The sequence below is a fragment of the Streptomyces sp. NPDC048637 genome (genome assembly GCF_040650675.1).
Taxonomy (GTDB): domain Bacteria; phylum Actinomycetota; class Actinomycetes; order Streptomycetales; family Streptomycetaceae; genus Streptomyces.
Genome location: NZ_JBEZHQ010000022.1, coordinates 57672 through 115342, shown reverse-complemented (window position 1 = coordinate 115342; position 57671 = coordinate 57672). Strand labels below are relative to the sequence as shown.

The window sequence follows — 57671 nt, the reverse complement described above, 5'->3', positions numbered from 1 at the left end:
ACACGTTCACCGATGAGGCCATGGCGCTGCGGCTGCGGGCCTTGGAGGAGACCGGCGTGGGCTGGGGTGTGCCGGATTCAGCCAGGACCTCCACGCCGACGGGACCACGACCCTGTGGGTGCCCCCGGCGCCACCGGGCCGGCACGAGGCCGGGGACGTGTGGCGGTACTGGACGAACCCGGCCGACACCATTCCGCTCGGCCCGACCACCCTCCTCGCCCGTACCGACCTGGTGCGGGCAGCCCCCATGGGCGGTCTCGTCCAGGGCGAGGACTACTGCTCCCTCGCAGTCACCTGCCTCGCTCCGGGAATCGTGCTGCCTGTCCCGGTCTACCGGTACCGCAAGCACACCGGACAGATGACCGCGCAGGACTCCTACGACCAGTTGGAGGCGAAGGCGAGGGTCTTCGCCCACCGGTTCGGCGTCAGCCTGCGCGCCGCCTCTCGCTCATTGCGCGATTCCGGTCCTTCCACCACGTAGTTGGGGCGCTCCGCTCTAAGTGCCCTGCTGCCATCCCCTCGAAAGCACCTATGTCCAATGATCCCGCCCAGGAGCGGCCCCGGGAGAAGGTCCTCATCTCTCCCCGCTATCTGGCCGTCAGCCACCCCACCGACCACCAGCAGCTGTTGGAGATCTTCGCCGAGGACTCCGCATGGAGCGCACGCACCGACGCCTCGTCGTTGACCGTCACCAGTCCTTGCCGGCGCATCACCATCCGCCACGACCAAGCGGCCGTGGGCCGCGACCCCCATCTGGTGATCTCGGCTCGCGTCGAAGAGGAAGCGCCCGAGCGGTGGCGGACGGACATCAACGGCAACGTGCCGATCGAATCCGTCGTCACGTTGATCGGCACCCTGGCAGCCGAACTGGCCGCCGAGCCCGGCCTGCTGGAGCTCTACGTCGACCCAGACTCCTGGGACGTCTTCGACGACTTCGGGCTCTCCGGATTCATCTCGCGTGACGGGCACGCCGCCGTGGTCCGCCGCCGCCCGGACTCGACGGCGCCGCCCATCCACGGAGACACATCCGTCACCTGGCACATGGCCGCTTCCCCCGACGGCCTCGGTCCTCTCTGGGACATCTCGTTCACGGAGAAGACACCGCCCTTCCTCACGCACGCGGTCGCCGCCGAGACCCTTGACTCTCGACCCACCCTGCGCTCCACGGCCTTCGCGTTCCCCACCGCCGTCGCACCGCTGGTGACCATCGAACGCGTCGCATCTCCGTCGCCGGGCCTGTCGGCGCAGCCGCCCCACGCCGGACCGCCGCGAAGCCCTGAGCCCAAGCACCCGAAGACTCGCTGAGCCCGTCCGCCTGAACACACCGCCTGCGGGCTCAACCCACCAGGACCTTGATGCCCAACTCCCCCGCCGAGATCGCTCTCTCCACCAGCCGCACTCTGGGTCTGGTCGCCATCGCCTCGGGCGATCAATACCGGCAGGCCAACCAAGCACTGGCCGAAGCCGGATTCAGCCGCCAGCCCAGCGGCGCGTACACCTCCTCGCTGGCCGACGCCCAGGCCGCCCGGAACACCGCCAGCGCCCTGATGCACCACGCCCACGAGCATGGCGTCACCGTCATCTCCAGCACCCGGCCCTACCTCGGCGACTTCGGCGCCGAGGTCGCCGCCCGACTGCCCGGCGCCTGGAGCGCCGAGCTGGAGATCTACAGCCTCCCGCTGTGGCAGGAAGACCTCTGGCCTGCGCTGTGGGAAGCCGGCGAGATCCACCGCGCCCTCGAAGACCACCGCATTCCGTTCGCGTCCGTGCTGAAGAACGGCACCGGCACCGATCTGCTGCTGATCGAGCGGCCCGGCCACCGCAGCGGCTACCTCCTCGGCGCGCTCACCGAGCACGAGAAGGAGGACGTCCGCAATGATCCCGCCACGCCGCACACAATGGCGCTGCCCGCCGAACCCGGCCGGGCCGCGTCCGCCATCACGCACACCTTCCTACCCGCCTACCGTCGCGCCCTGCACAACCGGGCCGTGAACAGCGTCCTGTCGGCGCTGGAACGTATCCGGGAAGAACACCAGACGCTACAGGCGATCAAAGACTCCGGCCGCTACAGCGACGGTGTGCCGCTCAGGAACCCGCACCTGCTCACCGGTCTGGAACGGGACTTCGCCGACCATGCCTGGCTCTCGTTCCGACATGTGCTCGAACACGCGCCGAGTCTGCTCACCCGTTGCCGGCCCGCTGCCACTCCCTGGCCCGAGGACGCCGCAGCCCTGATCCGCCTGCGCGAGGCCATCGCCGCCAGCCAGGATGCCTGGAACCAGTGGAACGACCTGCGCCACGACCTGTACTCGATCCCCCAGACTTTGCTGCCCCACGAGTGGAGCCAGGTCCGCGGGCAGCTCGGCCTCGCCGTCCTGCCGGCCATCGAAGCATGGCTCGCCGACAGCGACGTGTTCGAGCGCCAGGCCCGTGCCGCCGTACCGGGCGGGGCGGCCGACCTGTCCGCGCCGAGCCCTCGGCTACTCACCACGCGTCCTGCGCTGCCGCCGTCACCCCGCACGGCGGCAGCCCACCGCTGACCGTTCACAGAAGGATTCGCCTCTGTCTGACCACTTCCGCTTCGGCGCCCATCCCGACCACGGCTTCGTGGCCGCCGCCACCGCGAACATCCCCGCACACCTGGCCGCCTGGTATCTCGTCCGGGAGCAGTTCGAGCCCGTGCCCGGCACCCCGGGGCTGTACCGGCTCACCCACCCCGAGCGGGACGGCATCCGCCGTGCCCGCCAGGCCGTTCATGACCTTCGCCAGCACGGCTATGCGGTCCAGGCCGACTACGCCCTCGACCTCGGCCGCAGCGCCGGTCAGCCGCAGTCAGTGGTCCGGAACGGGTTGATGGAGCGCCGCACCCCCATCGCCCAGGCATCGGCCACGCGTTCTCCGCACCACCGCACCGCTTCTGCCGCCGCCCTCAAGTCCCCGCTGCAGACCGGCGTAGTGCCGGTAGGCGGCCGAGCACAGGCAGCCGGAAAGGGACGGAGCCGGTGAGCGACGAGGCCCTCCACCCTGCGGCCCGAAACGAAAGATCGCTGCCCTGACTTCCTCCGCCGCCATCACCCTTCACCTCGCCGCGGGCAACACGATCGTCGCGCTTCCCGTCGGCGATCGGCACCGCTGGGCGACCACCGCCGTGGAGCTGGCCGGGTTCGCCCGGCACCAGGACGGGGCCCATCGGCTGTCCCTCGACAACCGTGCCCAAGCACGTGAGGTACTCACCCACCTCCACCAGACGGCCCGTGACTGCCAAGCCCAGGTCATCACCAGTGAGCGGCCCTACCTCGGCGACATCGCTCACATCGTCGCCGAGCGCCTTCCCGGCCAGTGGGACGTGGACATCGAGCACTACCCAGACGGCTCGATGCCCACCCACCTGCTGGACTGGGTCTGGGAGGCAAGCCCCGTGCTGTCCATGCTGGCGTACTACCGCACCTCCTGTGCGGCGGTCCTCCGCGACGGCGGCGGCACCGAACTCTGGCCGAACGCTCGTGGGACGACCGCTATTTGGTCGGCACCTTGCTGCCCTCCCCTGACCATGTCCACGTGGTCGGGACAGATGCGCCGCGCACCGTCGTCGCCACTACTGCCCATGGGGCTGCATCCGACGTGCGTTCGCTCCTCCTGCCGGAGTTCGAGCAGCTGGTGCATCTCGCGCGGTTGCAGGAAGTGCACGAGGACCTGAACTGGGTGCGGGAGGAAGTAGAGCCCGGCACCGTGCATGCCGCGGACCTGGAGGCTGCGCTGGACCGCTTCCTCACCCACGCGCCCTACCTGATCGCGGCGACCCGCCGGGCCGATGCCAAGCCGCTGGCCGCGCAGGACGCGGTCCTCCTCGACCGCTTCGAGACCCTTCTCACCACCCGGCCCCAGTCGGACGGCGACGCCCGAAGCGGACTCAAGCAGGGCAGTGCGGACGACGCCATGGCCCTGTGGCTCGAACTCGGCCAGAACCTCATCGAGGCGGTCCGCGCCACCACCATCGGCTCGGCCAAGGAGCCCTCCCGACCAGCGGCTACTGCCTCCACGCCGCCGAAGCCTCCGGCGGCTGCCACCACCGCCGGACGAAGCCGCTGACAGCTCACCGCGCAAGCCCCAGACGATCACAGAAAGCACCCCCATTGACTCCGCGCACCGGCCGCCCACCGGCCCGCTCCACCTCCCGGCCGCTGCTCGCCGAGCGGCACGTTGCCCGACTTCTGCTGGGCACCCTGACCGGGCGGCTGCCCAATGGCATGGCCCCCGTCGCGATCCTCCTCCTGGTCACCGAGCAGGGCGGAACCCTCGCGACCGGCGGGCTCTTGTGCGCGCTGTACGGGCTGGCCAGCGCCATCGGCCAGCCCGTCCTGGGGCGGATGGTCGACCGACGCGGGCAGTGTGGCGTCACGTCATCCGCCGTTCTGGTCACCACGGTCTGTCTCCTGCTGCTGCCGTACATCGACGCCGGAACCAAGCCGACGCTCGCGGCCGGCCTGGTCGTCGGCGCGGGGCTGAGCACGCCCCCGTTGGAGGCGAACCTGCGCGCGCTGTGGAGCACCGTGCTGCCCGACCCCGAGCGCCGGCGCGCCGCCCTCGCGCTCGACACCGGCGCCCAAGGACTGATCTACATCGCCGGACCGCCGCTGGTCGCCACGCTGTCCGCCCTGCACGGCCCCGGCGCCGCTATGACGGTCACCGCGGCGCTCGGAGTGGTGGGGGCAGCCATGGTGATCAGCGCCGCCCCGTCCAGAACGTGGCGGCCCGCCTCCTCACGTGCTGGCAGGTTCTCCAGGCCGCTGCGCCACAGCGGGCTGCGGCTGCTGTTTCTCGCCGTCGTCGGTGTCGGCTTCGCGTTGGGCACGATGAATGTGTGGGCCGTAGCCGTGGCCGACCACCACGGCATGGCTCTGCTGTCCGGGCTGATCCCCGCCGCGCTGTCCACCGGCAGCCTCGTCGGCGGCATCCTGTACGGCCGGCGTCACTGGCCCGGTCGCCTGCGGGGCCAACTCCTGGCCACAGCTGCGTTGTTCGCCCTGGCCTGGGTGCCGCTCGCCGCGAACCCGGCGCCCCTGGCAGCGACCGCGCTCACCGCACTGCCGGGCGTCGTCCTCACCGCGCTGATCACCTGCGCCTTTTTGATGGTGGATGTGCTCGCTCCCGTGGGCACCACCACGGAGGCGTATGCCTGGCTGATCGCCGCGGTCGGCGCCGGCCAGGCCGCCGGAACTGCTCTGGCCGGGCTCTGTGCCGGGCACTCCACGATCGGCGCCGCTCTTCCGGCATGCGGCGCCGCCTTCACCCTGGCCGTCCTGCTCGGCGCCCGAAAGCGCCTGTCGCTCTCGGGCAGTACGGCCGGTCGCGGCTGTCACCGACGCCCCCACATCGCCTAACTCCACCACTACTGAAAGGCCCTTCTCCATGCCCCGCCCGGCCGCACCCGCCTGGAACTGCCGCAACGACGCCTGCCCGATCTGCGCCGCGCCAGGGCGCGACGAGATGACCCTGCTGCGCTGCGCCCTTCTCACGCTGCTGGAACACGGACGGTGGATGGCCGCCGACGAGATCCCCCTGCCCGAGGTCCTCTCCGCCGGCGGCGACTACCTGAGCCGTCTGGCCGTCGGCGATGCCGCCACCCCGGTGCCCGCCCCCGAGCACTGGCCCTGGCTCGAAGCCGAGCTGCGCCTAACCGTCGCCCGCGCCGCCGGACTGGATGCCGTCAGCACCCTCGACCCCGGCATCAACACCACCCTGGCCACCGCCGCACGCCGCACATGGCGACGCCAGATGGACCTGCTCGACCTCGCCGCCGAGCAGTTCACCGAGCGCCACACACGCCCCCACACCACCTGAACCCCCCGGCACCCCGTTCCGAACCCCGACACCAAGGAGACCCCGTACATGGCAGTTGTTGGTACACCCGGCTATCGGAACGTGCGGAAAGGCGAGTCAGGTAGCTGCGGGGCGGTGAGGCCCGCCCGGGAGCATGTCGGCAGTCATTGCCCATCGTTCGTGGTTCAGCCACGCACCGTTGATGTGCTGGAAGCTCCGGGCCCGCCTCGCCTTCGCCCAACACCACACCGCTTTCCCGCCACCACCGATAGGAGATCCGTATTGCCCGAAGCACCAGCAGAGCCGTTCATGACGATCCGGCACACCATCACCGGCGAGATCACCACCACCGGCTACAACGCCGCCGCCCGGCGGATCCTGCTCCAGGCCGGCTTCGAAGAGACGCCAGGCTGCGCCTGCCGAGCGACGGAACCCGGTACGGAGCGGACGCACGGGCCTGCTCGGCCGCCAGCGAGCTGCTCGTCGTCTGCCATCCCGTGCACCTGGACCGAGCCCTCGGTCGGCCGGTGAGCGCCGACGGTACGCCCCGGTTGGCCCGGTCGCCGATGTCGGCACAGCCCGTGATCCGCTCCGAGCGCGGCCAGTCTCTCCAGCGCATCGCCAACCCCGCTCGCACCCACACCTGTTGAAGGGGCCTTGTATTGACCACACCCGGAACGCCTACCAGTCCAGCGCGCACCAAGGGCGGCGAACTACGGGCCAAGGTGGCCCGACTGCTGGCCGACCGGCCGGCGGACACGCTCACCATCGGGGACATGGCCAGGCAGCTGGGCCACTCCCACGGCGCCGTCCGCAACGCCGCCCTCACCCTGGTGCGACGCGGCGAGGCCGACCAAGGCGGAACCGGACAACCGGAGTTCCGCGCGAACGCGAAAACCGCCGCAGCCGCGCAGACCGCTGTCATCAGCCCACCGGGCACCCACTCTCCCCGCGCCCAGGCGGCCACGGCCCGCACGAGCATTCCCGCAGCAGCCGCACCCAGGCAGACCGGCCCGATCCGCCGCGCGGGGGGCCAGGTCTACCACCCCCGGGAGCTGGCCGATCTGCCCGACGTCGAGGCGTTGAATCGCTTGCGCGACGCCGACGTGCCGGTGCTGCTCTACGGCCCTCCGGGCACCGGCAAGACGAGTCTGGTCGAGGCGGCGTTCCCGGACCTGCTCACCGTCGCCGGTGACGGCGACACCACGGTCGGCGACTTGATCGGCGAGTACACACAGGACGACGCGGGAGCCTACGTCTTCCAGTACGGTCCGCTGGTCACCGCGATGACCGAGGGCCGCGCCCTGCTGATCGACGATGCCACCTTGATCTCACCGAAGGTCCTGGCTGCGCTGTATCCCGCGATGGATGGGCGCAGGCAGATCCAGGTCAAGGCCCACAAGGGCGAGACCATCAAGGCCGAGCCGGGCTTCTACGTGGTGGCGGGCCACAATCCCGGCGTCCACGGGGCGGTTTTGACGGAGGCGCTATCGAGCCGGTTCAGCGTGCAAATCCAGATCGGCACGGACTATGACCTCGCCCTGGCGCTGAGGATCGATGCCCGGGTGGTCCGGGTCGCCCGACACCTCGCCCACCAAGTCGAACTCGGCGAGCTGGGCTGGGCCCCCCAACTGCGAGAGCTGCTCAGCTACCAGAAGACCGAGGCCGTCCTCGGCACCAAAGCCGCACTCGCGAACCTGGTCGGCATCGCCCCTCTGGAGGATCGCGACGCCGTCGCCGCTGCCGTCATCAAGGCTGCCGGCGTCAAGGAGGTCCGCCCCCTCACCCTCGGCAAGCAGCTGTCCGCCTCGGCCGTCCAGCAGCCCGCGGGCAGCACCGGCTCCGCGCACCGGGGCCGCTCGCGATGAGCGCCCACCACCACGTCCAGTCCCCCGCCACCACGCCGGACGACGACGCCGACCTCGCGCGATGGGACGACGACGGCGCCCCGCCCGCGCAACCCCGTTCCTCCCCGGACGCGTGGCTGCGCGTGGGAGCCGAACTCGGCGATCGGCTGGTCGCCCTCTCCGGCCGCCAGGACCTCCTCGTCACCTGCCGCCCCGGCACGCGCAGCGGCGCACCGGCCGCGTTCTTCCCCACTCTGGGCGAGGTCGAGTTCGACGCCGCCCTGTTCGCCCCGCTCCAGCCCCACGAGATCCATCCGCGGATCGTGGGCGACGAGGAGCGGTATCCCGCCGCCTGGGGCGTGTTCGTCCACGAGGCCGCGCACGCGGCCCACTCCGTCTGGACGGAGCCTGCCGGAGCGAACCCCCGTGTCGTCGAGGCCGCGCTCCTGCTGGAGGAGAGCCGTGTCGAAGGCGCACACCTGATCACGCGGCCCACGGACCGCACGTACCTGCGCACCAGTGCCCGAACCCTGGTCATGCCCGACATCGCCCACCCCACCCTCCAGGGCATCGAGCACGCCGCCGCCATGGCGGCCTTGGTCCTCGGCCGCCGTGACGTCGGCATCCTGGACGCCGGCGAGACCCGGGCCGTCGCCGATCTGTGCGAGAAGGTGCTGGGCGCCGACCTGCTGGCCACACTCACCCGCATCTGGACCGCAGCCCACCAGTGTGCCGACCACGACGCCACGACCATGCTCGCGCACGCTCAGGACTGGTGCGACGCTCTGGACATCGCGGCCCCTGCCTTGCCCGTGCCGGAGAACCTCACCGATCTGTTGTCCGGCGCCGTGGGGGTCGTCATGGACAGCATGGCAGCCACCGACGCCGCCGACCTCGCGGCACAGGCCGCAGCGACCGACGCCGTGGCCGCTCAGTCCAAGGCGCAGGCTCAGGACCGCGCCCAGCGGGCCGACCAGCGACGCAAAGCCGCCGCCACCGCCAAGAGCGTCTTCAACGCCCGTGGCACCGTCACCCCCGGCGGCACACCGGCGCCCCGCAGCAACCCGGTCACCGGCACCCGCCGGGCCACCGCCGCCGAGCAGAGTGCCGCCTCGCGCCTGAGCCGTGCCCTGCGTGCCGCCGCCTATCGCGAGCGGACCGAGGAGCGGACCACCAGCCCCACCCCGCCCGGCCGCCTCAACATGCGCGCGGCCCTCGCCCGCGACGCTCAGCGCGCGGCCGGGTCGGTCCCCACTGCGGAACCGTTCACCCACACCCGCCGCCGGAACTCCCCCACCCCACCGCTGCGTGTGGGTATCGCCGTCGACGTCTCCGGCTCCATGCGTGCCGCCTGCGCGCCCGTCGCGTCCGCTGCCTGGATCGTGGCACGCGCAGCAGCCCTGACCGACCCCGACTCTCTTACCGCCACCATCGCCTACGACAGGCACCTGACCGCATTGACCCGACCCACCCACCGAGCACCAGAGCGCGTGACGACGTTCGATGCCAACGGCGGCCACCACAACCTCGGCGACGCCATCGACGCACTCGACCACGGCCTCGAACTCAGCCGCCCCGGCGCCGGCCGCCTCCTCGTGATCGTCACCGACGCCCGGTACGGCAGCGACGAAACCGCTCAAGCCGTCACCCGCGTCAAGCAGCTCACGACCGCCGGCTGCGCCGTACTCCAGCTCACCCTCACCGCGCAGTCCCACCACTTGCCTGGGACCACCTTGCTGCACCTTCCCCAGCCCTCCAGCGCTCCCGTCGCCATCGCCACGGCGGCCACAGACGCCATCCGCAGGACACGCTGAGACAACACAGAAGACAGAAAGCAGGAACAACCACGTGGCAGTCCGCAAGACCTGGACCGTTGTCCACAGCTGTGGAGACGAAAGAGAGCACGACCTTTCCGACCGTCCCGCCGACCGGCGCGCCGGATTCGCCCGCTGGCTCGGAGGGCGCGCCTGCACCGACTGTTGGAAGGCCGCCCGCGACTCCGACACCCAGTCCAAGGAAGCATGGCTCGCGGCCAAGCGCGCCGAGGAGCAGCAGGCCGCTTCCGAGTGGGCCGGGCAGTTCGGTATGCCGCCGCTCGAAGGCCCCGAGAGGGCCCTGGGCTGGGGTGAGCGTTCGCGCCATCAGCTCGTCACCACCGCGTACAGCACGCTGGTGAGCGAGGGCATCTGGGACGAGGCCGACTGGGCCGTGCTGGAGGACAAGATCCGCACCGTCACCCGTGTCGGTTGGTGGATCGACCAGCGCGATGCCCAGGGCTCTGACCTGCCCGAACTCCTGGATGCCGCTACGTCCGACGACATCGGAACGGAGAACCCGTTCCGGTAGGACGCGGGGGCTTATACCCCACGATCCCCGGTTACCGAAACCGGGGATTCTCCGGATCCTTGTTCTTTCCACCGCCTCCCCGCCCTCGTGGAAGGAACCCCGCTGTGTCCGTGTCCCGCCATCCGTATGCCCCTGGTGACATCGTCACCCCCGACCGGGACATCACCCACCAGCATTTCCGGCCCGGCGACCAGGTCGTCATCCTCAAGGGCACCTCCGGCAGCGAACTGTGGGGCGACGCCTACAAGGTCGTCACGCCCTCGTGGCACACCCCGACCGACGAGGACGGCTGGCGCCTGTACGACCCGGCGGGCGGCGAACGCTCCTACATCACCGCGCACCCGCGCTACCTGGTCCATCTCTCCAGCCGGTGCCCGGACTGTCTCATCTACCGGCAGGCGCTGCGCACTTACCTGGTCCCGCGCCGGGCCGATGCTGAAGGGGACGTCGACTGCGGCTGGTACTCGGTCACCGACCTCAACCAGGTGGTGCACGTCGCCGACGCCCGGGGCGGGAAGTGATGCCCGCGATCCCCGGGCCGGAGCGCATCGCGGCCCTGGCGCGTGCGGCGTCGCTCGCCGTCGAGACGGTCGGCGGAACCGGGTGGCATGTGCGTCTTGCCGAGTCCCTGCGTGATCTGGAGGCAACCTGGCAGGAGTCGGCCGAGATCTGCGCCTCTGTCGCCTGGCAGGCCCGCGCCGCCGGGAACAGTGCGCTGGCCCTGCTCCGCCCGGAGGACGTCACCGACCACGGCCCCGATGCGAACTTTCCGGTCTTCGGGCAGACGTACCGCCATCTTTACCTGACCGCGCTGCGCTACGACTTCCGCTGCCGCACCATCGAATCCCTGCTGAACCAGGTCCCGTTGAGCGTGCTGGACGCCGACCCGTACAGCTGGGCGCTGTACGCCTTCGCCCGCCTGGGGCAGTCACGGCCCGATGGGCTGAAGGTGATGGAGCGGGTTCTCGCCGCCGCCTCGGATCACCCCAAGACGCTGCACGTCCTGCTGCACGGGGTATGGCTGGGCGGCCGTCTGCCCGACCGGGCGCCCACGCTGCTCGCCCTCGTCGACCGGCTGCCGGACCAGGGCGCTGACGACGCGGTCGCGCAATTCCGCAAGGCGTCAGCGCATCGCGCCCAGGGCCAGTACCGGCTGGCCCACGCGGCGATCGACCGGGCCCTGGAACTCCTGCCGCCAGGAGAGCTGGCCGTGCACGCCGACTTCGTCCGCGAACACGCTCTGATCACCGCCGCGCACGACCTGGACCGACTCATCCATCACCGTTCGACCCCGACCCCATCATGATCATTCGTGTCCATCCGCGCGACATCACCCCCCACGAACCGCTTGCTGAAGCCCTCGGCCGTCCTGTCAGCGACCGAGAGGGCCTGACCGACCACACGGTGGTCGCCCACTGGCCGGGGCTGGACTACTACACCCCCCTGGACGAACAGCAGACCTGGACGTCCACCGACTGGGCCGAGCACCTGGACGACCCCACCCGGCAGCACGCATTCGCGGGCCGTCCGCACGGCGACCGCCGGGCCCTCTGGCATGCGGACGTGCGCCTCCACCCTGACGACCGCGACCTCACCGAGCCCGAGTGGTCCGAGATCGCCCACCGGATCGCCCGCACCGCAGGCATCCAACGGCCCGGAGAGGATAACGGCTGCCGCTGGATCGCCGTTCAAGCACAGCCCGGCCGGATCGACCTGCTCGCCAACCTCATCCGGCCCGACGGCACCTGGACCACGCAGCCGTTCCGGCTGCTGGCACTCCTGGCAGTCGAGAGCCGGCGCATCGAGGCCGAGCTGGGCCTCATCGCGCCCCGAACCGGCCCGGATCCGCAGCAGGCCGTCCAGCAGGCCCGGTTCGCTCAGCGCCCCACCCAGCAGACGGGCACTGCCGACGTCACCGCGCAACTCGCCGGGCTGCTGCGGCAACTCGCCGCCGAGCGCGTCGGGCCCCTGTCCATCGTGCGCGGCCTCGTCGAGCAGGCGGCCCACCAGCTCGACGACCTGCCGGGCGCCGACGGTCCCGGAAGTGCACACCGCCTGGAGCTGATCGCGAGACGGTTGTACGGCATCCAGCAGGATCTCGACGCCACGGCCGCCGGCCTGGCCACCGTCGCTCCGCCGACTCGCACGCACCCCACGCCTCCTGCGACGCGGGCGACCGCCGCGCCCGCATCGCCCGGCACCGAACTCGCCGACCGCCACCAGGCCCACCCCCACCCCATCGCGTGTGGCGGCGAACTTCCACCCGATGGAAACGAAGCGTCCGCCGTCTGCGCCTGCCCGCCTGCGCCCCGCGTCCCCGTTGCGCCCCCTTCCCTCGCGGCGGCCGGACGCCGGCGCTGAACCGCCCCCTTGTACGAGGAGAACATGCACGATCTGCCTGAACTGAGAGACCACCGCGATCTGGAGTCGTTCGCCACCGCGCTGGCTGACGAACTACCCGGCCAGTGGCGCAGTGGATACCACCGGCACGCGGAGTACGCCGACCAGTTCCCCCTCGCCGAAGACGTCTGGGACATGAACATGGTCTCCGGCGCCATCGCCGACATTGTCCTGGAGCACGACGCCGTGCTGACCCGCGAAGACGGCACCCGCCTGTACGTCATCGGCCGCCCGCGCCACAGTGACGAGTACCTCGTCGCCGCCATGGCACCGCCGGGATTCATCCCCGAAGCCTTTCGCGGCGTGCGGGAGCCGGACGGCATCGCCGTCCCCGACGCCCCCTTCCGCGCGGCGGACGACATCACGGTCGACCTGATGCCCCGCTACGACAAGGCGCTCGCCCAGGTCCAGCGCAACGCCGACCACCCTGCACCGTCCCCGCAGGCATCCGCACCTGCACCGGAACGCGTGGTGATGACGTGGTTTGGCGACGGGCTCCTGGCCGCGACGTCCGAAAGCCAGGAGTCCGCCACGGCCCTGCACACCAGCGGTTTCACCTGGGATCCGCGCGAGATGGCCTTCGTGCTGTCCGGCGACGACACCGCCCACCAGGCCCGCTGCGTGCGCGAGGCCGGAGCACGGCTCGCGTACCTCGACATCGGTGTCGTCATGCGTCATCCGTCGTCCCGGCCTGCACTGGAGACCACGAGTCCAGCAGCCCCGGCGCCGGTCAAGCCCTCCACCCGCACCCGGTGACCGTGGACCGCGAGGAGGAACCGCGGTTCTTCGTCCTGGAGTACGTCACCATCACCCGTGATCCGCGCACCCAGCTCGTGGTCGCGATCGGCGGCGACGAGCGCGCGGCGGGCATCCTGCAGACCACCGGCGGTTTCGTCTCCGCTCCCGGTCCGCGCGGCCCCTACCACCGGCAGCCGCATTCGCTGCCGGTCGACCAACAGCGCGCCGGCGCCACCGCGGCAGCCCACGCGCTTCTGCTGGCCGGAGTCAGCGTCCACCTCGACCCGTCGCTCAACACCCTCACCGCCCCCGGGGGAGACCGGCAGGCCGCGCAGCGCTACCTCGGCCAGCTCGCCGAACGGGCCCATGCGGCCGTCGATGACCGTGAGGTCGCCGCGGTGCTGACCGAGATCGCCGCCCCGCATCAGGGGCTGCTGCCACAGATGGTGCAGGCGCTGATCGGCACTTGGGCGACATGGACCCAACGCTCCGAAACCGCGGGTGAGGACCCGGCCCTGGCCGAGCAGCTGATGAACACCACCAGCAGCCTGTCCCGCCACTCCTGCCAGATCCGGCAGATCCGCGACCACGCCGCCCGTGCCCACCCCTCCGCACAGACCCCAGCCCCGCGCGCTCCCACAACCGCCCCGGCTCAGCCCACCGCACCGCTGACGAAACGTCTTGCCACGAGAGGAGTTTGACGTGGGAAACCGCGCCGACGACGAGGGGACCGACGTCGAGATCTACCGTCGGCCCCTGTCCGACACCGTCCACGCCGACACCCCGACCGGCGCCAGTGAGCCACTGCTTTCACTGCTCGATCAGCTCGGCCTGGAACGCAAGACCGTCACGACAGCCGGCCCGGTCTACGTCTGGCACGAGGTCCCCGACCATCTCGGTCCCGACGAGCAGAAACGACTCGCCACCCGCGCCATCCCCGCCCTGCTGATGGCCGGATACCTCGTCAATATCACTGACGACCTCTTCGACCCCGGCGCCTACCGCGAAGCCGTACACGAGATACGCACCCCCCGTACCTCGCCCACCATGGCCGCAGCAGCAGTCCCCAGCCCCGCTGCCCGTCCCGGCAAGCGCCGCACCGCATAGCCGTCGGCCCCGGCCCACCCGGCCGGGGCCGCCACCCCGCACACAGTCAGGAGTCTCCGTAACACCCCCGTCCCACACCCCTCCTTCGATCAAAGCCGGCCGCACGTCCCGCCTGGCCGTCTTCCTCTTCCGCCGCTACCTGCACGCCTGCGTCGTCCGGGACCGCGGCACCCCACTCGCCACCGGCCGGCCCGACGGTGCCCTGGATGAATCCCGACGCCTCGGCCACCGCCGCTGAACCGCCCTGCCCTGCGCTCCGGAGGACCATGCCCGACCCGACCCTCCCATCCGTACAACTGGCCAACGCCATCACCAGCCAGCTCGACCAGCTGCGCCGCCTCCTCGCCTTGGCCCCACCGCACGAGGCGGCCCACATCCTCGCAAGCGCCCTGGACTACGACACCGGCATCCTCGGCAAAGTCACCGAATTCATGGACACCGGATCACGCTTCGCGAAGATCCACTCCGAGCACGGCGTTCTGCCGCCCGAGGTATGGCTGGCCCTCGGTCGAGCCGCCCACGAACTCAACAGCGTGGGCGTCGACCTCCACGAGCACACCGACACGATCAAGCAAGTGGCCAAGCCCTCCGCCCCCTCCAGCAGCCCGGCCATGCCGCCTGCGGCTTCAGCCATGGTCATCCGGCGGCGCCGGTGAAGAAGAACCAGCAGTGGTCCGGCTGGGGCACCGGCGATCAGCAGGCCCAGCAGCACTACCTCGTCGAGCCGCGCTACCTCGCCGGCGGCGGAGACCTGCGCCACGTCACCGAGTTTCTGCGCGCCTCCGGCTGGCGGGACAAGTCCAAGTCCGGCGGCCCCCTCGTGTTCGACAGCCCCGACAAGTCCGTGCGCATCGGCTACGACCCGTTCACCCAGCCCGGCGGCTGGACGATCAGCGGAAAGCAGACCCGCCGCCACGAAGCGTGGCATGCCGCCTTCGGCCAGCACGTTCCCGTCGAGATCGTCGCCGGGGTCACCGACGCGCTGACCCGCCCACGCTCCGCTCACGCACCCAATGTGTGGGCCCCACTCGAAGCGCAGAGCTGGAAGATGGAGCAGGGGCAGCATGTCACCGCCCGCAGCCCGGATGGCGGTGCATTCGTCCGCTTCCACCAGTCCGCCCCCGGACAGGCTCACTGGTGGGCCGGCGCCCGCAACGAGCACGGCCGGGTGTGGGAGGCGACACTTACGCCGAACACTCCGATGCATCTCGTGCAGGCATTCAGCACGGCTCTCGCGGACCCGCAGCCGGTGATGCGGCCTCTCGGCAACGTCCCACCTTCACAGCGGATCCGCACCACCTCCGTGTCCGTGCTGCCCTCGCAGCTCAGCGCGTGGCAGCAGGCCCGGATCACCGCGGCCCGCGCCGCCACCTGGGCCCGCAACTCCTGGGCCACCAACGGCCACCGCCACCACACCACCGGCCCCTACGCGACAGTCGGCACCGCCCGGGCTCACCGCTGAACCGCCCCGCATCCACGAGGAGATCCATGCCCGCACCCACCGCGGACGCCATCCGCACCGCCACCGAAACCCTCTCCCAGCTCACCGAGCACCTGCGCGAGAACCCCGGCCTCGACGAGGCCCTCGCGCTGATGGAACCGCTCCTCGATGAGTACACCGGCCTGCCCATGCAACTCGGCGACTCCCTGCGCGCCCTTGCCCGCGCCGTACTCGCTCACCCCGACATCCCGAACCGCACGGCCGTGCACACCCTGGTCGAGGACCTGCGCACTGCCGCGTGGGAGCAGACCGACCAGCACACCCTCCACTACACCCTCGACAACCTGCGCACCCTTGTCCGGAGTGTGACTTCCACCGAGGCGGGGGCCTAGCGGTGCCGGTAAGCGAAAGGTAACTCGCCGCGTTCGCCGACACACACGCCCTCCGCACACGCACGCGCCGCCCGCCGGCGGCAGCAACCGGCCACCTCCACGGCTCCAGAGCCGCCCACGAGCACGACAGCACCTCTGCGGCGCTGACCACCCACCCGCCGCCGCACACCCCACCACATGCAGCGGCGGGCAATCCCCCGAAGGATGCTCCTTGTCCCCGTCCCCCCACGAGATCCACCAGCAGCGCCTGGAGCAGCTGGCCGCCTTCATCCGTGAAAGCGACCAGGTCCTGGCCGACTGGGACGCCTACTCCGATCAGCACACCGACCTCGACGGCTGGCCCCACGACGAGGACGCCTACGCGCAGCGCGCCGGGGCTCGCGACATCGACGCCTGGAAGGCGTTCAACCGAATCCGCCACACCGCCAAGGCACTTGTCGCCACCGCCGAGGCACAGCTGCAGCGTCTCCCGGCCCAAGCCATTCAGTCACGGTGGGTCTGGCAGCTCGGCGTCCTCGACACCACGCTCGACCGCCTCATCGCCCTTCAGAACGAATGGCTCACCACCCGCGACAGCCTGCACCCTTCTGCCCGACCGGGAACCGAGCTCTACGACAACGCACGGGCCAGGCGCAATGCCCAAGCCTGGCCGGAACTCAACGAGTGGGCGTCGGCCGGCGAAGCCCTCCTCGAAATCCACCGAGCCGCCGAGCAGGCACCCTCACCTCTGGCAAACCACACCTCCGGTGCGCATCCCCGCACCACCGACGTCGGCCAGCCACGACACCGCGGTGCGCAGGTGAGCATGCCCGAGAACATCGATGTCGATCTGATCGCCCCGCGCTACCTGGCAGGTGCCGGTGATCCCGCGTAGATCACCGCCCCACTGCACCGTGCCTGCGGCTGGAGCGTGAAACATGATCCACTGATGCCGCGCGTGATACTCACCGGCCCCGGCAAGAAGGCCCTGCTGCGCCTGGAGCCTGATCCCGACGGTCCGTGGTGGTCCCTCCAGCACGCCCCGGTCGGCGACCAGCGTGCCTGGTCGGTGAGCTTCGGCGCCCGCACTCCTGTTGAGATCATCGCCGGATTCACCGACGCTCTGACCGCCCCGGTAGCCGCTGCCCCGGCGCCCGCACCCGATCCCTATGGGCCCCTGCGCCAGGCGGGATGGCACGAAGGTCGCGACCACGACGGGCTGGCATCCCCCGACGGGCTCTCCCATGTCGAGCACTTCACCGACGGTGAGACCGACTGCTGGTTCGCGAAAACGGCGGTCAGTGAGGACCCCGAGAGCCTGATCTGGCGCGCGTACCTCAGTGGCGACACACCTGCACATCTGATCACCGCCTTCACCCGCGCTCTCGCCGATCCGGCCCCGCTGTTGCGAGACGCCTATCCACTCCGCGTCCCCCTCAACGTCCGCCGACAGGCCCAGGTGACCATGACGCAACGCCCCGCCACCGAGGTCGAATTCGCCCTGGAGCGCCGCGTCACCGCTCTCGCCAATCAAAAGAAGCAATCAGCACCCGCCCCCGTGCCGCCGAAGTCACCGCGGCCCCGGCGCACCCGCTGACGCCGCCCCACCCCCGACACCACCCCCTGGAAACAACCCACTTGCCCACCCCCTCACCGACATCGAACGACGGCTACGACATAGCCTTCAAGGCCCTCCTCGGCGTTCTCGCCGTCGCCGTCCCCCTTTCCAACCTCGCCTGGCTCAGCGGGAACACCACCGCGTGGCTGACAGACTCCGCCAGCGCAGCGCCCTACCAGCCAATCGGAGCGCTCCTCCATCCCGACCAGCTGTGGCCCGGCCTCGACCACACCGCGCTGCTGTTCGGCACCCGTATCGTCCCCATCGCCGTGCTGGTCGCCCTCGCCTCCGTCGGCGTCTTGTGGTGGTCGCGGCGCAAGAACACCTCCGGCGGAAAGAAGAAGCCCCTGCGCGGGCTGGCGCGCAAGAGGGACATCGAGCCCCTCCTTGCCAAGGCCATGACCGCCAAGGCCCGCTCCCTGCGACCGAGCCTGAAGGACGCCAAGCACATCCCTGCCCGTGACACCGGAGTCCTCCTCGGTGATCTGCAAGGCACCCGGCATGAGGTGCGGATGGGCTGGGAGGACGTCGCCGTGGCCATCATGGCCCCGCGCTCCGGCAAGACGACGTCGCTCGCGATCCCCTCGATCCTCAGCGCCCCCGGCCCCGTCTTGCTGACCTCGAACAAGGCCGGCGGCGACGCCTACACCGCCACCATCACCGCGCGGGCGGCGGTCGGCCGGGTCTGGTCGATGGACCCCCAGCAGATCGCCCACGCCGAGCGCACCATGTGGTGGAACCCCTTGGCGGACGCCAAGACCCTCGAGGGTGCCGGTCGCCTCGCCGGGCACTTCCTCGCCGCAAGCGTGGACGCCTCCCAGCAGGGTGACTTCTGGTCCAAGGCCGGATCCAACATCCTCTCGCAGCTGTTCCTCGCCGCCGCGCTCGACGACCGCCCGATCACCGACGTGATGGCCTGGCTGGCCTTCCCCGCGGACCGCACCCCGCTCGACATCCTGCGCGATCACGACCACGCCGCGGTCGCCGCGCAGCTCAAGGGCACCGTCGAAGGCCCGCCGGAAACCCGCGACGGCATCTACGAGACCGCCCGCCAGTACGCCGCCGCCCTGCTGAACACGGAGATCGCCGCCTGGGTCAGCCCGCAGGAGGGCATCGCAGAGTTCAAGCCGTCGGAGTTCGTGGACAGCACGGACACGCTCTACCTGCTCTCCAAGGACGGCGGTGGCGGTGCCAGCGCGCTGATCGCGGCGTGCGCGGACTCGGTCATGCGGGCCGCGACGGCCCGCGCTGAACGGGCCGGCGGACGGCTCGATCCGCCGATGCTCGCGATCCTCGACGAGGCCGCCAACGTGTGCAAGATCTCCGACTTGCCCGACCTGTACTCCCACCTGGGCAGCCGTGGCATCATCCCGATCACCATCCTGCAGTCCTACCGACAGGGTCAGAAAGTCTGGGGCGATGCCGGCATGGACGCGATGTGGTCGGCCTCCACCATCAAGGTCGTGGGCCCCGGCATCGACGACCCGGATTTCGCCGACAAGCTGTCCCGGATGATCGGCGACCACGACGTGGAAAGCACGTCCATCTCGCACTCCGAGTCCGGCAAGTCCACCAGCGTGTCCATGCGGCAGGAACGCATTCTGGCGGCCGACGCCATCCGCGCCCTGCCCAAGGGTAGTGCCCTGTGCTTCGCCACCGGAATGCGTGTCGCAGCACTCGACATGAAGCCCTGGTACCTGGAGCCCGAAGCGGACGAGATCTCCGCCGCCTCCGACCGTGCCTCGAAGGCCATCACCGATCGCGCCGTCGCCAAGACGACGCTGAGCCAGAGCGACTTCACAACGGCCGCGTAGTACGAAGCACCGGCATCCTCTCAAATCGATCCGCCCCGCCCCCGCCCGGCGTGACACCAGCAACGCCGCCCCTGCCCCGCCCGACAGCCGATCCTCCGCCGCCCGCCACTGAAACCGCCGCGGCCGGGACGACACACGCCGTCCCGGCCGCGGACCGCGGGACCGGGCAGATCGCCCGCACGCTCTCGCAAGCCCCCTGACAGGACACCTCATCGACACCTACGAACCCTACGAACTCGACGACATGACGCACGCCGCAGCGCTGGACGCCGCCCTCGCCGACATCCGCTCCCACCCCATCAGCCCCGGCCCCAGCGGATTCTTCACCGCCCTGCGCCACATCGACCTGCTCACCAACCTCGCCCTGCGCTTCGCCGGCGACGCCCACTTCCACCTCGACTCCGCCCACGAGACCGGCTCCCCCTGGCACCCGGTCGAAGCGCTCACCAACGCAGCCGTCCCCCTCAGCAGGGCGCAGTACCACTACGCCCAGGCCATGGTCCCGCTCGCCACGCTCAGCAAACCGAACCCCGACACCTCCACGGCCGCACGGCTGCACAACATCGAGCACCACAGCGCCCTGTACACCCACCTGCACGCCGCCGCGCAGTCCCTCGACGAAGCCCGCACCACGCTGCGCACGCCCACCCCGGCACCGCTTCCGTCCGCCTCTGCCCCGCCCCCAGTGGCGACATCGGAACAGACCGCTTCACACCGGGCCCGCTGAGCAGCCTCCACCCCACTCCCAACCACTCCTGGACCACCTTGTCTTTCCTGAACATCCCCGACGTGTTCATCGGCTCCACCGACGACGGGCACACCTTCGTCGTCCTCAACCGCCGTATCCGCGACGCCGACCGCATGCTGACCGATGCCGGATTCCTCGCCCGTCAGCACCTCGGCCGCAAGCTCTACCTGCTCCCACCGGGCCCGGCCCGGGACGCCCACGAGAGCGCCGGGGACGCCATGGACGGGCTTCTCACCCGCACCATCGACATTGTCGACCTCTCCTGGACAACGCGCTGGAACCCCGATACTCCCGAAGCCGACCCGGACCTCCACTTCCAGTTCGCCAACGGCACCGTGACGGCGACAGCCGAGACCACCACCGGGCGCTCACTCCTGGAACAGCACGGCTTCACCACCGTGGACGGATCCTCCTACCAGCCGCCGCCCACTCTGGAGCACGACGGCCTGCTCAGCGCCGTCACGGCCGCCGAAGCGCACGCCTACACCCACGGCCTCACCGTCCACGTCGGCCTCGGCATCCCCACCCCGATGGACATCCCGGCGGCACCCCGCCCTGCATCACTCGTGGCCCTCGGCCCGCCGCCCGGTCCGGCGACGCGTCGTCACCCGCGCTGATTCCCACACCCGCCGTCCATCTCAAGGGCAAGCCCTGGAGGCCCTGTTGACCACCGCCGTCGATCTCCACGAGCAGATCAACCACCTGCGCCACCTCGCCCACGACTTCAAGGTCCTCCACAACCAGGTCCGCACCCTCGCCGTCGTACCAGGCACGAGAGCCCTGCGGCAGCTCACCCCCCAGCAGGCGCCGCACAAGATCAGCCTCACCCAGTACGAAGCACTGCGCGAGCTGGCGAAGGGCGGGGCCACAATGCAGACACGAGACCTCCGCCCGCCCATCATCCTCACCCCCGACAACACCATCATCACCACAACCACGTTCGAGTCCCTGGACGAGCGCGGCCTGGTCCACCTCGACACCTCCGTACCGCTCTACCGAGGGCGGCCCATCACCGTGACCGCCGAGGGGCAGCGCGCGCTGGCTCAGTACCGGTCCCGCACCGATGCGACCGCGATGCGCACGGCCGCCGGACGAACACCCGCGACGACCGGCATGCCCACCGTTACGGCGAAGCGGGAGATACGCCGATGAGTACGTACACCCACGACGACCGGGTCATGGTCTCGCCTCGATACATGGCGGGCGCCGGCGACCGGGTCGCCGACGTGCTCGGCCCCCTGATCCACCTCTTCGGGTGGAAGCACGAGCACGATGCCGCCACCGGGTACACCACAGTCGTCAGCCCCGACGGGAGCCTGTTCGTCAGCTTCGCCCCGCTGCACCCGCTCGGCCGGTGGCTCACGGTGGCCCATCATGAGCCGTACTGGGAAGCCGTGTTCAGTCGGCAGGCGCCCCTGGAGGCGGTCGCCGCCGTCACCCAGGCGCTGCCCCAGGTGCTCGGCGATGCCCGTCACTCCGAGCGCATCCCGATCACGGACATGCCCCTGGACCAGCTCACCGAGCTGAACGGCTGGTCCGCCGAGGACAACGTCCTTACCTCGCCCGACCTGTACTGCCGGCTAGAGCACACGCCCGGCCAGGAGATCACTTGGCAAGTCGAGCACGTCTACTTCGAGGGCGCGCCGCTGGCCACCTTCACGCAGGACACCCCGGAGTGCCTCGTCCGCCAGTTCTTCTCCCACCTGACCGCGCCGATGGGGGTGGAGCGGGTCTTCGCCGACATCCCCCTCAGCACGCTGCAGGCAAACAGCGCCTTGATCACGCCGGTGCGCGGAGCCGCAGTGAATGCCCACATCCATCACGCCCTCGCCCAGCTCGATCGCCCCGGTCGGCCCGGCCGGCGTCGCTGACTTCCCCATCCGTCCGGAGCCATCCTGTCCGAGAAGACCGCCTCCCTTGAACCCGCCGAACAACTCCTCGTTCTGGCTGCCGACTTCACCCGTTTCAACGACGCTCACCAGCGGCACGCGCTCAACGGGCCCGCCCCCGCCACTCTGCTGAACACCCAGGCGGAATCTGCGCAGCACCTGGCCGGGTCCGCACTCGCCATCGTGGGCGCCCTCAATGCCCAGCCGATGTACCACAGCCCTGCGATCCACGCGGTGTACGCACGCGTGCGCCAACTCGCCCATCTCGCGTCCGACGCAGCCGACCGGCTCGTCGATGCCGTGGACCTCCTCGACCACACCCGGGCGCGGCTGCCCGTTGAGCTGGGCGACGGCTTCCTGGCGGTCGTGACCGAGCAGGAAGCCCGCCGGGGAGCAGGCCGGTGCTTCAGCCTCGTCGGGAGCCTCACAACCCTGGGCTCCTCGGACGCCGTGACGACCGCGGAACTCTTCGTTGCCGAACGCCGGCACCGGGGCTTCGTACCCGAGCACCAGCCGCCCGCCCTGTCCCACACCCAGGACACCACGCTGCGCGCGGTGGCACGCGGCGATGTCGCGATCACCGGCGGCAAGCCCTATCTGCGCCGCGAGGACCTCCGCGTCAGTATCAGCACCATCCGCGCCCTGGAGAGCCGCGGCCTGGTGATGCGCGAGGACTGCCCGGACTGGTTCCGGGACGAGCGGGTCCACCTCACCGCAGATGGGCGCCGCGGCCTCGCCGCCTCCTTCGCCCGGCCCCGCTCCACCGCACCCGCCGCGACGCGACCACCAGCCCGACCAGCCGTGACCGTGGCACGAGCCGCGGCTCGCTGACCTCAACTCCCGGAGTCCCAACGCCTTCCGACACCCCCACAGCACACGATCTCGCCCGGGCTCTCGCCGATCAGCTCTGCCCCGGCGCCGCACCCCGTGACGTGACCGTCGGCTTCGAAGCTCGCCGACAGGCCCCAGCCGAGTACCGCCACCGCGGCCGAGGCGGACCCGTCACGGTCTTCGCCCAGGCACTGCACGCCCAGCTTTTCGGCCTCCCCACCGACGACGAGCCGCTGCCCACCGCCCTGGACGCACTCGTACAGGCCACCCACACCGCGACCGCGCCCGAGCAACAGACCGCGATCCTGCGGCAGGTCGCCGACCAGCTGCGCAACGGTGCCGAGATCATCCAGCGCTACCAGGACCGGGCCCAGTGGGACCGGCTACCCGACGACGTCGCCGAGCGGCTCCGTGACGCCCACGACCAGGTCCAGCAGGTCGCCCAGACCCTCGACCTCGTCGCTCCCGCCTTCAGCAGCCCTCCGGCCGCCCCCGATCCGCCTGGCCCGCAGCCGCGACACGTCGCCGCCCCGCCCGCGCCCCCGACTCCACTCGCCAGGCGCCGCCGCTGACCTCCGGCGACAGCCCGCCGGGAAAGGCCCCGCCCTGACCACCGCCGATCCCCTCCACACCCTCCTCACCCAACCCCGCTGCTCTCTGGGCGTGTTCGTCCCGGCCGGCCTCCATCCGTTGGCCGCCGAGCGCCGTCACCTCGACCAGCTCGCTCAGGCAGGTGCCGACCTGTTCGAGGTCGGCCTGGCCACCGAGGACGCCGCCCTCGACGGTCCCGTCATCCAGGCCGCCTACCACCGCGCCCTGCGACGCGGAAACGCCCTCGATGCCGCAGTCCGCGCCGTCGAGCATGCCGCCCGCCTGCGGCCGACCGTCGTGATGACCTACTGGGAGCCCGTCCGCCGCCACGGGCCCGAGCACCTGGCCCGCCTGTTCGCCGATGCCGGTGCCGCCGGCGTGATGGTCGTCGACCTGCCCGCCCACCAGGCGGGCCGCTGGCACGACGCCGCACGGGACGCGGGCCTTCGCACCCCACGCCTCGTCCCGCGCACCATCCCCGACACCAGTCTCCCGGCTGCGGTCGCTGGCGCCTCCGGATGGCTCTACGCGCCCGCCAGCACGGCGCCTACCGGCTACCGCGGTCCGCTCGATGTCCCGGCGCTCGCCGACTTCACCCAGCGTCTTCGCGCCGTGAGCCCGCTGCCCGTGGTCTCGGGCGTGGGGATCTCGACCCCGGCCCTCGCTGCCCGCGTCGCCCCGGTGGTGGATGCCGTCGTCATCGGCACCCCCGTCGTGCGCGCCCAGACCACCGCCCCTGGACAAGCCCCCGCTCTGACTGCCGCGTTCGCCCGGGCCCTGCACACGCCCACCTCCACGGAGACCCGTGCCTGATCGCCCCGCCCCTGCTCAGATCCTCGACCGGATCACCACCGGCACCCTGGCACTGCACCGGACCCTGCGCACCGGCGCCACCGACGACGCGTACGCGCTGGCCGCGTGGATCACCGAGACCCAAGACCTCGCCGACACCGCCCTGTATTTGTTCCGCGCCCTCGCACAGCACACGCCCCACACCACGTCCGCGGAGCTGCTGCTCCTCGAACGGGTCGCGCATATCGCCAAGGCCGCCCAGGACGTGGGCGCCGAACTGGCCGCCGTCCTTGCTCGCGCCGTGGAGAACCGGCGCCGCCAAGCGGACGCCGTCTCAGAGCGGGTGGTCCTCGTCGGCCCGTCACCGCAGCAGTTCATCGAGTCGGCCACCGACCTCCTCGACCGCATCCCCGCCCTCTGCCGCGCCATACATCGTGACCGGCTGGTCCCGCCCAGCCCGCTGACGCACCAGCCGCATTGAGGGCCTGCCCCCGTTTCCCCACCTCCAGGACAGACCATTTCAGACCAGCCCCGATTCCGCGCCCTCTCCCTGGGCGCGGGAGTTCAGTCCAGCACCCTCCTCGCCCTTTCCGCCGAAGGGATTCTCCCGAAGGTCGACTACGCGATTTTCGCCGACACCGGCTGGGAACCCAAAGCCGTATATGCCCATCTCGACCGCCTGGAACAGGAGATAGCCAAGCCCGCCGGCATACCCGTTCTGCGCGTGTCGTCCGGGAACATTCGCAGCGATGCCCTGAACCCGGATCACCGATTCGCTTCCATGCCACTCCACATCCTGAACCAGGACGGGCGTCCGGGCATGACCCGCAGGCAGTGCACCGGCGAATACAAGGTGAAGCCGATCAAGAAGACCGTCCGTGAGCTACTCGGGCACCCCTACCCTTCGCGCATTCCCAAGGGGGTGTTCGTCGAGCAGTGGGTGGGAATCTCCACCGATGAGTTCCACAGGGCCAAGGACGCCGATGTGAAGTACATGCGCAATCGGCATCCGCTTCTGGACCTTGGCTGGAGCAGGGCGGACTGCATCCGCTATCTGACCTCGCGCCACGTGGCCGAAACACCGAAATCCAGCTGCCTAGGATGCCCGTTCCACGGAAATGCGCAGTGGAGGCACATCAGGGATACGTCGCCGTCCGAGTGGGCGGACGTCGTCGAATTCGACGCCGCCATCCGGCAGGGGAACGCCCGCGCCAACGCATCGGGAAACCGGCTACTCGGCGAGGCATTCCTGCACCGCTCCCGCGTCCCCCTCAGCCAGGCGCCGATCGACCACGTCACCGCCGCCGAACGGGCAGCCCTGCGCCTCAGCGAGGACGAGGCCGACGAGTTGGAGAACGGCGTCGTGGACGGCTGCTCGCCCTGGGCATGCCGCGGGGATGCGGACACGCCGGCGCAGGACGACTTCGGGCTGGCCGCTTGATACTCGACCTCTTCGCGGGGCCGGGCGGCTGGAGCAGAGCACTGGGCGTCATGGGCGCGCAGGACCTCGGCCTGGAATGGGACGAGTGGGCCTGCAAAACCCGCTCTGCCGCTGGGCAGTTGACGATCCGGACCGACGTGGCCCTGTATCCGACGTGGCCCTTCATCGGCCGGACGCGCGGGCTGATCGCGTCCCCGCCGTGCCAGGCATGGTCGATGGCCGGCAAACGCCTCGGGCTGATCGACCAGCCCCTGGTCCACCAGGCGGTCGCAGACCTCGCCTCCGGACAAGATTCCCGCGAACGTCTCCTGGCCGCCTGCCGGGACGAGCGCAGTTTGCTCGCCGCCGAACCCATGCGATACCTCCACGCCCTGAACGCGGCCGGTGAGCCCGAGTGGGTTGCCATGGAGGAAGTACCCGACGTGCTGCCGCTGTGGCGCCAGTACGCCGCCGTCCTGCGGGCCTGGGGGTTCTCCGTGTGGACCGGCATCCTCAACGCCGCCGACTACGGCGTTCCCCAGACGAGGAGGCGGGCGATCCTGCTCGCCTCCCGCGTCCGCACCGCCCAGCCGCCCCCTCCGACCCACGCCCAAATCGCTGAACCGGAGGGGCTGTTCGGGCCGGGCCGTGCCCGTTGGGTCAGCATGGCGCAGGCCCTGGGCTGGGGAGCCACCGACCGGCCCGTACCCACCGTCTGCGCCGGCGGCGGACCCGGCGGCGGCGCCGAGCCCTTCCCCTCCGGCTCCCGAAAGGCACTGTCCACCGCCCGCGACCGCGGCACCTGGACACCCCACCCAGACAACCGCCTTCGGCCCTCCGGCCGGGAAGGAGCCGAGCCTGCCGCCCGGCCCAGCGCCCAGACCGAACAGGCAGCGGAACGTCTCGTCTCGGTGCCTGGCTGGTCGTGGTCTTTGCGGAGCAACAACCAGGCCCACGCCACCGTCCGGCCCTTGTCCGAGCCCGCGGGAACGCTGTTCTTCGGGCACCGCTCGAACGAGTGCACCTGGGTCGCCGAGCCCACCGCCCCGCCTGCCCGGGACGTGGAATCACCGGCCGCCCCGGCGCCGATCCGGATCACCGCCCGCGAAGCCGGCGTCCTCCAGACCTTTCCCGCCGACTACCCCTGGGCCGGCAACAAAGGCCAGGTCTTCAGCCAGATCGGCAACGCCGTACCGCCCCGCCTCGCCGCCCACCTCCTCGCCCCCCACCTCGGCAAGACCTTCAGTCCCGACGACTTCACCCTGGCCGCCTGATGCCCCACCCCGCCGACCCGCACGAGGGCGACCTGGACGACCTGCCACCACCGCAACCCGTGCACTACGCCGAACAAGCCCTGCTCGGCGCCCTCCTACTCGAACCACACCGCCTGAAGACCATCAGCCTCCTGGAACCGCACCACTTCGGCGATCACACCCACGGCGTGCTCTTCACCGCAATGCGCACCGTCCCGGCCCCCGCCCCGAAGGACCACGCGAAGGACACCACCTGGCTCGACGCCGTACTGAACACGGCACGGCGCGAAGCGCCGGGGCTGACCGCCTCCTACCTGCACACCCTCATCCAAAGCTGCCCCCGGCCCCAGCACGCCACGGCATACGCAGGCATGATCCGCGCCGATCACGCCCGCCGCACCCTGCGCGAGCACGCCGACCGGCTGTGCCAGTCCGCCACCGACACCACCCTGCCGAACCCGGCCATCACTGTCCTCGCACAAACCGATGCCCTGAGCCGCTACCTCGACGAACTCGCCACGCACTACGCCGCGCACCCCGGCTCCCTGCCCCGTACTCCTGCCGCGCCGCCGCCACCGCGTGGGACCGGAGAAGAAGCCCTCGACGAGGAGCGTCTGCTGCTCGCCACCGCGACCGCCCACCCTGATGACCTCCACCTCATGCGATGGCTGCAACCCGAGGACTTCGCGCTCCCCCTGCACGGACAGCTCTACCGGTGCCTGACCGCCCTCGCCCGCCGCGGTGCCGCCGTTGATCCGGTGACGGTTCTGTGGGAGGCCCAGCACCAGCAGCTGCTCACCGCAAAAGTCGCACCCGCCGACCTAATAGCTCTGGTATCCGATCCGGTCGGCTCACCCGACTACTGGGGCGAGAGGATCTTGCGACGGGCCTTGCTCGGCCAGGCACACGCCGTTGGACTGCGGCTGGGCGTACTGACCAACGACCAGGCCAACACCGTCCATCAACTCATCACCGGAAGCCGCCGCGCGCTCGCCGGACTGTCCGCCATACGTGTCCGGTGGCAGCACGCCACCTCACCCGCACCGCAGAGCCGGCCCCCACGCACCGAGTCCGCCGCGGCGCCCCGGGCCGGTCCGCCGCGGACCACGGCTCCGCCGCCACCCACCGCACGCCTCACCCGCTGACCGCAAAGCCGCCGGTGGCCGGGCCCCTTGTTCCGGCCACCGGCAGAGAGAAGACCCCTTGGTGACACCGCTTCCCATCGACGCGCACGTCCGCCTCGACGCCCACCCCACGCATCGCAGCGCCGTGATCGCCACGCTGACCGGCACCCAGGCCCACATCCCCCACGTCGGCCTGGAGGCCGCCAACTGGAGTGTCCTGGCCAAGAACTCCTTGGTCCTCGCCCGCATCGACCACGACGAGCCCTACTGGGCCGCGAAAGCCGCCCGGGAGCTGATCGCCGAAGGAGTCACCGTCGAGATCATGCCCCGTCTCCGGGACGCCATCGACGGTGAGTGGGCACTGGCCACCGACTCAAAGCCGTGGAGCACCCTCGCGCAGCTCCGGGAGATCTTCGCCGAGGCCCAGGCGATCTTTGACGACATCCGTCACGGCCGTCTCCTCATTCACGCCCACGCCCTGGACGGCCGCACCACGGTCGCGGTCGGGACCTACCTCGACAGCGGCAAGAGCGTCCATCTCCACGGCGAGAACCGCCAGCGACAGGTGCAGCACAACTTCGACTCACCCGCCCAGGCGCTGGTCGCCTTCGAGCGGCTCCACGGCGACACCATGCGCCCCGGCCCCGCGCCGATGACCGACACCGAGCGCGAAACCTCCGAAGCCCGAACCTCCCTCGACACACCGCCCGCGGAACCTGAGCCGCCCCTCTCAGTACAGGAGAGCGTGCCCGCCTACGCCGCCGACCCCGGCGACCACGATGCCCTCCTGGACGCCTTCCTCGACGCGCACGGCGACTGGGAGAAGTGGAGGACTTTGTCCGATGAGACGACCCACGCCATCCACGAATCCCAGACCCTGCGCATCGAGCGCATCCACGACGCGCCCGCGCACGAGACCGCCTGGACCGTGGCCGCCTACGAAACCCCCGTATCCGACCGCCTATGGGTCCTCACGGCGACCGGCGCAACCCCTGACCTCGTGCTGGAGGAGCTGCTGGATCACCTGACCGACGGTGACGGCTGGGACGCCCCCTTGGGCGCCCCGGTGGACGAGAAAGCCGTCACCGCCGCCACACAGCCCCTCTCCGACGCCGGGTGGAAGCACACAGTGGACGGACGATGGATCCGCTGGACGTCCCCCGCCCGGGACGCTGGGGTCCAGTTCGATGCCTTCGCTGCCCAGCATCCGCAGCAGTCACTCGCCACCTGGACCGTCTGGGCCGGCCCCGGCCCAGACCGCCCCACCTAGATCCTCACCGCGTCCCCACACACCCCGAGTTCGCTGCTGGCCGGCCTCTCCGAAAACCTCGTGCACGGAGTCGGCACCCGCCACAAGCACCCCGCGGGCCACGAACACAAGACGCCCCTCGGCGCCGCCCCGCTGGCCACGCCAGCCGTCGTAGCCAGCCCCACTGCCAGCCGTTCACGCTGATTGCCCATACGCAGAGCCACGCAACATAGGCAGGGCCTATATCGACACCATTCCCCATGGCGAGGATATATATGCCAATCACTCGATAGGGTGAGCAAAAACGGATACGGGCACTCAGCCCCATCGGCCGATGCCAGATTTCCTCCTGCACGTCGGTGGTTCGTCACCGCCGTCCGCCTCATGCCGCCTCCAGCGGATCAGGAGCAGGTCGCGAGATGCCTAGGCACCAACACCGGTGCCGATGGGACAGATCCGTCCTCGGGCGTCGGCAGTCGGATCGTACGGAGCGGAGCGTGCCGCACTCCCGGGAGCGGCCTTGCGTCCCGCTGGCGCGGGGCTTCGGCTTTCGGGCGCGTGTTCACGCTCCCGAATGCGGAGCGTGCTGTTCCCCGGTTTTTCCGGGAGAGAGGCAACAGTTCCGTGGCCTACAAACGGCCTGATGGCGCGTACCCCTACATCGGCACCGACACCTGGGCGAGTCGCCTGGCGGAAGCCGTCGAGAACACTTGCAGTCAGCAGGGCGTGATCCCGCCCCCGCGTACGGCGATCACCGAGGGCCTCGCCGCCACTCTCGGTGACACCGAGATCAAGAAGATCGTGGCCACCGTGGGGGGCCAGAAAGTCCTGCGGCCCAACACGTGGCGGGCAGTGCAGGCCGGTAACGACACGGTGCTCCTGCTCATAGCCGATGTCCACGGTGCTGCCGTGGTGCCCTGGGACCTCAACGACCGCACGGTCAGCTCATGGACAGCGCCCAGCCCGGAGGCAACCGAGCGCGTCTCTGCCCTCATTGCCGCCGAAGCGGCACTGGAGAGTGCCGAGAAGCAGCAGCGGCTCGCCGAGAAGCAACGCGAAACCTGCCGTCGCGCCCCGGGCAGCGAGTCCTACCCGGCTCAGGCGCTCGCCGCGGCCGAGGAGAAGGTCGCCGCGGCAGCCCGGCAGGTGAAGGACGCCAGGCGTGACCGCGACGCCTTGCTGGCTGCTCTCGGACACCGGCGGCCCCGCCCCGTCGTACAGACGGTGGAGGACGACGGGGGCCGGTCCATGGCGGCCCTGACGCTTCCGCCGCAGTCTTACGAGGTGGCCGTCCACATCCAGCGCTACGCCGAGCAGTGCCTCCGCCGCGCGGGCAGAAAACGCGGCTACGACCTCGCCGAGTCCCTGGTCGCCTCCGGGCAGCTCTCCCGCGGTATGAGCGTGCTCCAGCAGTGGCAGATCACGACCACCGACGGCACCTTCTCCAAGGTGTGGCGGATGGCCGCGGTCACCGCCAACAACCGGTCTTTGGCGCGCCTCGACGTCTTCGGGCTCCGCCCGGAGCACCTGGTCACCGGCATGCCCCAGTCCCTGTGGCCCCTGCCGAAGGACAAGGCCGACCCCACCCTGCTACTGCTCTCGCAGCGCGATGTCCTCAACCGCGTATCGACCCGCCTCAACGAGGCCAGTGCCGCGGAGGAGACGGAACCCGATCACCCGGCACACCGCGCTGCCAAGATCGCCACCGTTCCAATGGAGATCGTCATCGGCTGCAGCAAGCCGGAGGCACTGGAGCATGTCCTGCGGGCCCTGAACGTCAACGACCACCTGCGCGGAATCCAGCCCTACGACGAAGACGCCCGGCTGATCGCCCTGTTCGCCACGCTCGTCGACGCTTATGCCAAGGAGGGCCAGCTCGGTGCTGTGCTCGCCGAGAGCTTCCCCACGGCGCGGGGGGCGGACCTGCTCGACCTGGACGGCGTGCGCGATGCCCTGACCGCCAACGGACCCCTCGATCCGCTGTCCGCGCTGCTGCCGTCGGAGGAAGCGGTCTCGCCCGTCACGTTGCGGGATGTCGCCATCCGTGCCATCACCGCGCTGGTCTTCCCGGAGACTCCCTTCGTCCCGCCCTCGCCGCCGGGCAAGCGCAGGGTCCGTGACACCGGCCCCTTCTGGCCGATTGTGCAGGGAGCCCTGCAGGAGCCGGCGCCGCGCCTTATCCGCACCAAGGCCGCGGAGGCTCGCACGAGGCTGTGGTCCGCGGCCGTCGCCCAGCTGTTCCTGCACCGGGCCAACATCCTCTCGGCCCACGGCCTGTTCGGGCTGCAAGAGACCAAGGAGGGGTCCAGGCAGGACCCGAGGTCGCTGAAGGACCTCTTCCTCGGGGCCGAGGCCGGCGATGCCACCGCGTGGGCCGCGCTCGTCCGCCGGATGGCGCCAAACCTGATGCACGCTCCTGAGCCGCTGATGACGCCGGGCCAGGGATCCGAGGCGGGAGCGAACCGCAAGGGCGCGCGCCGGACCCCGTCCAGCGTCCTGGCGTCCCTGACGCTGGCCTACACCGAGCCACCCCTGCACGTCAGCAGGGCGCTCCTCCTCGCCTTCGCGCGGGCGGTGCTGGAGCACCCTGACGCGACAGAGGCTCCCGAAAGCCCCGACGGGGGCCAGCCGGTCTTGTACGGGGAGCAGGACTGGAAGAGCGCGGAGCGCACTGCGATCGTGCCGGGAATGGTGCTCGTCCCGGACATCGACGGCCACCCCACCTCCCACGTCGCCGACAAGGCGTGGTTCGACAAGACCTTCCCCGTGGACCTGGGCCGCCCCGCACGGACCTCTGCTGCTGGAAATGCGGGTGGAGGACAGTCCTCTGCCGGGACCAGCGCTCCCGCCGACGCCAGCACCACCGCACGCGACGAGGTGCCGGAGGACCCGCGTGATCGGCTGGCACGGCTGCGCAGCGAGCTGCCGGCCCGTGTCGAGCTGGTCGAGGGCAGCTACCGGACCGCGGCCACCGCTGCCGAGGCCCTGCTCGCCGACTTCGAAGAGGCCCGCCGACTGCGCGTCGAGCTGGGCGAGGAGGCACTGACCGCCGACCTACGGATCGAGTGGATGGAAAAGCTCGCGAAGGCGCGTGACGCCGGCCAGAACAGCGTGTCCGCCCTCACCCAGGTGGAGCAGCTGATCCTGCAGCTCTAGGAACTCCGCACCGTTCAGCGCCCGGCCTCTGTTCCCAGTGGCCGGGCGCTGAACTGACGGTCAGCAGGACTCGCCGCATCCGACGCTGTGACTGAGCACGACAGTTGGCCACTGCGCGCTTCAGTTGGCCCGTCAAGTCGCTGAACGAGCGGCGTCGATGACGAGCAACGCGCCGGGCTGTACCTCGTCGGCATGTCGTCCGTGGAGTCGCCCGCCGCCGCCGGCATCAAGCCGCGGGCCGGGTCAGCCGGGGCGCAGCGGTATGGGCGCAGCATCGACGGCGGCCGGAGGAGCGGGCACGGCCCTGACCCGCGGCCCATACCTACTCGCCGTCTCCCTCCTCCGCCAGTACATCTTTGAGTCGCCGCTCCAGAGCGCTCTGTCGAGCCTGCTTCAACAGCTCGCCTTCCCGAGACAATCCCCGCTGTCGAGCCTGCTTCAACAGCGCGCCTTCGTAGGCCCCAGACAACCCGCGCGGCGCAAGCTGCTCTACCCCTAGGGCGAACCTCCGGAGGACGTCGGCGAGCGGGGCAAGCGAGGTGATTGCGTGGGTGAGTCCGAGGGATGTGAACTCCTCGGTCGAGAGTGGGAGAGGCAAGTCGTGACGGAGGATCGTCACACGGGGATTGGCCGCGTCCGGGGTGAACAGGACAGACGTCGTCCAGGACGATCCTGCCGAACCGGCACTGAATTCGCCCTCGCCAAAGTAGGCCACCCCGGAGATACGCCACCGGACGATGGCTGTGTACCACTCGCGCTCACCGATCCGGTACGCCCGGACCGTGTCCACGGAGCGGAGCGACGCTCTGGCCGAGACCCAGCCCTGACCCGGCATAACAGCAGTCTCCTGCCCGACCACACGGCCAAGCGTCGTGCACGGGAAGACCTCGCCCTGGCTACCGAGGAGATTCTCCGCCGCGACACCGATCTCCTGGCGCACCGTTGGCGAGCCGAGGATCTCGGTGGCAAGAGCCTCGTCCGTCTCGCCGGGCTTTGTGAACCGCTTGATCACCTCGTCGAACGTCGTGAGGTGAACGAACCGGTCGCCGAGGCCGGCGACATCTTGGTCCATCGGGGGCGCATACGTGCTGCCCTTCCCGAAGTCCCTGGTGTTGCCGCTGACGAAATAGACCGTCTCCTGTGGGTGCTCGCGCGCATACTCGACGGCCGTAAGCCAGATCAGGGCATCTCGCGTACCCATCTTCCCCTTCCCCTGCGACTTGCAGGGCGGAAGGATGTTCGCCTCGCGGTACAGGGCGTCGCGCATCGCGGTTGGGCTCGGCGTCAGGGTCTCCACGACCGTTTCGTAAGCCGCCTGCCAGTGCTTCCGGACGCGGTCGGCGTCGGCGTGCTCAACTTGCGTGTTCGGGTTCCACGGGGTGTGGCGCGCGAAATCCTTCAGCGCTGCATCCGCCGCAGCGTGGGCTTCCTGGTGCAAGATGACCCGCTGCGCGAGGAGTTCCTCCGCCACCATCCAAGGGATGGCGACGCGTTCGCCGACCGCTCGCAGAGCCCGCAGCAAGTCCGCGCTGCTGTCCCTGAGATTGAGGGCTCTGATGATGCACGCATCGAGAATGATCACGATCTGAACCTCTGCCTGATCCGGACTCGGATCACAGGGTCTCAGGCATCGCCCTCTCGGCGCACCGAACTTACGTCGGCGCTCGTGCGTCGGCTTCAGCCCTCCGTGTCGACCAGCGCGGCCGGGGCGGCGAGCAGGACGGGCCACGCCCTGGCCCGGACGTTGGACATCCGCGCCCGGTGACGGTCACGGATCCTTCGATACCCGCCTGCCGCAGGATGTCGACCACATCGGCAGGGCCGTACGCCACACCGAGCACCACATTGCCGAGCACCACCGGCCGCCCTCCCTCACTGGAAGGCGGAAGCACCTGAACAGGGCACCTTTCACCACGGCTCCGCTCCCCACCACACCACCTGCCGCTGCTCCGTCACCACGACCGCGGGCCGGACCAGTGAGGCGCGACGCACTCAACAGCGTGGCCCCGACCGGTCACCCGGCCGGGGCCACGTGTGTTCGCGGGGGACGTGAACACCCCCTCAACGGCGGGTGGGCGCTACAGCAACGGGTACACAAGGCCGTACTGTGGCCGACCGGCTCAGCTGGCGTCGGGTTCGAAGCCGAGGCTCGGCAAAGCACACCGCCCCAAGTCAGCTGCCCTCTCAGCCGCCGCATGGCTTCAACCTCCGCACCGTCCGTCACGCGCCGTCGGCACGGATCTCCCGGTCACGAAGGCCCAGTCCGCGTTCCTCTCCTCCTACGGCCTGCCCCGGGTTGACGCGGTCGCGGTCGGCACGGACAACGTCGACCACCTGCGCGAGCTGACCGAAGCCCTGTCGTACGAGGTCGACGAGAACGTGGTGAGGGAGTACCGGCAACTCCTCAAAGCCCGTCAGCCTGCCTGAAGCTCCTGCAGCAACTGCTCCGCCATCTTCCGCGCAGGGACCAGGCGGGGGTCCTCGGGATCAGAGTAGGGGCCGAGGATCTTCGCGGAGACGAACAGCGTCATCAGCTTGCCGTCCCGGCTCGCCAGATCGTTGCACCGCTCTCTGCGGACGCGGTCGGCCAGAGCCGGGACAGCAAGGGAGGCCCCCCACAGATTTGCCGCATCCAGACCGCGCGGGGCCATGCCCCAGTCCTCCCAGTCGAACACGCAGAACACCGGCGCCGTCACATTCGCCCAGTTGAGATCCGCATGGGCCGGACGCCAATCGGCCACCGCCGTATCGACGCCGGGAAAGACACCGTGGATCGTTCCCGTGACCAATTCCTGCGTGAGAGTCTCGGTATCCGGTGTCGCGATCCGGTTCGTGTGCTGCGTGGCGAGGGCCTCCAGCGAAGCATTCAGCGAAGCCCACCACTCCTCGGACAGATGCGGGTCCTGTGCCACCACGGCGCTCCCCACTGGTGCACCCGGCAGCAGTGCCGTCTCGTCCCCCCGCCACATCACCGGCTCCGCCTCGTCCCGCCATGCAACACCGGCGAGCCAGGCCGGCTTGGTGATCCCTCGCAGGGCCTCCGCGGACGCGGTGCCATCCCCGCCCTGAACCCCGAACCGGTCGAGCCCACGCCGCTCGATGCGCACCCACGTATCGCGGTCCGTACGCGCCCCCACAGACCGCCGCTTACGCACCACAGTCTCGCGATCGAGGCGCACCCCCAGCATTCGCTCCGCACGATCCAGTACGGCTTCCACAGGCTCTTTGCGCAGATCCACCGAACGCAGCGTCATACGCCAGAACGTACCAAGCCCCAGTTACAGCAGTCCGCCCTTCAGGCGTCGTAGGACTGCGTCAACAAGCTGTGTGTTGGCAGCCTCGGCCCGGCGGGTGGATTACCGCAGTCGCCCGGCGGGGGTTGCATCGGGGTGCGGCCCGGTAAGTACCGTCCTGCCTACAGGGGTTCGAGGTGTAAGGCGTGGCATGGCCCCTCTGCGCGTCGCCCTCGCGGCCCCACCCCCGCCTACCCCGGCGCCGCGTTCGCCGCCTCCTGCGCCGCGTCCAGCAGCTCGTCGACGCCCCAGACGCAGCGGTCCGGTACGGCGTGCGTCGGATCCTCACCTTCACCCTGATGATCCGCGACGGGACCCCCGCCGACGGGATCGAGTCGTACCTCCACGCCCGAGCCTGGCTGACCGACGCCGCACGCCTCCTCAACGTGGCCCGGATCCCTCGCCACCGACCTGGTCACGACCACGCTCACCAGCGGTGCAACAGTCCTGCGCGACGGCCGCACCCACGCCACCGCCAACCACCGCCCCCGTGGCGGCCCGGACGCTGACCGTGCCCTACTCCCGAGCCTGGCCGACGACCGAGCCGCACTGGCGCTCGGTGGAACGAGGGGCGGGTGAGCGGCCTCCGGCAGCTCACTCGCCCGTCACCTGTTCATGTCCGCAGCTCAACACGCAGAACTTGACAGGGGACGCACCTGGTCAGACGACACCACCCACGACATCCACGAGTCCCAGACCCTGCACATCGAGCGCATCCACGAAGCCCCCGCCCATGAGACCGCCTGGGTCGTCGCCGCGTACGAGACGCCCGTCTCGGACCGCATGTGGCATCTCACCGCGACTGGCGCAGCCCCTGCCCCCGTGCTGCAGGAGCTGCTGGACCACCTCGCCGACGGTGACAGATGGGACACAGCCGTCGGCGGCGACTTGGACGAGAAGTCCGTCACCGCCGCAACCAGGCCACTCGTTGAAGCCGGCTGGAAGCACCGCATCGACGGGCGCTGGATGCGCTGGACCAACCTGTCCGAGGACGCGGGGGTTCAATTCGACGCCTTCGCTGCTCAGAAGCCGAGCAGCCCCCTCGCTACCTGGACCATCTGGGCAGGCCCAAGTGTTGACCAGCCCACCTGGGCACTGCACGCCTCGCCACACGCGCCAGCTTCAATGATCGCCAGCCTGGCCACAGAACTTGCCCACGGCACCGGCACCCGATGCCCGCTGCCTCCCGGCGCGCGTCGGCAGCCGCCCCAGCGCACCACGACGCTTCCCGCCGCCGCGCCAACTGGCCCGCGACTCCCCGCTGGCCGACTCCGCTGACCGACGGACACAAGTGTGGCTCCGCGGACGGGGGATGCCGCGGAGCCACCCCCGCACCGTACCGTCCGTCAGGCCCTTTCGCAGGGCCTTGCGCCTCTACGTAGGCTGGCGGAACGTGTGGGACAAGCTGTTGGGACCTCTCCCAGGGGAGATAAGTCCCCAAGGCCCAGGACGATTTGTGTGGCGCCTTCGTCATCGGTTGGTCCCCCGGGGTAATGAGGACGGTCCTGACGCGCCCGGACGTGATCGCGTGGCTGTCGTTTGGAAGATCGTCTCAAGGTACGGCACCGCTCCCAGCAGGTTGAGCTGTCGTCGGCGCGCCCGAGCCGGGAGCGCTTCGTCCGCGTGCCCGCCGGCGCCGGGGATGGTTATCGACCTGGATCCGCCCCGGAGGTCGTGGCCGCCGCTGATGGTCTGCCTGCTTACGTGGGGAACTCACCGCACCAGTTGCGCCCCAGAAGGGTGGCGGGCAGGTACTCGGACTCAACCTCGATGAGGATGCCTGCGTCGTGGGCGAAGCAGGCGATGGCGAGCGGCGCGAGCGCGACGAGGCCCGGAATCGTGGCGGCTCGGTCCTCCACGCTCCAGTAATCCTTGTGCCACTGGAGGGCGGCGACGAGCGCACGGTTCAAGCCGACGTGGTCCTTGCGGACAATCCGGTGGAACATCTCCATCGGCGAGTACATCAGCTTGCCCACCGCCTCCGGGTCGGTGACGGCTTCCGGGGCCGTGCTGTCCACCGCGGCCACCAGCTTCTGGCCGAGGTCGGGGCCGCCGAGCCAGTAGGTCTGGAGGGTGTCGATCCAGGCGAACTGGAACTCGTCGAAGCGCGAACCATTCTCGCGCAGCAGGGACAGCGGCACCTGGCACAGGGCCGTGATCCTGTCCCGTTCCCGGCACACCACGGCCAGGTAGAAGGCGGTGAGCCAGGTGTTCGGGTGCACAAACCACTGCGGGCCGGTGGCCTGGAGTATCCGATCCTTGTGCGCAATGCGGCACTGAACTCGCGCCTCGGTCGTGGTCGCGGCAGCGAACACGGCGGAGCCGACCTGCATCGCGTTCACCCAGGCATCCCATGTGGGGAAGATCGAGGCCCTCGGGTCCATCAGACAGTGCGCCTTGGCCAGGGTGAGCGTGGCGCCCAGGGCATCGCCCAGCCTGGTGGAGCGTGCCTCCAGTCCGTCGATCAGCTCCTGTGCGTTGTTTTGGAGCACGGCGAGGCCCTCTTCCGCGTTCCCCGTGGGAAAGGGGTGGCGGGGGAAGTTCGCGACCAACGCGTTTCTCCTTAGAAGATCTTGAAACGCTCGATGACTGCCCCAGCGTTGCTGACCGACAAGAACGGCCACAATCGATCCCAAGGCTGGCCTCGGGTTGATACGCCCCAGGTCGTCCAGTCAACGGGGAATGCCACCACGGCCACCTCGTTGTCACTGATCCGCGAACGGAGCCACAGCGACGGTCTTGGAGTGGTCCTCGATTCTTCCCGGTTCAGGTGTCGAACCCCAGCCAGAAACGATGCAGGTGCCGGATGGGAAGGTACTCGGATTCGACCTCGATCGGGATTCCGGCGTCGTAGGCGAGGCATGCCATGGCCAGTGGTCCCAGGGCGAGGTAGCCGACGATGTCGTCGGAGCGGTCTTCCCGGCTCCAGTACGCCTTATGGAGTTCGAGCGCCTCCGCGAGCGCTTGGTTGAAGCCCTCGTGATCCTTGCGCATGAACTGGTAGAAGAGGGATTGGTAGATACAAGATGCACTGGAAGGGGTCGCGGGGCGCGATCATCGCGATGCCCCTTCCAGTGCCAGGCGTCTCACGTGGGGAACTCCCCCAGCCAGCCGTGTTCAAGCAGGTACTTGGGCAGGTAACCGGATTCGACCTCGACCGGGAGCCCCCCATCGTAGGCCAGGCACGCCATGGCCAACGGCCCCAGAGCCAGGGTGCCGTCGATGTCGGCTTCCCGTTCCTCATTCAAGGTCCAGTACGCCTTGTGCAACTCCAGCGCCTCTACCAGGGCCGGACTGAAGCCCTCCTCGTGCTTGCGCACGAAGTGGTAGAAGAGATTGATCGGCGGATAGAGCACACCCTGCAGCAGGTCACGCGGAACGCTCCGCGCCACTTCGGGGTTCGACCCCTCAATCGCAGCGATGAGCTTGTCCACAAGGCCCGGACGCTGGAGCCAGTACGTCTGCAGGACATCCACCCAGTGATACATGAACTCTTCGTACTGGCCCTCCGGCGAACGCAGCCGCTCCAGCGGGATCTCGCACAACTGCGTCATCCGCTGCTGCTCACGGCAGACAACCGCCAGCCAGAACGCCGACAGCCAGTTCCCCGCATCGGCGAACGACTGCGGTCCGATTCTCGGAAGAGTCCGCATCTTCCCGTTGATACGGCACTCAACGGTCCCCTCGCTCGCACCGGTCACGGCGAACAACGCCGAGCCCAGTTGCATCGCGTTGACCGTGGCCTCCCACGTCTCCAGCTTCGCCGCTTCCGGGTCACCCACACAGTGGGCTTGCAGCGCCATGAGAGCAGTGCTGAACGCGAAGTCGATCGCGTCCGCGGACCTCTCCAGGCGGTCGACTCGACCGGCCACTTGTTCGCTGAGTCGCTCGGCGAACCGCTCGGCGTCGGGTCCCGGTACGCCATGGCGGGCAACGGTCACAGTCACGGAAGAGTCCCCTTGCTTATGTCGAACCGCCGGTACTGGAGACCAGTATAACTTCCGGTGTTTTTCTCACCCTTGACGACCACGTATTCTAGCTTGCCGTCCTCGAGTGCCTTTTCCAGGTCCGCCACGAGATCGAATTCTCCTCGCTTCGTCATGACCCGGAGTATGTCGAAGAAGTATTCCCTGCTTCCCTGGGAAACAGACCTTCTGCTGGGAGGGGGAAGGGTGCGCGTGCCGAGATCCGTACCAGGGCTGCTCTTGGCCTCGATGACGACAATGCGTCCGTCTTCATGCTTCCACACCTGGTCGAACTGGTCATTGCCGTTCTTCGGGCCGAGGAGATCCTGCTTTTCGAAGTCCGCGTAACGCTCGGCGATGAAGTGGTGCTCAGCTGCCGTCTCGCCGAATGCCTCAGTGGCGTCCCCCATTTCGGTGTGCGATTCCCTGTACGCACCCTTGGCCTCTCCCCATTCCGCAACCGATTCGATGGTGTCATGGGCTGCGTGGGCCTTTCCGGCCTCATCCTTCCAATCCTCGACAAGGTTGTCCCACTCCACGGCGAAGTGGCGCGTCTCCGCAGCCTCGTCGAGCACTTTGAGCCGAGCCGGACTCGTGACGTTGTCACGCCCCACAGGGATGTAGTCGTCGTCAAGGAAGTGGGGTTCGGGGGCCTCAGGAGCGTCCTTGGCACGGATCCACGGGCCGTTCTCCGACAGCTGGGTGAGCTGGGGCGGGGTGTACCCGCTCTCGTCCTTCAGTGACAGGCGCAGGCGGTGACCGTGCTTTTGGTAGTACTTCTCCAGATAGCCGGGCTCTTCGTTAGCACGGTAGACCTGGATTTCCTCAATCTGCTCCAGTGTGAGCCGCCCGCGCGGTCCGTAGGGATTCGGGCCATCCAGCATGAACTCGGGACGCGGCACGGGCTTGTGCGGGGCCGGGGTGCCGTCGGCCGGGTTGTCCCCGGCAGGCGTGGCCGAGTCGTCGCCAGCGCGTGTCGCCTCGCCGCCAGTGTTGTCCCCGATGCTCTCACGCGCGCGGGCAGCGTCATCGAGGGCATCCAGGCCCGACATCTCCGGGTGACCGGAGCCCGAGACTCCGTTATTGGCGGTGGAACCACGTGGGAGGCCGTTGTCGGCTGTCGAGCCGCCAGGGAGGTCGTGGCCACCGCCCGTGTGCGGGGTGTCCGTGGCCCGACCGCCGCCACCACCGGAGGGGTTGTTATCCAGGTTGTTGGTGGGCGTGTGGTTGCCCGCGGTGCCTCCCGGGGCGCCGTGGTCGCCGGCGCGGCCCGTGGGGGTGTTGTCGCCTGGTCTGGTGCTGCCGTGGCCTGCGTTGTCGCCGGCGCGGGCCGGGTCGGAGATTTCCGAGCCGACGCGTGTGATGTCGTCGCCGCGTCCGCCGACGCCGGCCGGGACCCGCTGTTCCTGGCGGGCCGGGGCTTGGATCCGTGGGTTGTCCGCGCCCGTGGCGTGTGGGGCGGTCTCCTCCTTGGGGGCGTCCTCGGCGCGCTGGAAGAGGCTGCCGTCCTCGTTGTAGAGGTCGCCTCTGCCGCTCATGTACTTGCCGGTGGCCGGGTCCTTCACCGTGTTCGGTGGGAGGTCAACCGTGCCTTCGGGCAGCTTGATTCTGCCGTCCGGGAGTTTGGTCGCCCCTTCCGGAATGGCGGCGCCGTCGGGCAGCTGGATCGTGCCGTCCGGCATCTTGGCGGCGCCCTCGGGCAGGCTGTAGGCGCCCTCGGAGATCTTCGGGATCTCGACGTGGCCGAGGCCCTTGAGGTGGGCCATCACGTCGCCGACCTTCGACAGGCCCGCGCCTGCGCCCTTGATGACGTAGGTCATCGGGTCGACGGCGCTGCCCACCTTGCTGACGACGGACAGGCCCTTGGCCAACGCGCCAGCCTTGCCCGCGCCCTGCACGGCGGCACCGCCACCGCGGGTGAAGACGGCGGTCACGATGTTGAAGGTGACCGCGCCGGCGGCCCGGGAGCCGTTCGATTCCCACTGGTCCCAGGCCACAAGGGCCTTGCCTGTATCCAGCACTGCGGTACGCGAGTCCCGCAGCCAGGAGGGGAGCATGTTCCCCGGCGCCATCCAGTAGGCGGCGTTCAAACCGGGCGTGGTGGTGATCGCCACTGCGGTGGAGAGCTTGGCCAGACCGAGCCACGCCTGGCCGGCGGCGTCCCCGCCGTGCCCGCCGAAAAGGGTGTACAGGCCGTCGATGGTGCCCCCCACGCCGTCGACGATGAAGCCCTTGCCGAAGTCGTAGGCGTGTTCCCACACCTGCCACCAGGGAACGGATTCCTCGACCGCATCGCCCCAGGGAAGGCTCTTGGATGCCTTGAGGGCCCCGGCGTCGTAGCCGTATCCCTTCTTGTGGGAGGCGTCGATCGTGTGGAGTGCCTTGCCGCCTACCAGCGCGACAATCTTGGCGTGGCAGTCGCGTTCGGCTTCTTGGAACGCGGCCCAGACCTCGGCGATCTTGTTGCGGCGGTTGAGGTTCTCGTCGGTCAGGTCGCCGTCTTCGCTCCAGTCGTCTTCGGCGGCCTCGTTGTCGCGAAAATCGGCGGCTTCCTGCTTGAGCTGCTTCAGCCGGTGGATCAGTGGCCTGATCTCACGGGCGTAGGTGCTCAGAGCCCCGGCGATGACATGCATGTCGTCACTCAGGTCGTGAGCCGTGCGCTCCACCGGTTTGGTGACGCCGAACAGCTGCTCCGCCTCGGGCGCCTTGTAGAAGGCAGCCAGTCCGCCGAAGGACTTGTGGACGTCCGAGCCAGCGGTTTGGACCTTGGAGCCGCCGCGGGACAGCGCCTTCGTCTTGGCTTCCAGAACGTCCAGATCACCGGTGAAGACCGGTACATCGGCCGGGTCGACCGGTCCGCCGCTCACTTCGTCTTCCCCCCGAAGTCCTTGAGAGCATCCAGCCGCACCCCGTGGGCGGCGTTCTGTGCGTTCTTGGCCGCCTCCAGATCGCCCTGGACGTACTCATTGGTGGCTTTGGCAGCCCCCAGAACGGCCGCTTGGCAGCGATCGGCCATTGCCTTCATGCGCGGCTTGCGCTTCGTTACGTACTCGACCAGCGCCGCGGCGACCGGCCCCGTCGCCTTATGCGGCAACAATTCGGGGGCCACTGGTCCCAACGGCTTGCCTGATGGCGTCATCGGCCCGCGCATCGGCGTCATGGCGCTCGTGCCCGGCACGGCCGTACCCGCGGCCTGTGCCGCTTCCTGTATGTCAGAGAGCAGTGTGTTGAGGACCTTCCCCAGATCTTCGGCATGCGTGCCAACGACCTTCAACTGGCCCTGCACTCCCTGCGGCTGGATGTCCCATGACGCCACGAACGCCCCCCTGCGTACACACTTCTTGCACCGCCGCCGCGACCCGCGCGGCGCCGTCCCTCACGGCCGGCAACCCGTCCGCGCACTCAGAAGGATTGCCTTATCTGTCGATGTGCTGAGGCAGGCTCAGCCGATGTTGTCGACCGCGGCCTTCGCGCGTGCGAGCGTCTGGTGCGCGGTGCCGTCGTTCTTCTCCAGCGTCGTCTTCAGCAGCTGGATGATGCTCCTGACCTCCTGCGAGGCGCGGTTCCAGCGCAGCTCCTTGCCGTGGTACTCCTCCGCGACACCATCCGCGGCGAAGTCCGACATCGCCGCCTTCACCTGCGCATCACGCGCCGCGATCACCTGCTCCAGTCGCGCAATCACCGCCTGGATGTTGCCTTGCGCCTCCGCGGACGCACCCGAGTCGTACGAACGACGGTCCATGCCAGCAGCCATCACAATCACTCCCCCTGAAGATCTGAGTTCATCTGTCGCAAGCGGGGCTGTCAGCGGCCCGAGAAGCGGGCCGCGTCGAAGTTCGCCGCCGACATCTGCGACCGGGCGTTGTCAGCCTGCTCCTGGTCGCCCGAGCCGAATGCCGTCTCCATGCCCGACTGTCCGCCCACAATCGCGGCCAGCGCACTGTTCAACGATGCCGTGATCTCGTCTGCGCGCGACTTGAACGAGTCGAACGCCGCCTTGCCCGACCCGTTGAACTTGCCCTCCAACGGCTGAGCGGCCTGCACAAGCTGACGGATCAACGTCCCCAGCTCCGTGCCAGACCCCTGCGACTTCGACCTCAGGGTCGAGAGCGTCTGCGCCCCCATGTCGAACTTCATCGGACTCCCCCCACCAGACTTGACGATCGTATGTACGGTCATGCCTATCAACTGCGAAGTCATTGGTGCAATCCGCAACTCCGATGCTATGCCCAAGGTCTGACAACGGCTCAAAACAGCCAGAAGCCCACCCTCCTGCCCATGCCTGCACCGTGATCGGTAGGGAGGTCCACGCGCAGGCCCAGCCGGTCCAGGTGCTCTCACTCGCCTTTCAGATGCCGCACCAGTCGCTCGAAGTCCTGCCAGCCCGACAGGTCCAACGGGTCCCCAGGAAACGGGTAGTACATCGCAGGGCGGGCCTTCGGGCCGAGGGGGACAGGCGGCTGGGCCAGCGGCGTGTGCCGGGCGCGGTCGCCGGGCATCTGGCGGACCTCCTCTGTGCCGAGCACGAAGGCGAGTGGGACACCGGGCCCCTCGAAGCGGGGCGGCACCGCCAGGTCCCGGCGGGCTTTACGGATCTGGACGAGCATCGACAAGAGGCGGTGGCGGGTGGCGAGCACCTCCGCGGCCCTGGGCAGGGAGTCCACCGGCGGCTCCTCGTCGGGGCCGTAGCCGAACATCAGCGTGACGTACTCCTCCACGCCCGCCTTCGTCCGGCTGACGCGCACCGTGGCCAGGCCCGGCCGCTCCGGGCTGCCGACGACCACGAACCAGGTCGGCTCCGGCGCCCTCTCATAGGCGAGGTCGGTCATCTGGCGCGGCGACCAGGGAAGGTTGGCGGGTTCCGCCGTTCCCCAACCGGCCGGGGGCTCACCGACCAGTTCGCGCCATATCGACTCCAGCGCGCCGCCAAGGACCAAACGCTCGTCCGCGGGATGGACCGTGCGGAACGTAATGGCCAGCTGCTGCTCACCGGTGTCCGTGACCTCCTGGAAGGAGGCGGCCACCGGGGTGCGGGGGTCGTCAGCGGTCGCGTCGGCCGCCGCTACGGGGGCGAACATGCCGTCCTGCCAGCGCAGGACGGCTCCGGACTGTCCGTCGTAGTAGCCGTCCCGCTCATCGCGCACGACCCAGCGTGAGGGCCAGTTGCTCAGGCTGGCGCGTACGGCCGGGGAGAGCGTGGTTCCTGCCGGGGTGACGACCTGGAGGCCCAGCTCTGCGCCGGCGGCTGTCTGGAACGCGTCCTGGAGCCAGGCCGTCATGGCGACCACCGGGCGGTCCTGGATGACGACGGCGACCTTGTCGGTGAGGACGTCGACCGCGGGCTGCGCGGCGGCGGGCGTGGGCGCCACGCTCACCCCGTCGGTCTTCACCACGGCCAGGGACTGCGCGGCTTCAGGCGGCCAGGCGGAGCCGTCGGCCAAAGCGGCCAGTCGTGCCGCGAAGGTGCCCGCGAGCCGCTCGGCTTCTTCCACACCGGTGGTCGCGCGGGCCTCTGTCCACCAGTACGGAAGCGGCGGCGGGGTGGCTCCGAGCAGCCGTTCGGCCTCGCCGGCGACCTGCACGAGCAGCGGTGCCTCGACGGAGACGAGCGGTCGGCCCTCCTCGTCGCACAGTCGCACGACGGCGCCCTCGCCCGCCGTGTCCACCAGCTTGTCGGGGCCCCCGGAGAGCAGGCCAGCGAGCATGGCCCACGGGTCGGGCATGCGCTGGGTGAGGGCAATGACGTCCTTGGTCATGGGGTCGTCCGGTCCTTCGTCGTTCGGGGCATGGATGCCGTATGTCTCGTGGTCCGCGTGGGCGGAAGAGCTCTCCTGTAGGTCACGCGGGGGAGTACACGGTTTGGATCAGGCGGTTGGGCTGTCCTCTGCGGATCAGGACGCCGCGGCCCGGTGGCTGCTGGGAGGCGTAGACGCCGGGGAAGAGCTGGCCTTCGCCGCGGTCGCCTGCCATGAGGAGTGCGGAGGATCCGGACTCGCGCAGGCCCTGGACGAGGGGTTCGTAGATGCCGCGTGAGGCGCCTGCGACGCGGCGCGTCAGGACGAAGTGCAGGCCGATGTCGACCGCGGAGGGGACGTAGGGGAGGAAGGGGGCCAGCGGTTCCTGGCCGGCGGTGGTCAGGACGTCGTAGTCGTCGACGAGCACCACGATCCGCGGGCCGCCGCCCCAGCTGCCGGGCACCAGGTCCTCAAGGCGCGCGCTGTCATCGGGCAGCCGCTTGTCCAATTCGGTGGCGATGCCGGCTGCGAGGCCCGCGCACAGCTTGGCGTTGTACGCGTATCCGCCGTTGAACTCTTCGGGGATCGCGCCGCGCAGACTGCGCCGCGGGTCCATGACGGCGAAGACCAGCTCGTCCTCGCTGAAACGCTCGACGAGGCCGCCGGCGATGGTCTTGAGGAGGTTCGTCTTGCCGCACTCGCTGTCGCCCATGATCAGCAGGTGCTGGTCATGCTGGAACAGGTCGAGCAGAGCGGGTTCGAGGGCCGTCTGGTCCAGGCCGATGGGCACCCGCTGGGGTTCGGCGACCGGGCCCGGCAGGAGGTGGGGCTCCAGGAGGTGCGGCAGCACCCGCACCGGCTGGGCCACCTCACCGCTCCAGGTGGCGCGGATCGTCCGGGCCGCACGCTCCAGAACCGCGCCCAGGTCCGCGGTATCGGCGAGTGAGTCCGTCCGAGGAAGCGCGACCTGCGCGAAGAGCTTGCCGGCGGTCAGGACGCGGCCGGGCTCGTCGGGCGAAAGAGTCACTGCCAGCTTGCTGTCAATGCTGGACTCGCTGGGATCGTTCAGCCGCAGCTCGACGCGGGTGCCGAAGTTCGACTGGACGGCGATGCGCACGTCGTTCCAGCGCAGCATGCCCGCCACGACGTGGATGCCGTAACCGCCGCCGCGTTGAAGGATGTCGGCGACGGCGTCCTCCAGCTCTTCGAAGTCGTCGCGCAGCGCCCCGAAGCCGTCGATGACGAGCACGATCTCGGCGGAGGCCAGCTGTGGCAGCCGGCCCGCCGCGTGCAGGTCGCGCAGCTGCTCGACGGAGTCGATGCCGTGCTCGCGGAAGAGGTCCTCCCTAGCCGCGAGCATGTGCCGTACCTCGTCGACGGTGCGCGCCACCCGCTCACGGTCGACGCGACCCGCGACACCCCCGACGTGAGGAAGGCCCGACACGGCCGCCAGGCCGCCGCCGACGAGGTCGAGGCCGTAGATGCCGACCTCCTGCGGGGTGTGGGTCAGCGCGAGTGAGAGGACGAGGGTCCGCAGAAGCGTGGTCTTGCCAGACTGCGGGCCGCCGATGACGGCGGCGTGGCCACCCGCCACCGTCAGGTCCAGGTACCAACGGCCCTGCCACTGCCTGGCCGGATCGTCGAGCAGACCGAGCGGTACCTCCAGTGGGCCGCGGCGCCCCGCGAGCTGCACACCGCGCGTGCCGACATCCAACGGTCCGGCGACCGCGTCCAGGGTGATCGCGTCGGGCAATGGGGGCAGCCAGATGCGGCGCACTGTACCGGCGGCGTTCGCCAGTTGCTCGACCATGACGCCCAGCTCGGTCGGCCCCATCTCGCGGCGCCGCACCGTCGGCTCCTGCGCGTCCGCATCCTCCTCAGAAAGGGTGTTGAAGGTGTCGTAGGGAAGGGCGAGGGGCCCGGTGTCCTCGTCGTTCTCGCGCTGTACGGGGCCGCGGTAGGCGCCCGAGACATAGCTCGCCTTGAAACGGTCGTAGTGGCTGGTGTCGACCTTGAGGTAGCCGAATCCCGGCAGCGGCGGCAGATGGAAAGCGTCCGCGGTGTCCAGAACCGTACGGGATTCGTCGGCGGAGAAAGTGCGCAGGCCGAGCCGGTACGAGAGGTAGGTGTCCAGGCCCTTGAGATGGCCGCCCTCGATCCGCTGGCTGGACAGCAGCAGGTGCACGCCGATCGAGCGGCCGATGCGGCCTATGGACAGAAACAGGTCGATGAAATCCGGCTTAGCGGTGAGCAGTTCACCGAACTCGTCGATGACGACGAACAGGTGCGGCAGCGCCTCCAGATCGGGCCGACGACTGGCGCGCAGCGCGGCATAGTCACCGATGTCGGCGACGTTGCCCGCGTCCTTGAGGACCTGCTGGCGGCGCTTGACCTCGCCGGCGAGCGAGGCGTGGACGCGCTCGACCAGGCCGGCCTGGTTCTCCAGGTTGGTGATGACGCCAGCGACGTGCGGCAGGTCGGCGAACGGCGCGAAGGTCGCACCACCCTTGTAGTCGACCAGGACCAGCGCGAGATCCTCAGGCGGGTGTGTGGCCACCAGGGCGAGAACAATGGTGCGCAGGAGCTCCGACTTCCCCGAGCCGGTGGCGCCGACACACAGACCGTGCGGGCCCATCCCGAGCTCCGAGGACTCCTTCAGATCCAACAGCACCGGCTCATGGGAGTCGTTGATGCCGATCGGTACGCGCAGGAAGGCACGTTCGCCGCGCGGCGCCCACAGGTGCGAGAGGTCGAGTTGCGCTACGTCGTCGACACCGAGCAGCTCGGCGAAGTCGACGGGCCCGGTCAGGGGGGCGTCGGTGAGCGATTCGGCGGACAGGCGCAGTGGCGCCAGCATCCGGGCCAGGCCCTCGGCGAACGGGATGCTGGCCTCGTCCACGGTGCCGTGGGCGCTGACCGGCTCCTGCTCGCGCAGGTCCTCGATGACCACCTCATCGCCATCGACGGTGATCCGGACACCGACATGCCCCGGCTCCTGGACGCGCTGCTCCAGTAGATGCAGGACGGTGACGCCCATCTCTCGCAGGCCGACCGCCTCGTCGGGACGCGGCAGGTCAACGGCGTCCTGGCCGTGTCCGTCGGCGACGACGAGCAGCCGGGACGTCATGGACAGGGCATCGTTGCCGGACAGCCCGCGGCGCACCTCGGCCGCATAGGAGGCTCGGCGCCGCAGTTCGGCGCCAAGCTGCCGGGCGAGCTGGAGGACGGAGGGGACGATACGGCGAGCGGCGACGGGGCCGTCGTACTGCTCGCCATCGAGCAGATGCGGCATCCACTTGGCCCACTCCCAGTCGGCGAGCCGGTCCCCGGGCACGGCGAGCGCCATCGCCACGTCGTCGGGGGCGTGCAGGGCGGCGGTGTGGACGAGCAAGGCGCGCGCGACGCGGAGGCAGTCCTCGCGGGGGCCGATGACGCTGACGTTGCCGACGCGGTCGAGCGGGACGGTGAGGGGGAGTTCGGTGCCGGTGCGGAAGCGGGCCATCAGCGCCGACGCCTCGTTGAGCATGAAGCGGTCGGGCGGGGTGAGGACCGACGAGCCCTGCTGAGCGATCTGCAAATCGCGTACGGGCATCTCGCCCGTGCCGACCCGTACCCGCAGGAAGTCACCGTCGACGCGGCGGCGCTCCCACAGGCGAGCCGGATCGCGCACGATGTCGTACAGGGCAGGCGGCGGCGGATTGAGGACGTCGGCATGCTCGCGCCTCTGGCGCTCCTCGGCGGAGAGCTCCTCGCGCAGATCCTCCAGGTACGCGAGATACGCCTCGCGCTGGGTGCGTCGGGTCCGCTGGGCCTTGCCACGCTGCGAGAAGACCAGCGCGACCGAGCCGATGACGGTGACGACGAGGATGATCGCGCCCAGCCCGGCGAACTGACTGTTGCGCACGACCGTCATCATCACCACGGACGACATGACACCCGCGACGGGCAGCAGCGACATCGCGATATTGCCCGCCTTCCCCTCGGGGAGGTTGGGCGGGGCCTCGATGATGCGTGCGGTGGAGGCGGCCGGGGGGCGGGTGGTCCTGGCCGGGCGGTGGATCAGTCGGGTACTCATCGTCGTCCGTCATTCACGATCGGGCTCGGCATCTGGTCAGTGACGCTGCTGGGAGAGGGAGAGCTGGAAGACGTCCGCGGCGAGGCGGGCGGCGGCTTCCCTAGTCGGGTGAGCCAGCAACTCGGTATGGACCGGGCCGCCGGCTGCCAAGTGCCGGTCATACGGCAGGACCTGGACGCTCGCCCCGGTGGACTTGATCTTCTGGACGGCCTCGTCGAGGTCGAGTCCTGAGTGGGGCACCAATTCGGTGAGCACGACGACCGTGCCGGCAATCACATGCCGGGGCAGCCCCTGCATCCACTGGAGCACCGAATACGTACTGCTGATGCCTTCTGGCGTAGCGGGCGCGGTCAGAACACGGCCGTGGGCAGCGGCGAGGGCGACCCGGCCGACTTCGGCGGGCAGCGTCTCGCAGTCGATGACCATCACACCGAAGTAGCGTCGCAGCGCCACCACAGCCCGCTCGTATGCCTGGCTGTCCAGCATCACGCCGATCTGGCCCTGGCTCGCGGGCAGCAGCCAGGCGTTGTTGGGGAGTTGGACGAGATAGCCGGTGACGTCGAGCAGTGACATGTTCGGTTTGACGATGTCCGCGATATCGCTGGTCGTCCAGCGACACGACTTGGCACCGAGCCGCAGCGGCAGCGAGCCGAGCGCCGGGTCGGCCTCTAGGAAGAGGACCGGGTCCTGCCGGTAGTGCGCGTACGTGGTGCCCAGCAGCGCGGCGACGGTCGACTTGCCGGATCCGCCCCGGATGGACGTGACGGCAATCTGCCGGCCGGTCGTCACAGGCTGCTGGAGCACCTGGGCAGTGCGGGTGATCTCGGCGACCTCGCGCGCGGCTGACGAGGAGAGCGTGCGGCGCAGGGCGCGTGCAGCACGGGCGGCGAAGGACTCGCCGTGCTGCGGCTTGCGGCGTACGGCGCTGGCCAGGCCCGCGTCCACGACGGGCCGGGAGCCGGGGACGTTGTGGGGTTGGGAGCCTGGGATGTACGCGGCCGGTGCCTGCCGATTCTGTTCCTGGTATGGGTAGCCGGCCTGCTGCGGCCCGCCGCCCTGATGGCCCGCCTGCTGCTCCTGCCCCGGGTACGGATAGCCGGCCTGCCGGGGCTCACCACCTCCATGGGCAACGTTCGGCGCCTGGGCGCTCGGCGCGGGGAGACCCGGCCCCGGAGCGGGAGCGCCGTACGCCTGCCCGGAGGGGCCCGGGGCACCGCCCCTCAGGTCGCGCAGCACATCACCCTGCCAGCCGTCTCCGTTCGGCATGCCTGTCCTCCTCCCCTACCTTGCCGCCCCGCCCGGAGCACCTGCACATCGACTCAGAACTGGTTGAGCAGCTGCCCGTACACACCGAACACACCGAAGGCGAACGGGAAAAGCCCCACCATGCCAACGGACTCGACCAGATCGCCCATGCGCCGCAGCCGTACCTGCACATGCTCGGGCACCTGCACCGCCAAAACGACCAGCGGCAGCACCGCAGCCACGCACAACACAGCCAGCGGCCCGGCGCCTCCCGCATGCTCCATCCACAACACCACCAGGCGCACGACGAGACAGGATGCGGCAGCGAAGAGCGCAACAACCTCGGCGACCAGCGGGAAAGCCCGCGCCCTCGACACAAGCACCACGACGACGAGCGAGGCCAGCGCCACGGTCCACACGGACGGTTCCTCGGCCAGGGTGAGCAGCCAGCCGGCCGAGGCTGCCGAAACCGCAGTGACAGTCGTCGACAGGGCAAGGCCGCGGTGCGTCGCCGCCAGCGCCGTACCCACCTGGTGACGACTGACAGAAACACCGCCCGAGCGGCGGTCGTCAAGCGCGGTGAGCCCCGACGCCATCAGGGCCAGCCGCGGCAGCAGACCGAGCAGCACCAGAGAGAAGACAGCCATGACAGCGCCGAGCCGGGCCGGATCACCCTGAACAGCGGCAACCGCCTCCCACGCAACGGCGATCGTGGCGGTCGTCGCGGCGCCAACGAGCCCGCCCTTGCCCAGCGGCGAGAAATAACCAAGGAAGCCAAGCGTCAGGATCAGCGCGCCCGCGACGGCGGCGAGCCGCGCGGTGCCCGGCCAGCCGTACGCATCAGCGGCCGTCCACGCGGCGAGAACGCCAAGCCCACCGGAGGCGACCAGAAGCGCGGTCGCCAGACCCCGGTTTCCCCGCCCGACCTTGGCGACAAGCGCACCAGCCGCCAGGAGCACGAGCGTGACAGCTGACAGAGCACCGACCAGGGCGCCGAGCGCCAACTCACGGCGGGCGAGCAGTGCAGCGATCACCGCAAAGGCGACGGTCGCCACACCCGCGCTGGCCCGACGCGCGGCAGGACGCCATCGCCAAGCCCACAGGTCGAGGTCATCAGCCACCTGATCGGTGACGTCATGCACCACGGGAGCGGGCGGCGCAGAGTGCGTCCTGACAAGCCGGAGCACAGCGCCGTCGGCAACCCCGGCCGACGCCAGCGTGCTCTCATGCGGCAGAACGGAGCCATCGGACGTAATCAACTGCCGTGCCATCGGCCCCGACGCAGGCCGATCACCCAGCAACTGCAGAACATCCGGAATCAGCTGCCCAATCGGCGTGTCAGACAGCAGGACGATGTCCGCCCGGCGTCGCTCACCAACCAAAGTCACTCGGCTCAGTTGCGCCCGGGAAGTCGTTGCTCTACTCACCACTTACCGGAACCTATCATCGCGGCGTTGACGAACTCTCGGGCCAAACTGGACATGCCCTGCTGCTGACTTCCACGCGGCCCCGCGTCAGGCAACCCTTCTCCCATCACGGGGAGCTCGGCGCGTGTTTCCCGGGAATGCTGCAAAGCTGTCCGAATCTGATCTGTGGACTTCTAGGATTTCGCCGGCTTCGTCGGCTGCTCGTACTGCTGCACCTGGCGCTGCTGCTTCTCCTGCTCGGCCTTCTGCTGCGCCAGCGTGTGCTGAAGGAACGACCACCCCACACACCCCGCGCACAGGACGGCCGTGATAGCGATCCCCGCAAAGACCTTCCCGAGCCGCTCGTCCGCCGTACGCCGCCCCCGCTGCGCACCGAACAACAGGGCATCCCGCAATCTGCGTCGGCGTACCGCCACCGACTCCAGCAGCTGACTGTCGTAATCCCGCGCCATTTCGCCGTCCGTCGCCTCAGTCGCCCGTCGCCTCAGTCACTGTCGATGACCCATCGGTCATCGGCCTTCGGCGTAGGGGCGCCCCGCATCGTCCCGCTGCGCAGCATGCGTGGCGCGCCCGATGGTCTCGACCTGGATCAAGGCCATCAACTGGAACTGCAACTGCTCTGCCAGCGGCATTCGAACTCCCTCAGACGGTGCCTCTGCAACATAAAGCATGGGTGAGTTGGCAGCGCACCCCAGGGTCGTCAAGAGCTCAGGAGTGGATCAGCCCAATCGGAAGCCGCGTGGCGCCGCAACGCAACACCGCCCCTGCCTCCGGAGGGGGCGGAGGTGAGGGCCAGTGAGAGACGTATACGTGTTGGTACCCCTTCTAGGGGCGATGAGGACACCAGGCAGCGCGGCAGGGAGCTGAATGGCTCCGCCTGTTGGTACCCCTTCCAGGGGCGATGAGGACATCGGGCCAGGCACGCGGATCCATCCGCACCGCCTGTTGGTACCCCTCCCAGGGGCGATGAGGACGCTCGCGGCCTATGAGACGGGCGAGGATCTGCTCCTGTTGGTACCCCTCCCAGGGGCGATGAGGACCAAGCGGCGAGAGCACACGGTGTCCGTGCGCCTGAAGTTGGTACCCCTCCCAGGGCGATGAGGACCGCCCTCCCCGAGGGCCACGTCGTCCGCCACACCTGGTTGGTACCGCTCCCAGGGGCGATGAGGACGGCCGTGACTGCCGCCCCCCGCCCACTCCTCGTCGTGTTGGTACCCCTCCCAGGGGCGATGAGGACCCCAGTAGCCCCGCGTCCAGTCCCGCCGCTCGGTGTGTTGGTACCCCTCCCAGGGGCGATGAGGACAAGGTCGGCGCCCTGCTCGAACTGCCCGCCTGGGCCATGTTGGTACCCCTCCCAGGGGCGATGAGGACCGGATGACCGGCATGCACTCCGGGCAGGACCAAACGTTGGTACCCCTCCCAGGGGCGATGAGGACCCGTCCCGGCCTGGCCGGACGAACCCCCGTTCTGACGTTGGTACCCCTCTCAGGGGCGATGAGGACCGTCAGCCCAGGAGCGCTCGAGTTCAAGAGCGCCATGTTCCCCTCCGAAGGTCGATGGGGACTGCCTTCCTGGCGAGCGACGCGGGCGGCTATGGCCTGTTGGTACCCATCCGAGGGGCGATGAGGACGCGTCGATCGCGAGGCGGAGGGAGAGCACCACGCGTTGTTGGTACCCCTCCGAGACGCGATGAGGACCCGACCACACGGGGTGGCCGATGGCCGTCATCATCGCGTTGGTACCCCTCCGGGGTCGATGAGGACAGCCCCGCTCGCCTACATCCGCACGCGGAAGTACGGGTTGGTACCCCTCCGAGGGGGCGATGAGGGCGGGGATGCGGAGGTACACCGTCCCCGTCTCCGTCAGGTTGGTACCCCTCCAGGGGACGATGAGGACCGGCGCCCTTCTCCGCCTCCCCACGTCGACGGGGCGCGTTCATACCCATCTCAGGGACGACGAGGACCCGACGGCCGGCCCTTCCACCTGCCTCCCGTCCTGGTGTTGGTACCCCTCCGAGGGTCGATGAGGACCGGACACCTGCACCGCCCTCTACCTCCCCACCGACGCGTTGGTACCCCCCAAGGGGCGATGAGGACGGGCGTCCTGCGGCTCTGGTGGTACGAGGCGATGCTGTTACCCCTCCAAGGGGCGATGAGGACGCCAGTCGGCCGGCGGCCGCAGCGGCTCAGGTACGAGTTGGCACCCCTCCCAGGGGTGAGGAGGACGTCGCCGGCCGCCCACCTGGCTTCGTCCACTTTCAGCAGCAGCGTTTGTCGATGAGTTTCGGCAGCAGTTGGCATTCAGTGGGCTCGCGAATGTTCACGAGAAATGACGGCAACGCGTTGGAACGGGGCGCCCCACCGCTCGTTGCTGGCGTGTCCGTACGGGTGCTCGATGAAGTACACACGAGCGTGCTCAGTTCGCTGAGCCGGTTCATCAGCGTGTGGACGCCGGGACCTTTCGGGAGTAGCTGTGGTTCGTGAGGTCTGGCGGTACCCGGAGCCGCCCTGTCAGGGCGAGGAACGCGACGAATGCACCCATGGCGATCCAGCCAGGCCAGCCGAAGAGCCCCATGTGCAGGGGATCCAGCGTTATGTCCCGTGCGGCGAATTCCTTGACCATGCTCACGCTGACCGTGCTCACGAACGCATGGCCGATGACCGCGGGGACCACCGAGCCCGAGCGCAGTCGCAGCCAGGTAAAGATCGGCAGCGCGAGGGTACAGCTCACCAGCATCGCGGGCAGGGACACGTACCAGGGCTGTCCCGGATACTGCCCGCCCATCAGCAGTGTGGGCAGATGCCACAGCGCGAACGCGATGCCGGTAGCCAGATAGGCCACCCGCAGGCGCACGGGCGATCCGTCTTGTGCCAGGCGGGGAAACAGGTATCCCTGCCAGCCCAGTTCCTCGCCGAAGAACAGCGGCAGAGACATCAGCAGCTGCACCAGCATCCCCGTTGCCCATGTGCCGAGTTCGCTCCAGTGCACCTCACCCCAGGAGTAGACGCCGGCCGCATCACCAATGAAGAGAGCGATGACGGTAAGGCCGGCGGGGACAGCAATGCCCAGCGAACACGCCCGCACAGCGCGGCCCCAGGACGCCGGCCACCGCAGGGCGAGGACGTCGCGTAGACGACCGGCGCGCTCGACAAACCGGATCACAAGGATCGCGGCGAGAGCTGGTGCGAACATCGCCGCCGCGATGCACACCTGCTCCAGCCCACCGGTCTCCGCCCGACCGTCATCACGTCGGAATCCACCGGCCAGGAGCGGCGACATGGCCACCCACATGCCCACATAGGCCACGCCCAAAAACACCAACAGTCCGCGACGCCGAGGTAATGACGCCGGCACCCCCATGGAAGTTGTCATGGCACTGACGCTATGAGCACACACCAGGGGTAGAGAATGCGGCTGTCCCCACCCCCAGCCTGCAGGTGCCCCTACAGAACGAGCTCCATCCAGCACCACCAGGCAGCGGGACAACACCACTTACGCCCTACGCTCCGCCCAACGGACGGTCCGCTTCATCGGCGCAGCACCGCGCGATGCCGGATGTCGATGGACTCGACCATGTTCAGGAGAAATACGTCAGCGCATGGACGGCCCGCAAGAGTCAGCTGGCCGCGGCAGGCTCTTCGGCTCGGGCCCGGGTGCTGGCGAGGCGGTAGGAGTCGGTGCCGGTCTCGATGATCGTGCCGTTGAAGGTGAGGCGGTCGACGATGGCCGCGCAGAGGCGAGGATCGGTGAAGGTCTTGGTCCATCCGCCAAAGGACTCGTTGGAAGCGATCGCGACGCTGTTCTTCTCCTCACGCTCGGTCAGGACCTGGAAGAGGAGTTCGGCGCCTCGGCGGTCCAGTTCCATGTAGCCGAGCTCGTCGATGCAAAGGAGATCGACGCGGCCGTAGCGGGCGATGGTCTTGTTCAGCTGCTTCTCGTCGGCAGCCTCGACCAGCTCGTTCACCAGCTTCGTGGCGAGCGTGTAGCGGACGCGGTAGCCCTTCATCGCGGCCTCGGTGCCCAGGGCGATGAGCATGTGTGACTTGCCGGTGCCGGAGTCGCCGATCAGGCAGAGCGGCTGGCTCTTCTTGATCCATTCGCAGCTGGCGAGGGTGTGGACGGTGGCTGCGTCGATGTTCGGGTTGGCGTCGAAGTCAAAGGCCCGCAGAGACTTCTCCCGCGGGAAACCGGCTGCTTTGATCCGTCGTTCCGAACGACGTCGTGCTCGGTCGTCGCACTCGGTCATCAGCAGTTCGGCGAGGAAGCCGCGGTAGGTCATCTGGTCCTTGATCGCCCGGTCGGCGATCTCGTTGAACTCGTTGCGGATCGAGGGCAGCCGCAGCAGGCGGCAGGCGGTGTCGATCGCGGCGTCGGCGGCCTGCTCGGTCAAGCCTCGCTGGCGGGGCAGGGTCACTGTGCTTCTCCCTCACGGTGGTCGCTGCCGCTGGTGCGGCGGCGTCGGAGCAGTTGGTCATAGGGGGTCACCGATGGCAGAGGTCTGGTGTCCGGCGGCAGGTGTGCGAGCCGCCACTCGTGCAGGGACGTGACGGTGGCCGGCGTCTCCCCAGAAAGCGCCGGGATGGATGCGCCAATAGTCGGCTCGTCCTCCGTCTGGGCGGCCTTGCGGGCTTCCAGGGCAACGGCGTCGGCGGTCAGGGCGCCGGCCCGCAGCGCGGTGGCCAGGCCCGCGACCACATGCTCGTGGGCGAGGTGCCGGTTCAGCAGCAGGACTTCGATCAACGCCCGGGTGCCGTCCCGCTCGCCGTGGACCTTGCGGGCCTGGGCCCACCACGCGTCGTGGACCGGGGTGAACTTGCCTGCTGACCGGGCCTGTTCCAGGGCCGTGGCACCAGGGAAGGCGCCCGGCTTACGGATGAGGGCTTCGAGATAGTGGTCCAGGTCCAGGCGGCAGCTGCCCTTCGCAATTAGCCTCTCGTGGCGGGCCACCTCGACGTTCCTGTCGTAAACGACCAGGTGGGAGGCGTGCAGGACGGCGCGCACCCGCTTGCCGATCAGGCGGGTCGGGACCGAGTAGCGGTTGGTGCGGACGGCGATCTGGCTGTAGCGGTCGACTCGCGGCGTGAACAACCGACCTGTCTCGAACGGCTCCTCCGGCAGCGGCATCAGCAGCGGCTGCTCGATGGCGAAGTACTCGTCGACGGTTCGCGGCCGCGAACCGATCCTCCGGTGTCCGTCGTGCAGGTCCCACTGGTCGACCATCTCGTTCAGCTCGGCGAGGGAGTCGACTTCCGGGACCGGAGTGAAGTGATTGCGGCGGAAGTAGCCGATCATTCCTTCGACTCCGCCCTTTTCGTGGGCGCCTTCGATTCCGGGGCGGCAGTAGAAGCTCTCGATGTTGAAGTGCGAGCGGAAGGC

General features: G+C 69.5%; 56 protein-coding genes, 1 pseudogene and 1 CRISPR repeat array (2 of these 58 cut by a window edge). Of the genes and pseudogenes, 37 read left to right on the top strand and 20 right to left on the bottom strand.

The genetic code is table 11. The features are described from left to right. From AB0C46_RS25505 to AB0C46_RS25330, 36 genes and pseudogenes are all read left to right on the top strand, one after another. A pseudogene (locus AB0C46_RS25505) lies at window positions 1–481 on the top strand (glycosyltransferase); it begins 208 nt to the left of the window's first position. A gap of 50 nt (window positions 482–531) precedes the next feature. Further along, entirely contained in the window at window positions 532–1305 is a 774-nt protein-coding gene (locus tag AB0C46_RS25500) for a DUF317 domain-containing protein (RefSeq protein ID WP_362830531.1), read from the top strand. Window positions 1306–1355: 50 nt separating this feature from the next. Continuing rightward, the gene (locus tag AB0C46_RS25495; RefSeq protein WP_362830529.1) at window positions 1356–2540 is read left to right on the top strand and encodes a hypothetical protein; all 1185 of its coding nucleotides are present in this window, start codon (window positions 1356–1358) and stop codon (window positions 2538–2540) included. Window positions 2541–2607: 67 nt separating this feature from the next. Then, on the top strand, window positions 2608–3006 hold the full coding sequence (locus AB0C46_RS25490) for a hypothetical protein (protein ID WP_362830528.1): 399 nt from the start codon (window positions 2608–2610) through the stop codon (window positions 3004–3006). Between the two features lie 615 nt (window positions 3007–3621). Further along, complete coding sequence (locus AB0C46_RS25485; RefSeq protein ID WP_362830527.1) at window positions 3622–4089, top strand: hypothetical protein; 468 nt, start codon at window positions 3622–3624, stop codon at window positions 4087–4089. A gap of 44 nt (window positions 4090–4133) precedes the next feature. Then, window positions 4134–5381 carry an MFS transporter gene (locus AB0C46_RS25480; RefSeq protein ID WP_362830526.1) on the top strand — a complete coding sequence of 416 codons (1248 nt, stop codon included), beginning with the start codon at window positions 4134–4136 and terminating at the stop codon, window positions 5379–5381. Window positions 5382–5409: 28 nt separating this feature from the next. Further along, window positions 5410–5841: a hypothetical protein gene (locus tag AB0C46_RS25475; protein WP_362830525.1), complete on the top strand. Its 432-nt coding sequence runs from the start codon at window positions 5410–5412 to the stop codon at window positions 5839–5841. 288 nt (window positions 5842–6129) lie between these two features. Beyond that, complete coding sequence (locus AB0C46_RS25470) at window positions 6130–6351, top strand: hypothetical protein (RefSeq protein ID WP_362830579.1); 222 nt, start codon at window positions 6130–6132, stop codon at window positions 6349–6351. A 194-nt stretch (window positions 6352–6545) separates the two neighbouring features. Continuing rightward, complete coding sequence (locus AB0C46_RS25465; RefSeq protein ID WP_362830578.1) at window positions 6546–7688, top strand: AAA family ATPase; 1143 nt, start codon at window positions 6546–6548, stop codon at window positions 7686–7688. Then, window positions 7685–9481 (top strand): hypothetical protein, encoded by a 1797-nt coding sequence (locus tag AB0C46_RS25460; RefSeq protein WP_362830523.1) that lies wholly within the window; start codon window positions 7685–7687, stop codon window positions 9479–9481. Before AB0C46_RS25465 ends, AB0C46_RS25460 begins: the two co-directional genes overlap by 4 nt. A gap of 34 nt (window positions 9482–9515) precedes the next feature. Beyond that, complete coding sequence (locus AB0C46_RS25455) at window positions 9516–10013, top strand: hypothetical protein (protein ID WP_362830522.1); 498 nt, start codon at window positions 9516–9518, stop codon at window positions 10011–10013. A gap of 104 nt (window positions 10014–10117) precedes the next feature. After that, on the top strand, window positions 10118–10534 hold the full coding sequence (locus AB0C46_RS25450) for a hypothetical protein (RefSeq protein WP_362830521.1): 417 nt from the start codon (window positions 10118–10120) through the stop codon (window positions 10532–10534). Continuing rightward, window positions 10534–11319 carry a hypothetical protein gene (locus tag AB0C46_RS25445; RefSeq protein WP_362830520.1) on the top strand — a complete coding sequence of 262 codons (786 nt, stop codon included), beginning with the start codon at window positions 10534–10536 and terminating at the stop codon, window positions 11317–11319. Before AB0C46_RS25450 ends, AB0C46_RS25445 begins: the two co-directional genes overlap by 1 nt. After that, window positions 11316–12374, top strand: coding sequence for a hypothetical protein (locus tag AB0C46_RS25440; protein WP_362830519.1), 1059 nt, complete (start codon window positions 11316–11318; stop codon window positions 12372–12374). The genes AB0C46_RS25445 and AB0C46_RS25440 overlap by 4 nt, the downstream gene beginning before the upstream one ends. Window positions 12375–12398: 24 nt before the next feature. Next, on the top strand, window positions 12399–13169 hold the full coding sequence (locus AB0C46_RS25435; protein WP_362830518.1) for a hypothetical protein: 771 nt from the start codon (window positions 12399–12401) through the stop codon (window positions 13167–13169). Next, window positions 13166–13852 carry a hypothetical protein gene (locus AB0C46_RS25430; protein ID WP_362830516.1) on the top strand — a complete coding sequence of 229 codons (687 nt, stop codon included), beginning with the start codon at window positions 13166–13168 and terminating at the stop codon, window positions 13850–13852. The genes AB0C46_RS25435 and AB0C46_RS25430 overlap by 4 nt, the downstream gene beginning before the upstream one ends. Before the next feature lies 1 nt (window position 13853). Next, window positions 13854–14258, top strand: coding sequence for a hypothetical protein (locus AB0C46_RS25425; protein WP_362830515.1), 405 nt, complete (start codon window positions 13854–13856; stop codon window positions 14256–14258). Window positions 14259–14524: 266 nt separating this feature from the next. Continuing rightward, window positions 14525–14914 (top strand): hypothetical protein, encoded by a 390-nt coding sequence (locus AB0C46_RS25420; protein ID WP_362830514.1) that lies wholly within the window; start codon window positions 14525–14527, stop codon window positions 14912–14914. Further along, entirely contained in the window at window positions 14911–15720 is an 810-nt protein-coding gene (locus AB0C46_RS25415) for a DUF317 domain-containing protein (protein WP_362830512.1), read from the top strand. Before AB0C46_RS25420 ends, AB0C46_RS25415 begins: the two co-directional genes overlap by 4 nt. Before the next feature lie 26 nt (window positions 15721–15746). Continuing rightward, on the top strand, window positions 15747–16091 hold the full coding sequence (locus AB0C46_RS25410) for a hypothetical protein (RefSeq protein WP_362830511.1): 345 nt from the start codon (window positions 15747–15749) through the stop codon (window positions 16089–16091). A gap of 211 nt (window positions 16092–16302) precedes the next feature. Continuing rightward, window positions 16303–16965 carry a hypothetical protein gene (locus tag AB0C46_RS25405; protein ID WP_362830509.1) on the top strand — a complete coding sequence of 221 codons (663 nt, stop codon included), beginning with the start codon at window positions 16303–16305 and terminating at the stop codon, window positions 16963–16965. A gap of 54 nt (window positions 16966–17019) precedes the next feature. Continuing rightward, the gene (locus AB0C46_RS25400) at window positions 17020–17667 is read left to right on the top strand and encodes a DUF317 domain-containing protein (RefSeq protein ID WP_362830508.1); all 648 of its coding nucleotides are present in this window, start codon (window positions 17020–17022) and stop codon (window positions 17665–17667) included. A 41-nt stretch (window positions 17668–17708) separates the two neighbouring features. Next, complete coding sequence (locus AB0C46_RS25395; RefSeq protein ID WP_362830506.1) at window positions 17709–19502, top strand: TraM recognition domain-containing protein; 1794 nt, start codon at window positions 17709–17711, stop codon at window positions 19500–19502. A 244-nt stretch (window positions 19503–19746) separates the two neighbouring features. Next, window positions 19747–20229 carry a hypothetical protein gene (locus tag AB0C46_RS25390; protein WP_362830505.1) on the top strand — a complete coding sequence of 161 codons (483 nt, stop codon included), beginning with the start codon at window positions 19747–19749 and terminating at the stop codon, window positions 20227–20229. 38 nt (window positions 20230–20267) lie between these two features. Further along, the gene (locus AB0C46_RS25385; protein ID WP_362830504.1) at window positions 20268–20867 is read left to right on the top strand and encodes a hypothetical protein; all 600 of its coding nucleotides are present in this window, start codon (window positions 20268–20270) and stop codon (window positions 20865–20867) included. Between the two features lie 46 nt (window positions 20868–20913). After that, window positions 20914–21402 carry a hypothetical protein gene (locus AB0C46_RS25380; RefSeq protein ID WP_362830502.1) on the top strand — a complete coding sequence of 163 codons (489 nt, stop codon included), beginning with the start codon at window positions 20914–20916 and terminating at the stop codon, window positions 21400–21402. Further along, window positions 21399–22121, top strand: a complete 723-nt coding sequence (locus tag AB0C46_RS25375; protein ID WP_362830501.1) for a DUF317 domain-containing protein — start codon at window positions 21399–21401, stop codon at window positions 22119–22121. The genes AB0C46_RS25380 and AB0C46_RS25375 overlap by 4 nt, the downstream gene beginning before the upstream one ends. A gap of 201 nt (window positions 22122–22322) precedes the next feature. Next, window positions 22323–22970, top strand: a complete 648-nt coding sequence (locus tag AB0C46_RS25370) for a hypothetical protein (protein ID WP_362830499.1) — start codon at window positions 22323–22325, stop codon at window positions 22968–22970. Window positions 22971–23071: 101 nt separating this feature from the next. Further along, window positions 23072–23542 (top strand): hypothetical protein, encoded by a 471-nt coding sequence (locus AB0C46_RS25365; protein ID WP_362830498.1) that lies wholly within the window; start codon window positions 23072–23074, stop codon window positions 23540–23542. 34 nt (window positions 23543–23576) lie between these two features. Continuing rightward, window positions 23577–24374, top strand: a complete 798-nt coding sequence (trpA, locus tag AB0C46_RS25360; RefSeq protein WP_362830577.1) for a tryptophan synthase subunit alpha — start codon at window positions 23577–23579, stop codon at window positions 24372–24374. Beyond that, a complete protein-coding gene (locus AB0C46_RS25355) occupies window positions 24367–24834 on the top strand; it encodes a hypothetical protein (RefSeq protein ID WP_362830497.1) in 468 nt (155 codons plus the stop codon). The genes trpA and AB0C46_RS25355 overlap by 8 nt, the downstream gene beginning before the upstream one ends. Window positions 24835–24903: 69 nt before the next feature. Continuing rightward, complete coding sequence (locus AB0C46_RS25350) at window positions 24904–25794, top strand: hypothetical protein (RefSeq protein ID WP_362830576.1); 891 nt, start codon at window positions 24904–24906, stop codon at window positions 25792–25794. Next, window positions 25791–27047, top strand: coding sequence for a DNA cytosine methyltransferase (locus AB0C46_RS25345; protein ID WP_362830496.1), 1257 nt, complete (start codon window positions 25791–25793; stop codon window positions 27045–27047). The genes AB0C46_RS25350 and AB0C46_RS25345 overlap by 4 nt, the downstream gene beginning before the upstream one ends. Beyond that, window positions 27047–28171 (top strand): DnaB-like helicase N-terminal domain-containing protein, encoded by a 1125-nt coding sequence (locus AB0C46_RS25340; protein WP_362830494.1) that lies wholly within the window; start codon window positions 27047–27049, stop codon window positions 28169–28171. Before AB0C46_RS25345 ends, AB0C46_RS25340 begins: the two co-directional genes overlap by 1 nt. 61 nt (window positions 28172–28232) lie before the next feature. After that, window positions 28233–29420 (top strand): DUF317 domain-containing protein, encoded by a 1188-nt coding sequence (locus tag AB0C46_RS25335; protein WP_362830493.1) that lies wholly within the window; start codon window positions 28233–28235, stop codon window positions 29418–29420. A 603-nt stretch (window positions 29421–30023) separates the two neighbouring features. After that, on the top strand, window positions 30024–32555 hold the full coding sequence (locus tag AB0C46_RS25330; RefSeq protein ID WP_362830492.1) for a hypothetical protein: 2532 nt from the start codon (window positions 30024–30026) through the stop codon (window positions 32553–32555). A 322-nt stretch (window positions 32556–32877) separates the two neighbouring features. On the opposite strand, the gene AB0C46_RS25325 is transcribed toward AB0C46_RS25330, so the two are convergent. From AB0C46_RS25325 to AB0C46_RS25310, 4 genes are all read right to left on the bottom strand, one after another. Beyond that, on the bottom strand, window positions 32878–34137 hold the full coding sequence (locus tag AB0C46_RS25325; RefSeq protein ID WP_362830491.1) for a PIN domain-containing protein: 1260 nt from the start codon (window positions 34135–34137) through the stop codon (window positions 32878–32880). Window positions 34138–34775: 638 nt separating this feature from the next. Beyond that, window positions 34776–34955 (bottom strand): hypothetical protein, encoded by a 180-nt coding sequence (locus AB0C46_RS25320; protein WP_362830490.1) that lies wholly within the window; start codon window positions 34953–34955, stop codon window positions 34776–34778. Window positions 34956–34969: 14 nt separating this feature from the next. After that, complete coding sequence (locus tag AB0C46_RS25315) at window positions 34970–35809, bottom strand: hypothetical protein (protein WP_362830489.1); 840 nt, start codon at window positions 35807–35809, stop codon at window positions 34970–34972. Between the two features lie 230 nt (window positions 35810–36039). After that, entirely contained in the window at window positions 36040–36195 is a 156-nt protein-coding gene (locus AB0C46_RS25310) for a hypothetical protein (RefSeq protein ID WP_362830488.1), read from the bottom strand. A gap of 268 nt (window positions 36196–36463) precedes the next feature. On the opposite strand from AB0C46_RS25310, the gene AB0C46_RS25305 reads away from it, so the two are divergent. Continuing rightward, window positions 36464–37126 carry a DUF317 domain-containing protein gene (locus tag AB0C46_RS25305; protein ID WP_362830487.1) on the top strand — a complete coding sequence of 221 codons (663 nt, stop codon included), beginning with the start codon at window positions 36464–36466 and terminating at the stop codon, window positions 37124–37126. A gap of 422 nt (window positions 37127–37548) precedes the next feature. Here AB0C46_RS25305 and AB0C46_RS25300 read toward each other — a convergent pair whose 3' ends face one another. The 16 genes from AB0C46_RS25300 to istA form a co-directional block, all read right to left on the bottom strand. Beyond that, entirely contained in the window at window positions 37549–38400 is an 852-nt protein-coding gene (locus AB0C46_RS25300; RefSeq protein ID WP_362830486.1) for an immunity 49 family protein, read from the bottom strand. A 214-nt stretch (window positions 38401–38614) separates the two neighbouring features. Continuing rightward, complete coding sequence (locus tag AB0C46_RS25295; RefSeq protein WP_362830485.1) at window positions 38615–38842, bottom strand: immunity 49 family protein; 228 nt, start codon at window positions 38840–38842, stop codon at window positions 38615–38617. Window positions 38843–38934: 92 nt separating this feature from the next. Next, complete coding sequence (locus AB0C46_RS25290) at window positions 38935–39795, bottom strand: immunity 49 family protein (protein ID WP_362830484.1); 861 nt, start codon at window positions 39793–39795, stop codon at window positions 38935–38937. After that, complete coding sequence (locus AB0C46_RS25285; protein WP_362830483.1) at window positions 39792–42446, bottom strand: hypothetical protein; 2655 nt, start codon at window positions 42444–42446, stop codon at window positions 39792–39794. The genes AB0C46_RS25290 and AB0C46_RS25285 overlap by 4 nt, the downstream gene beginning before the upstream one ends. A 230-nt stretch (window positions 42447–42676) precedes the next feature. Beyond that, the gene (locus tag AB0C46_RS25280) at window positions 42677–43129 is read right to left on the bottom strand and encodes a DUF6507 family protein (protein WP_362830482.1); all 453 of its coding nucleotides are present in this window, start codon (window positions 43127–43129) and stop codon (window positions 42677–42679) included. 126 nt (window positions 43130–43255) lie between these two features. Continuing rightward, a complete protein-coding gene (locus AB0C46_RS25275) occupies window positions 43256–43567 on the bottom strand; it encodes a pore-forming ESAT-6 family protein (RefSeq protein WP_093642528.1) in 312 nt (103 codons plus the stop codon). 50 nt (window positions 43568–43617) lie between these two features. Continuing rightward, the gene (locus tag AB0C46_RS25270; protein WP_093649033.1) at window positions 43618–43950 is read right to left on the bottom strand and encodes a hypothetical protein; all 333 of its coding nucleotides are present in this window, start codon (window positions 43948–43950) and stop codon (window positions 43618–43620) included. Window positions 43951–44150: 200 nt separating this feature from the next. After that, a complete protein-coding gene (locus tag AB0C46_RS25265; RefSeq protein WP_362830481.1) occupies window positions 44151–45569 on the bottom strand; it encodes a DUF6177 family protein in 1419 nt (472 codons plus the stop codon). 82 nt (window positions 45570–45651) lie between these two features. Beyond that, the gene (eccCa, locus tag AB0C46_RS25260) at window positions 45652–49623 is read right to left on the bottom strand and encodes a type VII secretion protein EccCa (RefSeq protein ID WP_362830479.1); all 3972 of its coding nucleotides are present in this window, start codon (window positions 49621–49623) and stop codon (window positions 45652–45654) included. Window positions 49624–49659: 36 nt separating this feature from the next. Beyond that, on the bottom strand, window positions 49660–50889 hold the full coding sequence (locus AB0C46_RS25255; RefSeq protein WP_362830478.1) for a MinD/ParA family protein: 1230 nt from the start codon (window positions 50887–50889) through the stop codon (window positions 49660–49662). 53 nt (window positions 50890–50942) lie between these two features. Further along, complete coding sequence (eccD, locus tag AB0C46_RS25250) at window positions 50943–52298, bottom strand: type VII secretion integral membrane protein EccD (RefSeq protein ID WP_362830477.1); 1356 nt, start codon at window positions 52296–52298, stop codon at window positions 50943–50945. A gap of 170 nt (window positions 52299–52468) precedes the next feature. Next, complete coding sequence (locus tag AB0C46_RS25245; protein ID WP_362830476.1) at window positions 52469–52747, bottom strand: hypothetical protein; 279 nt, start codon at window positions 52745–52747, stop codon at window positions 52469–52471. Between the two features lie 57 nt (window positions 52748–52804). Further along, a complete protein-coding gene (locus tag AB0C46_RS25240) occupies window positions 52805–52927 on the bottom strand; it encodes a hypothetical protein (RefSeq protein WP_362830474.1) in 123 nt (40 codons plus the stop codon). A gap of 180 nt (window positions 52928–53107) precedes the next feature. Next, window positions 53108–53797: a CRISPR direct-repeat array (repeat unit 30 nt; unit sequence GTTGGTACCCCTCCCAGGGGCGATGAGGAC). 934 nt (window positions 53798–54731) lie between these two features. Next, window positions 54732–55667, bottom strand: coding sequence for a CPBP family intramembrane glutamic endopeptidase (locus AB0C46_RS25235; protein ID WP_362830473.1), 936 nt, complete (start codon window positions 55665–55667; stop codon window positions 54732–54734). 244 nt (window positions 55668–55911) lie between these two features. Beyond that, a complete protein-coding gene (gene istB, locus AB0C46_RS25230; RefSeq protein ID WP_362830471.1) occupies window positions 55912–56709 on the bottom strand; it encodes an IS21-like element helper ATPase IstB in 798 nt (265 codons plus the stop codon). Beyond that, window positions 56706–57671 carry the 3' portion of an IS21 family transposase gene (gene istA / locus AB0C46_RS25225; protein WP_362830575.1) on the bottom strand. Its footprint extends 672 nt past the window's final position, so 966 of the gene's 1638 nt are visible here — the last part of the coding sequence; its start codon lies off the right edge, out of view; it ends in the stop codon at window positions 56706–56708. Before istA ends, istB begins: the two co-directional genes overlap by 4 nt.

Bases quoted from the DNA above. Each gene is read 5' to 3' on its own strand.
- AB0C46_RS25500 (WP_362830531.1), top strand. From the start codon at position 532: ATGTCCAATGATCCCGCCCAGGAGCGGCCCCGGGAGAAGGTCCTCATC.
- AB0C46_RS25495 (WP_362830529.1), top strand. From the start codon at position 1,356: ATGCCCAACTCCCCCGCCGAGATCGCTCTCTCCACCAGCCGCACTCTG.
- AB0C46_RS25475 (WP_362830525.1), top strand. From the start codon at position 5,410: ATGCCCCGCCCGGCCGCACCCGCCTGGAACTGCCGCAACGACGCCTGC.
- AB0C46_RS25470 (WP_362830579.1), top strand. From the start codon at position 6,130: ATGACGATCCGGCACACCATCACCGGCGAGATCACCACCACCGGCTAC.
- AB0C46_RS25460 (WP_362830523.1), top strand. From the start codon at position 7,685: ATGAGCGCCCACCACCACGTCCAGTCCCCCGCCACCACGCCGGACGAC.
- AB0C46_RS25445 (WP_362830520.1), top strand. From the start codon at position 10,534: ATGCCCGCGATCCCCGGGCCGGAGCGCATCGCGGCCCTGGCGCGTGCG.
- AB0C46_RS25440 (WP_362830519.1), top strand. From the start codon at position 11,316: ATGATCATTCGTGTCCATCCGCGCGACATCACCCCCCACGAACCGCTT.
- AB0C46_RS25435 (WP_362830518.1), top strand. From the start codon at position 12,399: ATGCACGATCTGCCTGAACTGAGAGACCACCGCGATCTGGAGTCGTTC.
- AB0C46_RS25420 (WP_362830514.1), top strand. From the start codon at position 14,525: ATGCCCGACCCGACCCTCCCATCCGTACAACTGGCCAACGCCATCACC.
- AB0C46_RS25410 (WP_362830511.1), top strand. From the start codon at position 15,747: ATGCCCGCACCCACCGCGGACGCCATCCGCACCGCCACCGAAACCCTC.
- AB0C46_RS25400 (WP_362830508.1), top strand. From the start codon at position 17,020: ATGCCGCGCGTGATACTCACCGGCCCCGGCAAGAAGGCCCTGCTGCGC.
- AB0C46_RS25390 (WP_362830505.1), top strand. From the start codon at position 19,747: ATGACGCACGCCGCAGCGCTGGACGCCGCCCTCGCCGACATCCGCTCC.
- AB0C46_RS25375 (WP_362830501.1), top strand. From the start codon at position 21,399: ATGAGTACGTACACCCACGACGACCGGGTCATGGTCTCGCCTCGATAC.
- AB0C46_RS25340 (WP_362830494.1), top strand. From the start codon at position 27,047: ATGCCCCACCCCGCCGACCCGCACGAGGGCGACCTGGACGACCTGCCA.
- AB0C46_RS25315 (WP_362830489.1), bottom strand. From the start codon at position 35,809: ATGACGCTGCGTTCGGTGGATCTGCGCAAAGAGCCTGTGGAAGCCGTA.
- AB0C46_RS25305 (WP_362830487.1), top strand. From the start codon at position 36,464: ATGTCCGCAGCTCAACACGCAGAACTTGACAGGGGACGCACCTGGTCA.
- AB0C46_RS25295 (WP_362830485.1), bottom strand. From the start codon at position 38,842: ATGCGCAAGGATCACGAGGGCTTCAACCAAGCGCTCGCGGAGGCGCTC.
- AB0C46_RS25285 (WP_362830483.1), bottom strand. From the start codon at position 42,446: ATGCATGTCATCGCCGGGGCTCTGAGCACCTACGCCCGTGAGATCAGG.
- AB0C46_RS25275 (WP_093642528.1), bottom strand. From the start codon at position 43,567: ATGGCTGCTGGCATGGACCGTCGTTCGTACGACTCGGGTGCGTCCGCG.
- AB0C46_RS25270 (WP_093649033.1), bottom strand. From the start codon at position 43,950: ATGAAGTTCGACATGGGGGCGCAGACGCTCTCGACCCTGAGGTCGAAG.
- AB0C46_RS25265 (WP_362830481.1), bottom strand. From the start codon at position 45,569: ATGACCAAGGACGTCATTGCCCTCACCCAGCGCATGCCCGACCCGTGG.
- eccCa (WP_362830479.1), bottom strand. From the start codon at position 49,623: ATGAGTACCCGACTGATCCACCGCCCGGCCAGGACCACCCGCCCCCCG.
- AB0C46_RS25255 (WP_362830478.1), bottom strand. From the start codon at position 50,889: ATGCCGAACGGAGACGGCTGGCAGGGTGATGTGCTGCGCGACCTGAGG.
- AB0C46_RS25245 (WP_362830476.1), bottom strand. From the start codon at position 52,747: ATGGCGCGGGATTACGACAGTCAGCTGCTGGAGTCGGTGGCGGTACGC.
- AB0C46_RS25240 (WP_362830474.1), bottom strand. From the start codon at position 52,927: ATGCCGCTGGCAGAGCAGTTGCAGTTCCAGTTGATGGCCTTGATCCAG.
- AB0C46_RS25235 (WP_362830473.1), bottom strand. From the start codon at position 55,667: ATGACAACTTCCATGGGGGTGCCGGCGTCATTACCTCGGCGTCGCGGA.